The sequence below is a fragment of the Microbacterium sp. S1037 genome (genome assembly GCF_048381605.1).
GTDB lineage: Bacteria > Actinomycetota > Actinomycetes > Actinomycetales > Microbacteriaceae > Microbacterium > Microbacterium testaceum_B.
Map to the genome: position 1 here is coordinate 668854 of NZ_JBLWIG010000003.1, position 56044 is coordinate 724897.

The window sequence follows — 56044 nt, forward strand, 5'->3', positions numbered from 1 at the left end:
GGTGCGACGCGCGAGTTCGGTGACAGCGTGCGACACCAGCGTCGCGTCGTCGCGAAGAAGAGTCGGTGCTCCCACGAGAACTACCTACTTCCGGGGGTGACGGCTGCGTCGCCGCCTTTCGTAGCGTCGACCCTACCACCGGGAGCGCTACCACGATCCCGGGTCACCATCCCCCCATCGGTGCGAGGTTGCACCGGTCCCATGAGGCAAGGAGGCCACATGACGGACAGAAGGATCGACTCCGCTCGCGGGGGCGGCGTCGACTACATCACGGTTGAGGAGTCGCCCCGCTTCCGCGAGTTGAAGAAGCGCCAACGCAGCTTCATCTTCCCGCTCGCGGTCGCGTTCCTCGTCTGGTATTTCGTCTACGTGCTGCTGTCGTCGTTCGCTCCGGCGTTCATGGCGCAGCCCGTGTTCGGCGCGGTGACGGTCGGACTGCTGTTCGGACTCGGGCAGTTCGTCACGACCTTCGCGATCACGATGGGATATGTCGCCTACGCGAACCGGCGGCTCGATCCCATCGCCGAAGAATTGCGTGACGAGCTCGAGCGCACGGAGCGGGGATCGAAGTGAACGAGGTCTTCGGTACCGTCCACGCCGCCGTTCAGACGGTCGAGAACAACCCGGTCCTCAACATCTCGATCTTCGGGGCGTTCGTCGCGGTGACGCTGTTCATCGTCATCCGTGCCAGCCGCAACAGCAAGACGGCCGCGGACTACTACGCCGCGGGGCGCTCCTTCACGGGGCCGCAGAACGGCTTCGCGATCGCGGGGGACTACCTGTCGGCGGCCTCGTTCCTGGGGATCGTCGGTGCGATCGCGATCAACGGGTACGACGGATTCCTCTACTCCATCGGCTTCCTCGTCGCGTGGCTGGTGGCGCTGCTGCTGGTCGCGGAACTCATGCGCAACACCGGCAAGTTCACGATGGCCGACGTGCTCTCCTTCCGCTTGCGGGAGCGTCCGGTGCGGATGGCCGCGGCGATCACGACCCTCGCGGTGTGCTTCTTCTATCTGCTGGCGCAGATGGCCGGCGCCGGCGGACTCGTCTCGCTGCTCCTCGGCATCACCGAGCGTCTCGGACAGTCCATCGTGGTCGCGGTCGTGGGCCTCCTCATGATCGTCTACGTGCTCATCGGTGGGATGAAGGGCACCACGTGGGTGCAGATCGTCAAGGCGTTCCTGCTCATCGGCGGCGCCGTCGTCATGACGATCTGGGTGCTCGCGATCAACGGGTTCAACCTCAACACGCTCCTCGAGGCCGCCGTCGCGGCGTCGCCGAAGGGAGAGGCGGTGCTGGCTCCCGGTCTGCAGTACGGCAAGAACCCGTGGGACTTCATCTCCCTCGCCCTGGCGCTCGTTCTCGGCACCGCGGGTCTGCCGCACGTCCTGATGCGCTTCTACACGGTGCCCACGGCGAAAGAGGCACGCCGTTCGGTGGTCTGGGCCATCTGGCTCATCGGGCTGTTCTACATCCTCACCCTCGTGCTCGGCTACGGTGCGGGTGCCCTCGTCGGACCGGATGCCATCCTCGCGGCGCCGGGAGGCGTCAACGCGGCGGCTCCGCTGCTGGCTCTCGCCCTCGGCGGACCGATCCTGCTCGGGTTCATCTCGGCCGTGGCCTTCGCGACGATCCTCGCGGTGGTCGCCGGTCTGACCATCACGGCGGCTGCCTCTTTCGCCCACGACATCTACGCGAGCGTCGTGAAGAAGGGGAACGTTCCGCCCGACGGGGAGGTGAAGGTCGCGCGGCGTACGGTGATCGTCATCGGCGTCCTCGCGATCGTCGGGGGCATCGGGGTGCAGGGGCAGAACGTCGCCTTCCTGGTCGCCCTGGCCTTCGCCGTCGCGGCGTCAGCGAACCTCCCGACCATCCTCTACTCGCTCTTCTGGCGCCGTTTCACCACACGCGGCGCGGTGTGGAGCATGTACGGCGGCCTCGGGTCGGCGCTCGTGCTGATCGTCCTGTCTCCGGTGTTCTGGGGCACGCCCACCAGCGTGTTCGTCAACACCGGCGTGGCGATCTGGCCGCTGAACAACCCGGGCATCGTGTCGATCCCGCTGGGGTTCCTCCTCGGATGGCTCGGGTCGATCACCTCGCGTCGCGCCGAAGACGCGCGCAAGGCGGCCGAGATGGATGTCCGCTCGCTCACCGGCTTCGGCGCCGAGAAGGCGTCCAGCCACTGAGAATCCCGTTCGGAGCGGGAGCGCCCGGTCTCGTCGGCACCAGCCGTCGGGCCGGGCGCTTCCCGGTTCACCGGCGAACGCTCGCGCGTGTCGTGTCTCCCGAGCCGACGCCGCGCCGGTCCACCGCGCCGCACGCGGCTACGTCACCCGGCCCCGCGCAGTCCTTCGCGGAGCACGACGTCGTTCTCCAGTGACAGTAGGTACTCCTTGACCTCGGGGTGACCGCCGTACTCGCCGATCGATCCGTCGGCGCGCACCACGCGGTGGACGGGGACGACGATCGAGAACGGGCTCTTCGAGCACGCCGTCCCTACGGCCCGCGCGGCCCCGGGAGCGCCCGCCAGGATCGCGACCTCTCCGTACGACGCCATCTCGCCATAGGGGATGTCGACGGTGGCCTGAAGGGCGGTTCGTGTGAACCCCTGCACCAGTCGCCAGTCGAGCGCGACGTCGAAGTGTCGGCGCGCGCCGTCGAAGTACTCATCGAGCTGCGTGCGCAGGGCGGCGGCGCCCTCGGGATCGGTGTCGGGCATAACCCCCAATCGCTGCGCGATGTCGGCGCGCGCGAGGTCCATCCCGTCGTGCGCGACGTCGAGCCGCACCAGGGCCTCGTCGACGAAAGTGAGCAGGATCGGGCCGACGGGGCTGTCGTATTCCGTGCTGGTGACTGTGTTCATGTGCTCATCCTCGTGACCGGGCGGACCGTCCGTCGGGGCGGCATCGCGAAAAGGGGACAGCCCGGCGATTCGGCATCCTGGGGAGGAAGAGCCGATCCGACGGCGTGTCGCGGATTCCCGCAAAACCCGCCCCGGCTACGCCCCATCCGGGAATGCCCGGCTTAGTCTGGCAGGTGTGTGGCGAGCTGAGGAGGACACCGTGAGCGGTGCCGACGGAGACGTTCCCTCGTCGACCGTCGATCCGGGCGAGCTGCGACTGTCGGAGCCCGGCATCGTGGTCCGCCACGTCGCCGACCCCGAGCGCGATCGCATCCGCGCCGAGGCGGCCGCCCTGGGCGGCCGATCCACGCTGCTGCGGTTCGATGACACGCTCGACGCCGGCATCGACATCACGAAGGCTCATCCCGGGTCGCTGCCGCAGTTCATCACCGGCCGGGCGACGCTGCTCTCCAACCTCTTCCGCGACGAGGTGGCGCTGCGCACCGCGCGACTGGCGGCCGAGCGCATCACGGCGAAGAACGTCGAGCTGCGCACCGCGCGCGGCCTCGAGCCCGTTCATCTGGCCGTCGGTCTCGCCGCGTGGAAGATCGGGGGAGTGGAGTGGTCCTCGCCCGTCCTGCTCCGGCCCCTCGCGATCCGTCGCCACAACGGGGATTTCGAGCTGAAGCTGCACGGTGCTTTCGTGATGAACCCCGAGCTGGCCCGCGCGTTCCGCAGCCACCTCGGCATCCACATCGACAGTGCCGCTCTCGCCGGCCTCGCCTACGACCAGGGCGTGTTCAAGCCGCAGCCGGTGATCGACCACATCCGTCGCCTGACCACGCACGTCCCGACGTTCGTGGTGCACCCGCGCCTGGTCATCTCGTCGTTCGCCGACGTGGGGTCGGGCATGGCCCGCGACACCCAGCACCTCGACGACACGCTCCTGAACGCCCTCGCTGGGCACCCCGACGACCGGGCGCGGATCACCGTGCGCCGCGAGGACCCCGTCATCGTCAGCCCCGACGAGCGCCCGCCGGCGTCCGACACCCTCCTGCTCGACGCGGACGCCGAGCAGGAACGCGTCCTCGCCCGGATCGCCGCGGGCCACTCGCTCGCCGTCCACACGCTTCCGGGAACCGGTGGTACGCAGACCGTGATCAACGCCGTGGGACAACTGGTGCACGCCGGAAAGCGTGTTCTCGTCGTCAGCGCCCGCCGCTCCACGCTCGACGGCATCCGTCACCGCCTCGCCGGGGTCGGTCTCACGGGGCTCGCGGTCTCGCCGAACCACGTGCGCCGCGACCTCATCCGCGCGATCGGGCGCAACGAGAAGGCCGAACAGCCCAAGGTCGCCGAGATCGACGACGCGCTGCTCCGCCTCCGCACCGTCCTTCGCGACTACCGCTCGGCCGTGACCGAGCCGCACCTGGCGTTGGGAGTCTCGGCCCTCGACGTTCTGCGCGCGCTCACGGCTCTGGCATCCACCTCCCCGCCGCCGTCGACCGCCGCCCGCTTCGATCTGGCGACCATGGAACGACTCGCCGGGCGCCGCGACGCGGCCGCGCGGGCGCTGGCGATGGCCGCGCGTCTGGGCGAGTTCCGTTTCGGGCCCGACGACTCCCCGTGGTACGGCGTGAGCTTCACGCGCACCGAAGACGCGAGAGCGGCGCACGACCTCGCCGGCAAGCTCCACACGCACGACGTCCCGCGCCTCCTCGAGCGCGGATACGAGCTCATCGCGCAGACGCGCATGCGCCCGTTCCAGACGGTGTCCGAGCTCGGCGCGTACCTGAAGCTCCTTCAGGGCATTCGCGAGTCGCTCGACCGCTTCAGCCCGAGCGTGTTCGAACGTCCGCTCGGCGAGCTCATCGACGCCCACTCGCCGCGTCGTGACGCGTCGCCGATGAGCGGCCCGAACCGCCGTCGCCTCAAGCGCCTGTCGAAGGAGTACGTGCGCCCCGGCGTCCACGTCACCGACATGTACGAAGCGCTCGTACGGATCCAGCAGCAGCGCACCGAGTGGCAGCGCGTCGTCGAGGCAGGCGTCACGCCCGAAGTGCCCCTCGGACTCGCTGATGTGCACGTCGCCTGGCAGCGCGTCGACGCCCTGCTCGGCGAACTCGACCAGATCCTCGGCCGTCAGGGGTCGGAGCGCCTCGCGACCCTGCCGGTGCACGAGCTCGTCCGCACGCTCGCCGGTCTCGCCGCTGAGTCGACGTTCTTCGACAACCTCGTCGAGCGTGCGCAGCTGCGCTCCGAGCTCGCCCGTCTGGGGCTCGAGCCGCTGCTGGTCGAGCTGTCGGTCCGCCACGTTCCCGAAGAGCGGGTGGGCAACGAGCTCGAGTTCGCGTGGTGGCAGTCGGCGCTCGAGCACCTGCTGCGCACCGACCGCGCGCTGCTGGGCGCGAACACCGCCGTGGTCGATCGTCTGGAACGCGACTTCCGTCTCGTCGACGAGGCGCACGCTGCCGCCGCGGGTCCGCTGCTGGCCGCCGAGCTCGCGAAGCAGTGGCGCATCGGCATCGTCGATCACCCCGACGAGGCCGCGGCGCTGAAGCGCTCGCTGAAGGACGGGCTGCACACCGCGACGGAGATCTCGGATGCCGCGCCCACCCTGCTGCGCACCCTCGCGCCCGTGTGGCTTGCCTCGCCGTACGAGGTTCCGGACGTGCCGACCGACCTCGCCTTCGACGTCGTGATCATCGCGGACGCCGCGGCCCTTTGTCTCGCCGAGGCCGCGCCGGCCCTGCGCCGGGCCCGCCAGGTCGTGCTCTTCGGCGACCCGGTGGTGCAGAAGCCCACCCCCTTCCGCGTCAGCGCGTCGATCGCGCCGGCGCCCGACGAGGCCGACGACGTGCCCTTCGACGAGGTCTCGGTCTTCGAGCGCATCGCCGAGCTCCTCCCCGTCGAGACGCTGACCCGCAGCTACCGCGCGGGCGGCGAAGACCTCGCGCAGCTCGTCAACGACGCGTTCTACGGCGGCGAGATCGTCTCGCTCCCGTGGGCGGGCTCGTACCTCGGACGCGGCAGCCTCAGCGTCGACTACGTCGAGAACGGCGTGGGCGCGCCCCACCCCGTCAGCGGTGCGGTCGAGAGCCCGGATGCCGAGGTCGCCCGCGTCGTCAGCATCGTCATCGAGCACGCGGTCAACCGCGCGTCCGAGTCGCTCATGGTCGTCACCGCGAGCCGTACCCATGCGGAGCGCGTGCGCGCGTCCGTTGAGGCGGCGCTCGCGGGGCGCTCCGACGTCGCAGCCTTCGTGTCTCGGGATGCCGCCGAACCCTTCGCCGTGCTCACTCTCGAGGAGTCCGTGGCCGAGAGCCGCGACCGCGTGGTGTTCTCGCTCGGTTTCGGTCTCACCCGTCACGGTCGCGTCCTGAGCGACTTCGGTGACCTGTCGACCCCCGACGGCGAACGCCTCCTGACGGTCGGCATGACCCGCGCGCGGCGCTCGATGGTCATCGTGTCGTCGATCCGCCCCTCGGCCTTCGACGACGGGCGCCTCGAGCATGGGGCCGCGACGCTCATGGGCATCCTCGGGTCGGTCGCGTCGCGCGGCCGGGAGAGCCGCCTCGAAGACCTCGCCGACCCCCTCACGCGCGCTTTGGCGCGCGAGCTGCGCGCCCTCGGCGTCGAGGTCGACCTCGACTACCGGGGACTCCTCCCGCTCGTGGCCCGCCACGGCGGAAAGGCCGTCGTCGCCGAGAGCGACCCCGAGACCATCGGCGAATCGCTCCGCGAGACGCTCCGCCTGCGTCCGCAGATCCTGCGTCGCCTCGGCTGGCACTACGTGCGCGTGCACGCGTTCGATCTGTACAGCGACCCCGCGGGGGTGGCATCCCGGATCGCCGAGCTGCTCGGCGTCGCACCCGACGACCCCGCCGACTCCGGGACGACCACCGAGCCCCTCGACCTGCCCGGTTGAGTGCGATGAGCACGACCCCGGATGCCACGGGTGCCGCGGGCGGTCCCGACCCGGAGCTCGCGCGCAACGACGCCTTGTCGCACGAGGAACGACAGCCGGTGGTCCGGGTCCGCGGGGCGCGCCGTGCGCGGCTGCTGCCTGCGCCGGGCACGACGGCGGAACCCGCGCCCGCGGACGACCCGCACCGGGGCGGAGGGTCGGGGCCGGTGGCATCCGGTCCGAATGACGACCGCATGCTGCGCGACGTTCCCCCGCACTACTGACGAACGGGCCCGCGCTGATCTCAGCGCGAGCCCGTTCGTCGAGGCGGTCAGGCCTTGTTCTGACGCTCCAGCAGGTCGCGGATCTGCACGAGGAGCTCCTGCTCGGTGGGGAGCTTGGGCTCTTCGGATGCCGCGTCGGTCACGCCGGCGCGGGCTGCGGCGATCGCCTTCCAACGGTTCATCGGGTAGACGAAGACGAGGTAGACCACGATCGCCACAGCGAAGAAGCTGATGATGGCTGTCAGGAGGCCCCCGAGGGGGAAGGTGACCTGCTGGCCGTAGATGCCGGTGATCGTCGGTCCGAACTCGCCGTTGTCGTTGGGCTTGTAGAAGATCTCGACCAGTGGGTTGATGATCGCACTCACGATCGCGTTGACCACTGCGGTGAAGGCCGCACCGATGACGACGGCGACCGCGAGATCGATCACGTTGCCGCGGAGGATGAACTCTTTGAATCCTTTGATCACGTTGGTCTCCTGGGGGGTCGAGGGGCGAGGGGCGAGGGCTTGAGCGTCAGGACGACGACGACGAAGCCGTCGAAGTCGATGATGACGACGTCGACGACGATCCGCCACCGCTTGCGCCGGTCGAGCTCGACGATCCGCTCGACGACGCGCTGCCGGACGAGCTGCTCGAAGAGCTCCGGGAGTCGGTGCGGTAGAAGCCCGACCCGTTGAACGTCACGCCGATCGAGCCGTACTGCTTGCGGAGGTCTCCGCCGCACTCGGGGCATTCGGTGAGGGCCGCGTCAGAGAACGACTGGACGGCGTCGAAACGGTGTCCGCACTGCTTGCAGGCATACGAGTAGGTGGGCATGGTGCTTCTTTCGGGTGTCAGGCGGGGGAGGCGGCGATACGTACCGTGCGCGTCGGGGTCACGATGCCCGAGACGGGCTGGTCGTGCACGTCGCGCGGAACGTCGTCGACGAATTCGGAGTCGAAGATGACGGCGTAGACGGGAGGGCACTTCTCCATCGAGCCGAGGGTCTTGTCGAAGTAGCCGCGGCCCCAGCCGAGGCGCATGCCGCGCCGGTCGACCGCCGCCGCGGGGATGACGAGAAGATCAACGTCGTTCACGGCGATCGGTCCGAGCACGTCGCCGACGGGTTCGGGGAGGCCGAACAGCCCCTCGGTGATGTCGGCGTCGGGCGTGGCGACCGCCCAGTCGAGCAGCCCGTCTTCGCGCGTGATCGGCAGGAGGACCCGGATGCCGCGCGCCACCGCGGCGGCGACGAAGGCGTGCGTGCCGGGCTCGGTGGTCGTGGACAGGAAACACGAAATGCTGCGTGCGCCGAGGCTTTCGACCAGGGCGTCGAGCTGTTCTTTGACGCCGTCCTCGGCGATTTCGCGCGCGTGCGCAGAAATGGTCTGTCGTCGTTCGCGAAGATCGGCGCGTAATGCGCGCTTGGCCTGCTCGATGCTGTCGGGCATGCAGTAAGTGTAAGTGCGCGTCCCGTCACGCCGCCGTCACAGGAGACCAGTAGGGTATGCCCATGCCTCATAAGCCCTTTAAGGCCGTCATTCCGGCCGCAGGACTCGGTACGCGCTTCCTCCCGGCCACCAAGGCCATGCCGAAGGAGATGCTGCCGGTCGTCGACAAGCCGGCCATTCAGTACGTCGTCGAAGAGGCCACCGGCGCCGGTATCGACGATGTCTTGATCATCATCGGCCGCAACAAGAACAACATCGCCAATCACTTCGACTCGATGCCCGAGCTCGAAGCGAAGCTTCGTGAAAAGGGCGACAGCGACAAGCTCGCCAAGGTCGAGCACTCCTCCGACCTCGCCGACGTGCACATGGTGCGCCAGGGCGAGCCCAAGGGCCTCGGTCACGCCGTTCTCCGCGCGCGCAGCCACGTGGGCGACCACCCCTTCGCGGTCCTTCTCGGCGACGACCTCATCGACGAGCGCGACCCGCTGCTCACGACGATGATGGAGCAGTACGACAAGCGCAACGCGACCGTCATCGCTCTGATGGAGGTCGACCCCGAGCACATCCACCTCTACGGTGTCGCCGCGGTCGAGCCCACCGAAGAAGACGGTGTGGTCAAGGTCACCCAGCTCGTCGAGAAGCCGAAGGCCGAGGACGCTCCGTCCAACCTGGCCATCATCGGCCGCTACGTGCTCGGACCCGACGTGTTCGACATCCTGGAGCACACCGAACCCGGCAAGGGCGGCGAGATCCAGCTGACCGACGCGCTCGAAGAGCTCGCCAACGGCGGCGGCGACGGTGGGGGCGTGTACGGCGTGGTGTTCCGCGGCCGTCGTTACGATACCGGCGACCGCGTCGACTACATCAAGGCGATCGTCCAGCTCGCCGCGGACCGCGACGACCTGGGCCCGGCGCTGCGTCCGTGGTTCAAGGAGTTCGCGGCGGGTCTCTGACCCCATGGATCTCTCCGTCCCACGACGGCACGGCGAGGTGTCGATCCGTCTCATCCGCAACCGCGATGCGCGCGTCCTTCAGCAGCAGCTGATCGACAACCGCTCGTGGTTGCGGCCGTGGGAGGCCACGAGCCCCGATGGTCCGGTGTCGTTCGACATGCGCCTCGGCATCCGAAGGCTCATGCAGCAGTACCGCGACGGCGTCGGCGTTCCCTTCGTCATGGAGTGGAACGACGAGGTCGCCGGTCAGCTCAACGTGTGGGGTGTCTCGCGCGGCTCGCTCGCGTCCGCGACCATCGGGTACTGGGTGGCGGAGCCCTACGCGGGACGCAACATCACCACGATCAGCGTCGCGATGGCCACCGACATCTGCTTCACCTCGCTCAACCTGCACCGCGTCGAGATCTGCATCCGTCCCGAGAATCACGCGAGCCTCCGCGTCGTCGAGAAGCTCGGGTTCCGCTACGAGGGGCTGCGCCGCCGGTACATCCACATCGACGGCGACTGGCGCGACCACTACGCCTTCGCGCTCGTGCGCGAGGAGGTCCCGCACGGTGTGCTCGACCGCTACGAGCGCGGCCAGGTACCGCCGGACGCCGCTCGCGTCCCGCCCGCCGACCGGCTCTAGTCTTTCGGTCGCTCCCGACCACTCGCGCCCGCCCCCGCGTGGCGAGACTGCATCGCGCTGACATTCCCACTGCAGGCTGCAATGGAGATGTCAGCTGGATGCAGTCTGGGCTGGTCAGGGGAGATCGCGCGGTCAGCGACGACACGCGCGGGGATGCCGGGCTGTGACCGTCCGGTGACCTACCGTGTTCACATGGGTGGACAGGTTCTCGGTGGCGGGGTGATCGTCTTCGTGGCGGTCGCGCTGTGGCTCGTCTATCTTCTGCCGTCATGGCAGAGCCGACACCGGTTCACCTCGGCCGAGCGCAACGCCGTCCGCCTCAACCAGGCGCTCCGCGTACTCGCCGAGACGGCGGAGACGCCCCGTGAGGTCCACCTCGAGCTCACCGCGCGGACGGCGCACCAGCAGCAGAAGATCGCGCGTCAGGTGCAGGCCAAGAAGGCCGAGATCGAGCTCGCCGAGGCGAAGGCCCGACTCGAGGTCGCCCGCCTCGAGAACGCCCGCGACCGTGATCTCGTGAAAGAGCAGCGCGCTGCCGCCCTCGAACTCGCGCGGGCGGAACGCGCGGCCGCCGTGCACGTCGCTCGTGCCGAGCGCGCCGCAGCCCTCGAGAAGGCCCGTGCCGAACGCGAGGTGGCCATCGAGCGGGCCCGCGCCGAGCGCGCCGCGGCGGTCGCCCACCCCGAAGCGCGTCGTGCCAAGGCGCGCCGCCGCTTCCGCCTCGCCACGTCTGTATTCGCCCTCGCCGGCCTGATCGCGGCCGTTGCCGGAACCGTGATGGTCGTCGCCGGTGGGGGACCTGTTCTCCTCATCGCGGGTTCGACCGGGGTCGTGGCATCCGTTCTCCTTCTCCGTCGTCTCGCGGTCGTGGCCTCTCGGGGCGTCGCTCGTCCGGCGGTCGTCGCCGAGGAACGCGTGGCAGCGGTGGTGCAGGACTTCGCTCCGGCGGCTCCCGCGCCCCGCCAGACCTGGACGCCGCGCGAGCTCCCGCGGCCGCTCGTCGCCTCGGCCGGCTCGCGCGCTGCGGCTGTCGTCGACGAACAGCTCGCCCGCGAGGCCCTGCGTGCCGCCGCCCGCGAAGAGGCCGCCCGCGAGATCGCCGCTGCCCAGGCTCCGACCCCGATCGAGACCGCGCGTCCGGCGGCCGCTCCCTCGCCGTACGCGGCGATGGGGTACGTCGACGACACCGAGATCGAGGACCACGTCCGCCGGCTGCTCGAGCGTCGCGCGTCGGGTCAGTGATGGACCGCATGCCGTTCGCGGCATGACGCGCCCGGGAGGTCGCCCAGGGCGGGTGTCGGGCTCGCGGCGTGATAGTGTTGTGGAGTTGTCCGGGCCTGTGGCGCAGTTGGTAGCGCGCCTCGTTCGCATCGAGGAGGTCAGGGGTTCGAATCCCCTCAGGTCCACCAGATAGCCAAGAAGACCCCCGCTCCGGCGGGGGTCTTTCTCGTTGCGAGGAACGCGGCTGGCAGCCTTCGCGTCTCAGGCTTCGCCGTTCCCCTCCGCCCATCCGCCCGGCGCAGCGATGTTGAACATCCACGCCACGCCCCACGGATCGACGAGCTCGCCGTAGAGGTCGCCCCACACCTGCTTCTCGAGAGGCTGAGTGACCTGGGCGCCCCGCTCGACGAAGCGGTCGTAGAAGCCCCGCACGCGGTCGGTCTCGTCACTCATGAAGGCGGCGTGCACGCGGCTCTTGCCCCAGCCCTCGGCGGGCTCCTCGAAGCCGTCGGCGCCCATGATCGTGAAGCCGTCGGCCGAGAGCTCGGAGTGCATGACACCGTCGGCCGGGGCGTCGGGGATGCCGAAGTCCGAGAACGTGTGGATCGAAAGCTCGCCGCCGAACACCGACTGGTAGAAGGTCATCGCCTCGCGGGCGGCGCCGGCGAACGAGACGTAGACAACGAGGGAGGTCGACATCGAGGCATCCTTCTCTCTGGCGGATTTGCCCTCACGATAGACCGGCCACGTTCGCCGCGGGAAGACCCGGATATGCTCGGGAAAAGCCCGCTCACCCTCCGAGGGAGAAGCCATGATCCTCGCCCACGACGTGTCGGGTTCCGGCCCGCTGCTGGTCCTCCTGCACGGCATCACCGAAGACCGGCGCAGCTGGGATCCGGTCGATCTGACCGACAGCTTCACGGTGGTCCGGGTCGACCTGCGTGGTCACGGGGCCTCGGCGGCGGAGGAGCCGTACGACATCCCGACGCTCGCGGCCGACGTTCACGAGACTCTGGCGCAGCTCGCCGAGAACGACGTGATCCCCGCGGAGCTGCCGGTGGTCGTCGGCCACTCGATGGGCGGCATCGTGGCGACGGCCTACGGCGCGCTCTTCCCCGCCCGAGCGGTCGTCAACGTCGACCAGCCCCTGCAGCTCGCGGGGATGCAGGGACAGGTGCAGCAGGCCGAGGGAATGCTGCGCGGCGAGGACTTCCCGCTGTTCATCCACGGGATGTTCGCGCAGATGGCGGGCGGCCTGGATGCCGATGAGCTGGCGCGGGTGAATGGCATCCGGACTCCGCGGCAAGACGTGGTGCTCGGGATGTGGCGCCCGTTGCTCGAGGACTCGCCCGAAGAGTTGACCGAGCTGGTCGGCAGGCTGACGAAGATCCCGGCGGACGTCCCCTACCTCGTGATCACGGGGCTCGACGCGGGCCCCGAGTACGCGGCGTGGCTGCAGCAGGAGATCCCGCACACCGTGCACGAGGTGTGGCAGCCGCCGACGCACTACCCGCACCTCGTGGATCCCGCACGGTTCGTCCAACGCGTGGAGGCCTTCGTGCGGTAGGCGGCGATCGACCAAAGCGGGATTGCGCCCGCCCGCGAATCGATCGCCGCCCGATCCTCACGCCGTCGCGCGGAACCGCTCGTCCAACTGCCGAGCGCTGGTGATCAAGTCCACCCCGTCCGGTCCCCAGAGGAGCTTCATGATCCGCGCCTCGTTCTCGGGGCTCTGGATCGCGCGGATGTCTCCCTCGCGTGCGCGGATCGTGTGCTCCGATGCGCTGATCTGCTCCGGGCTGCGTCCCGCGGCGAGCTGCAGCCTTTCGGGGAGGATCGCCGGCATGACGTCGTGCCAATCGTTGTAGGTCTCAGCGAGGACGTCCGTGGCGAGTGCGTGGCTCGGGTGCCAGTTCTTCTCCGCCACCTGCCGGTACTGCACCATCATGTTGACGCCCGTCTCGAGATCGCGGAAGACGCTCTCGCGATGGCCGAAGTAGGGCGCGTACTTCTCGTAGAGCGCGTCGAGTTCGGCCATGCTGTACGGGATCTCGGATTCCTCGGCGCCCACGAGCCGAAGGTAGGGCGCCATCTCGGCAACGTACTGGTCGCGTTCTTCCGGTGTGAGAGGGCGCGGAGGTTCGTCACCGTGCCAGGCGAGGTTCTCGTACGCGAGCAGCATCGCATGCATCTCCGTGATCGCGGCCCACATCGCATCGCGGGGTTCGGCCGCGGCGTAGCCACCGAGCGACGAATCGTCCGGGTCGATGACCGGACCCTGCACGTGACCGTGGATGCGATGCAGATGCGTTGCCATCCGGGTCGCGGTCTCGGTGTCGCCCAGCCACATCGGCGCGTGCATTCCCGAGTTGCGCTGGAACCGCTCGAAGAAGTCGAACCACGTGAACTTCCCTGACCTCGCACGACGCGACATCGGATCGGCATCCCGGATGCCGGCCGTGATGGGCTTGTACAGGAACTGGAGCACCGCTTGAGCGGGGCTTTCGAACACGATGATCGCGGGATGCAGAACGACCTTCCACGTGACGGACCCCGGACCGAACAGTCCGTGATCCATGGAGCCGTCGGCCGCGACGGACTTTCCCGCCGGAACGACCTCGCCGAACCGTCGCCATCTCGAGACATCGCCCCACAGAAGTTCCTCGGTGAGGACGAACGGCGCGTTCGCCGCGCCGGAGGGAGGGAGGGTGGTGGTCATTGTCGACTCCTTCGTCACTTACGTACGCATATCGTACGTAAGTGACGGTAGACCGTTCTTCCGCACCCCGCAACGGCGGACGCGTCGTCGAGACCGCCCTCGGTATCGTGGACCGCGTGGCGGAGACTCGACAGCGAACCGGCCGCCCTCGTGATCCTGAGATCAACGCGAGGGTGTTGATCGCGGCGCAACGCGTCTATGCGGCGTCGGGCCGAGCGGGTCTCACCTTCGACGCCATCGCCCGGGAGTCGGGTGTGGGTAAGCCCGCGATCTACCGTCGGTGGGCGTCACCAGACGACATCTTGGACGAGGCTCTCCGCTCTCACGTGCTCGAGCCCGCTCAGACCGACGGGACGGACATCCGCGATCACCTTCGCGAGATCGCTCTGTCGGTCCTGCGACTGATGTTCTCCGACCAGGGCAGCTTCGTGCTCCGCGTCAGCGCCGAACGGGCATCCCAGCCCGCCGTCTTCGACCAGTATTTCGAGCGGTTGCGCACGGTCATCCACGTCGGCAACCGCGGTCTGGTGCTCGCGGCCATCGAGCGAGCAGAGCTGTCGGATCACTGCGACGCCGACGTGCTGCTGCAGGCGATCACGGGTTCAGCGCTGGTCGGAACCCTGATGGGTTTCGCGCCGTCGCCCTACGAGGACCCGCTCGCCGCGGAGAACTACTGCGAAATCGTCGTCGATCAGGCCCTCCGAGGAGCGGGCCCCTCGTCGGCCTGACGTCCGTACCGAGCTCGTTTGGGTCGAACGCCGGCGCCGGGCGAACGGCATCCTCCCCGCTTACGCCCCCTGGAACGACCGCAACTGCGCGAGGAGGCTCGGCGCGTTGACGTCGAAGCGTTTCCCGCCGAGCACCACTCCGGCCGCGAGCACGATGAGGCCGAGCACGGGGCCCACGACGAACGCGATCCAACCCGCGAGGCTCGATCCCGAGAAGGTCGCGATCACGGCAGGGATCACCGTCGGCAGGCCGATGACGGCCACGAGGGCCCAGCACGCGAAGAACGTCAGGAACATCGAGAACGACGAGCCCGGCACGCGCTTGAACGGCGAGTCGCCCGGGGCCGGTGTGGGCACCACGAGGAACGCCGAGCTCACCGCGCTGATGCCGAAGCCGATGAGGGTCAGTCCGAGCGAGGCGCCGAGCACCGGCGGGAGCAGGTCCCACCGGCCCGAGATCCCGATCGTGACGAGATCGGCGAGCACGACGAGCGGGAGCGTGATGCTCGCGACGCCGAGTGTGCGCCCGAGCCGATCGGCGCGGCCCCGGATGCCGGTCTGCATGACGGTCGCGAAAGCCGTGCCGTCGTACGAGATGTCGGAGTAGGGGAGCACCCCCGCGAAGAACCCGACCAGCAGGCCCGAGAGGGCGAAGAACGGTCCGCTGACGTCCCACTGGGAGTAGATGAGCACGAGGATCGGCGCGAACGGGATGAGCAGCAGCTGCCGGATGTAGCGCAGATCGCGGGTCCACGACGTGAGCGAGCGGGCCCAGGTCGCCCCGACGGGGTTCGACGGCATGACGCCGAACCAGCCGAGCGATCCCGTCTTGCGCTTCGCCGTCGACCGGGCAGGCGGGGCGATGACGGATGCCGAGAGGTTGCGGAACCACAGCACCCACAGCATGCCGAGGGTCGCCAGGGCGATCACGAACTTCAGGATCGCGGTCAGCCACGAGCCGGTCGCGAGGTCGCCGGGCACGGCCCAGGCGGCACCGATCGGCGTCCAGGAGATCGCGCCCACGAGTGACTGCAGCTGCAGGCCCTGGGCGGTGGCGGACTGCACCGCGTTCAGGATGCCGATGAGGATCGGGCTCGCGAAGATCACCAGCGCGAATGCGAGAAGCCCGATCAGTTCCTTCGTGCGGCGTCCGCCGCCCATCCCGGATGCCAGGGCGGCGACGGTCCGCGAGGCGACGACGCAGATCAGCACCGCGATCGGGACGCACACGATCGCGGCGATCGCCGCTACCGGCTCATGTACCCACACGAGGAAGGTGAGCAGGCTGCCGACGACGGTCGCGAGGCCGCCGACGCCGGTGAGCCCGCCGGCGGTGATCGCGATCATCATCTGCGTCGTGGTCATCGGGAACGGAGCGAGCTTCGCGGGATCCAGGGTCGTGTCGACCCCGGTCGCGAAGATCGGACCGAGCACCCATCCGAGGATCAGCACGGCTCCCGCCCCGGTGACGATCGATCGAGCGACGTCGAATTCGAGGGTGCCGGCGAAGAACAACCCGACCGCGGCGAACAGCAGCATCCACAGCGCGCCGAGCACGCCGAAGATGAACCCGACCAACTGCATCGGGCTGCGCGCGAGGGTGTTGCCGAGGACGCGGAAACGGATTCTCAGGACTGTCGCAACCACTGCGGCCCCTCCGCGTGGTGGCGTCCGCCGACGAGCTCGACGAAGCGGTCCTGCAGGGTCTTGCCCGCGCGCACCTCGTCGACGGTTCCGGATGCCAGCAGTCGGCCCTGAGCGATGACGGCGACGTGATCGCACATGCGCTGCACGAGGTCCATCGAGTGACTCGACACGATGACCGTGCCGCCCGAGGCGGTGTAGCCGCGGAGGATGTCCTCGATGTTAGCGGCCGACACGGGATCCACCGACTCGAAGGGCTCGTCGAGCACCAGCAGACGCGGCGCGTGGACGAGGGCGCAGGCGAGGGCGACCTTCTTGGTCATGCCCGCGGAGTAGTCCACGACGGGGGTACCGGCGGCCTCGGTCAGGTCCATGATGCGCAGGAGGTCGGCCGTGCGCGTGGCGACCTCGTCGCGCGTGAGGCCGAACATCATGCCCGTGTACGTCACGAGCTGTTCGCCGGTGAGCCGGTCGAAGAGCCGGACTCCGTCGGCGAGGTTGCCGATGAGCTTCTTGGCCTCCACCGGCTGCGCCCACACGTCGACGCCGTGGATGTGCACCGTTCCGGCGTCGGGACGCAGCAGGCCCGTCGCCATCGACAGCGTCGTCGTCTTCCCGGCACCGTTGGGGCCGACCAGGCCGTAGAACGACCCCGCGGGGACGCGGAGGTCGAGACCGGCGACGGCGACCTTCTCGCCGAACCGCTTCACGAGGCCCGTGATGTCCATCGCGGGGAGCGAATCGGTGGGGGTCGGGGGAGCGACCCCGTCGGGCAGGGCGGAGGGCGGCGGCACGGCGCTCGAGGAGTCGGTCACGTTCCGAACCTATCGGGCGCTCCGCCGCGCGGCGAGGCTCCCGCGCGGACGTCAGTAGCGGATCGCATCGATGACCTTGACCCGCACCGCGACGAGGGCCGGCAGCAGTCCCGCCAGGGCACCCACCGCGGTGGCCGCGACGAGGCCGACGATCGCGGCATCCACGGGGAAGGGCGGGAAGTCACTGACCATGCCCTGACCGACGAGGTCGCGCATCGCCGGTGACTGCACGATCAGGATCGCCGCCACCACGCCGAGGGCGCCCGCGACGACCGTGGCGACCACGCTCTCCATCATCACGGCGAAGAAGACCCGACCCGCCGTCGCTCCGAAGCTGCGTCGGATACCGATCTCGCGCACCCGCTGCTTGACCGTGACCAGGGCGATGTTGACCAGGCCCAGCGCGCCGAGCAGGAGGACGAGCACCGCGATCCCGATCACCACGAGCTTCGTCACCAGGAACGGGTCGTTGCCGTACTGCGCCCAGTCCTGCCGCGACACGTTCACCTTGGTGCCTTCGCCGAGGGCGGCCTGCAGGTCGCGCGTGACGGCCGCCGTGAGGGCGTCTGCGAGCTCGGGCGGCACCCACATCTCGTACTGGCTCTGCGGTGCTCCGCCGCCGCCGTACGGGTCCGCGGCCGCGGCCGCCGACCCGCGTTCACCGGTGGCGGCCTTCTGCATCGCCTCCGCGTGCCGCGCGAGCATGATCATCGTCGGCTCGGTCTCCCACGTGCTGGCGGGAGTCACTCCGACGACCACCGCGAGCGTGCCTCCGGCGGGGATTCCGGATGCCGCGCCCGGGACGCCGTCCCCACCGAGCGCCACAACCGGGTGGCTCTCGAGCGGCGGTCGGCCCATGCGGTCCCAGAAGACCTCGTTCACGATGATCCGCGGTGCGAGCTGTTGTTCGTCGGTCGGCGAGAACCACGAGCCCTCGGTCAGCTGGACGCGGTGCATCTCTCCGAAAGGCTGGTCGACGGCCTGCGTACCGACCTGGACCGCGCCCGTCGCGAACGGGACCATCTGGACGGTGTTCTGCACACGCGACGCGTAGGAGATGTCGTAGCGCTCGAGGACCTTGCTCCACGCGGCATCCATGTCCGCAGGGTCGATCGCCCCGTCCAGACGGAACGCCGAGACGTAGAGGGTGGCGGGCCTGCCGCCCTGACGTTCGCTGAGCTCCTGGTTCGCCTGCTGCACGATTGCGCCGAGGGCGACCACCGTGGTCAGCGAGCACACGGCCACGGCGACGCCGATGAGCGAGAGGAGCACCCGCGTGCGGTGCACGCGCACCTCTTGCCAGGCCTCGAGCAGGGCCCCGACGAAGCCGGTGAGCCCGCGCATCAGGACTCCCTCCGATCATCGGCGAACATGTCGAGCACGTCGGCTTCGTCTTCAGCCGCGTCACCGCTCGGCTCGACCGGTGCCATCTCGCGCATCTCGCGCCGTGTGAGCGGCTCGAACGCGGGATCGTCCACGGGCGTCAGGATGCCGCGGTCCAGGCGGAAGTGCCGGCGCGCGCGCCGCGCGATCATCGGGTCGTGCGTGATGACGACCTGCGCCGCGCCGGTGCGTTCGGCGACGTCGTCGATCAGTTCCATGACGCTCTGGCCGGTGTCGAGGTCGAGGGCGCCCGTGGGCTCGTCGGCGAGGATCAGGCGCGGCCCGCGCACGAGGGAACGGGCGATCGCGACGCGCTGCTGCTCTCCGCCGGACAGGCGGTCGGGCATGCTGTTCAGCCGGTGCCCGAGACCAACCAACTCGAGCATCTCGGCGGCGATCCGCTTGCGCTGCCAGAACGTCCGTCCCGACGAGTAGAGCAACGGCATCGTGACGTTCTCGAGTGCCGTGCGTCCCGCGAGCAGGTTGAACTGCTGGAAGACGAAGCCGATGGAGGCGCCGCGCAAGCGGTCGCGTCGAGCGCTCGAGTAGCTCTTCACCGGGCGGTCGTCGAAGCTGATCACGCCGCTGGTGGGAAGGTCGAGCAGACCGAGCAGGTTGAGCAGGGTGGACTTCCCCGAGCCGGAGCGGCCGACGATCGACACGTGGTCGCCCGGTTCGATGGTGAGGTTCACCCCGGAGAGGATCGTCAGGGCGGGCTGATCCGGAGGGATCACGGTGCGGGTGACGTCCTCGAGTCGGAGGAGGCTCACGACGCCGGTACCGACTCGCAGAACATCGTCCCATCGGGGTACGTGGTGCAGTTGTCTCCCGCGCCCGATCCCGCCATCGCGCCGGGGGCGAACTCGAGCACCTCTTCGCCCTCGGTCAATCCCTGCGTGATCTCGACCTGGGTCCCGTCCGTCAGGCCGAGGGCGACGGGGCGCTCCTCGGTCGCGCCGTCGGCCGTCGACACCCAGACCGTCCCGCTCTGGGCGGCCCCGCGGACGGCGGTGGTCGGGACGACGAGCACATTCTCGGCCTTACCGCCGGCGATGGTCATCTCGGCCGCGAGCCCGGCGAACACGGTGACCTCGCCGGGGACGGCGCACGTCACCGTCGTCCCGGAGCCGCCGCCCGAGGAGGAGGTGCCGCCGGCTGTCGACTCCCCGTCGCCGGCGCTTCCCGCGAGAGGCGTGACCAGGCGCAGGTTCGTGCATGTGAAGGGTGCGGGTCCGCCGGTGATGGCGACCGAGGCTTCGGTGGGTCGGTTGAGGAGGCGGTACTGCTGCGCGGCCTCGAGCGTCCCCGTCACCGAGAAGGTCGGGGGAGCGACGTTCCCCGCCGCCATGCCGACCGTGACGTCCTGGCCCTCGAGCACCGCGAGGGAACTGAGTGTTCCGCCCGCGGGCGCCGTCACGTCCTCGTAGCGGAAGATCGCGGGCTTCGGCTTGCCCTCCTCGTCCACGCTGTCGGCAGGATCACGCTCGATCGGAACCTTGACGTTGAAGATGACGTCGCCCTGGTTGACCGCCGACCCCTGCGTGATGAAGATCCTGTTGACGACCCCACCGGCGGTGGACTTCACCGGAACCGCCGGGTCGGCCGCCACGGCCGCCGTGACGACGACGTCGTTCGTGATCGTCCCGAGCGCTGCCGGAACGCGCGGCTCGACGATCGCGCCCGTGGGCTCGGCGGGAGACGCGTCGGCCGGCCGATCCGGGAAGAACGCCAGCTTGATCAGAGCGGCCGCGACCAGCGCGACCAGAAGCAGACGAAGAATCGGGAAAACCCAGGTGCGTGCGATCCCCATGAAACCCCCCGGAGCGGTGATCGTCGTCGATGGACGCTTCTCACCCTAGGGGGAGGGACATATCGCGCACGTATCGCGTGTGGTCTCGCCGTCTGCTTCATCGAGGCAGCAGGGCCCCGGCGGAACGGTGTCCGCCGGGGCCCTGGCATCCGGGACCGATCAGTTCTTCGGTGGAGTGATGACGTGCGGCGTGACGTCTTGCAGTCCCACGCGCGCGTGCCGGCGCGAGTACGCGAAGTAGATCGCGAAGCCGATCGCCAGCCAGATGAGGAAGCGCAACCACGTCTCGACCGAGAGATTGAGCATCAGGTAGGTGCAGATCGCCGCCGACAGGATCGGAAGCACCGGGCTCAGCGGGACGCGGAATCCGCGCTTGAGGTCGGGCCGCGTCCGGCGCAGCACCACCACGCCGATCGAGACGAGCACGAAGGCCGAGAGGGTGCCGATGTTGACCATCTCCTCGAGGATGCCGACCGGCGTGAGGCCGGCCACGACCGCCACCACCGCGGTGACGATGATCGAGATGACCCACGGGGTGCGGAAGCGGGGGTGCACCTTCGCCAGAGCGCCCGGCAGGAGTCGGTCGCGCGACATGGCGAAGATGATGCGCGTGGCTCCGATGAGCAGCGTGAGCACGACGGTGGTGAGGCCCGCGACGGCGCCCGCGGCGATGACGGTGGCCATCCAGGTCTGGCCGTGGAAGGCGAAGGCCTCGGCCAGCGCGGCCTTCGGGTTGAGCTGGTCGTACGGGACCATTCCCGTCACGACGATCGCGACCGCGCAGTAGAGGATCGTGCAGATGACGAGCGAGGCGATGATGCCGATCGGGAGGTCGCGCTGCGGCTTCTTCGTCTCTTCGGCGGTCGTCGCGACGACATCGAAGCCGATGTAGGCGAAGAAGACGAGGGCCGCACCCGCGAGGATGCCGCCGACGCCGAACGTCGCCGGCTGCAATCCGGAGAGGAATTGCAGCAGAGGCTGGGTCAGGCCCGAGGTCGACTCGGTCGGGACGGATGCCGGGATGAACGGGTCGTAGTTCGCCGGGGCGATGAACATGATGCCCGCGATGATGACGAACAGCACGATGAACAACTTCACCGCGACGAGGACGAGATTCACCCGCAGCGATTCCTTGATGCCGATCGTCATCAGGCCGCCCAAGACGAGCACCAGGAGGATGGCCGGGACGTCGACGACGCCCCCCGAACTGATGCCCGCAGGCAGGACGACGCCGAGCTGCTGCAGGAAAGCCGAGAGATAGGCGCTCCAGCCCTGCGCGACGACGCTCGCGCCGAGGAACATCTCGAGGATCAGGTCCCACCCGATGATCCAGGCGAAGAGCTCGCCCAGCGAGGCGTAGGAGAACGTGTAAGCCGAGCCCGAGACGGGCACCGTGGACGCGAACTCGGCGTAGCACATCGCCGCGAGGCCGCAGGCGATCGCCGCGATGACGAAGCTGATCACGACGGCGGGACCGGCGACGTCGTGCGCCGCGCGCCCGGTGAGGGTGAAGATACCGGCGCCGATCACCACGCCTACCCCGAAGACGGTGAGGTCGACGGCGCTGAGGGACTTCTTCAGCCGGAACTCCGGCTCGTCGGTGTCGGCGATCGACTGCTCGACCGACTTCGTGCGGAATAGGCTCACGCGCAACTCTCCTAACGGGCGCTCTCGGTGCGAACGCCACGGGGGAGGATAGCGCTTCTCGTCGCTCGTGCCTATCGCCCCCCTGAAGATGAGCGACAGGGTGTACCACATTCTTGAATGTCGCTGTCAATTGCGTAAAAGGTGTAGCGTTTTATGCATCATGGCAATCAAGCACATCACTCACCTCGTTGACGATCTCGACGGCTCCGTTCTCGAAGAGGGCGAAGGAAAGCAGATCACCTTCTCCGTCGAAGGTCGTGCCTACGAAATCGATTTGTCGAACCGCAACGCGGATAAGTTCTACAACGCCATCGCTCCTTTCGTCGACGCCGCGCGCTCGGTCTCGCGGACGACGACCACCTCGCGTCGCCCTCGTGCCGCACGCCGCGACAACGACCTGGACCTCGGCGCGGTGCGCGAGTGGGCGCGGGCGAACGGGCACACGGTGAGCGATCGCGGTCGCGTTCCCGCCGCGGTGCTCGAAGCGTATTCAGCCGCCCAGTCCTGATCGTGCCGGGGGACATTCGCCCCGCAGCAGTGATCAACCCGGGTGTCGTCACGCAATTCGCCGCTCTCGACGCCCTTCTGGGTGGGTTGTATTCCACCGGTATCACCGTGGGCGACGCGCGCGCCCTCGGCGATACCGGCATCGGATGCTGCGAGCGATTCGGTGGCGAGGTCATCGTGCTCGACGGCGAATTCTTCGCGTGCACCACGGACGGGCCTCCGCGTCGTATGAGCGACGACGAGACCATGCCGTTCCTCGACATGTGCTCTTTCGGGGAACCGCTCTCCCGCGCCGTCCGCGACCTCGACGGACCGGCGCTCGCGGCGGAGATCGACGGCGTCCTCGTCAGCCGGAACCTGTTCCACGCGATCCGCCTGGACGGCGTCGTGGCGCGGGTTCGCACGCGCCTCACGCCGCGCGAACAACCGCCGTTCCGACGTCTCGCCGAGGTCACCGCGGAGCAGATCGAGACCGTGTCGCACGACGTGCGCGGAACGGTCGTGGGGTTCTGGATGCCGGGCCTCTATCAGGGCATCACCGTTGCGGGTCTGCACCTGCATTTCCTCAGCGAGGACCGCGCTCTCGGCGGACATGTTCTGGAGATCTCCATCCGTGAGGCGGTTCTGCGGGTATCCGCGTATGCGCGATTCGCGCTTCACCTGCCTACCGACGACGAATTCCTCTCGAACGAACTCACGCACGATGAGGACCGCCGGATCGGTGCGATTGAGGGCGGTGCTTCTCGCTCAGAGGGGTGAGGAGATGTGTTCCGATCGGCGGGTTAGTCGAGGGGTGAATTACCATTCTTTCGCCCCGTGGCTCCATAACGCCGGTCTTATGATCGCGGCATGGCCAAGAAGCACATCACACAGCTGATCGACGATCTCGACGGTTCCGTCCTCGAAAGCGGATCGACGATCACATTCTCTCTCGAGGGTCGCGCCTACGAGATCGATCTCTCCGAGAAGAATGCCGCGAAGCTGCGCGAGGCAATTGAACCGTTCACGACGGCGGCGCGCTCGATCGGCTCATCGAACCATGCCGCACATCGCGCTTCGCGCGGCCGTGCTCCTTCCTCTCGAGACCTCGCGGATGTGCGTGCCTGGGCGGAAAAGAATGGGCACTCCATCAATCCGCGCGGTCGCATTTCCTCCGCTGTTCTCTCGGCGTACGACGCCGCACACTGACCGAAAAGAATCCGGATGCCGCGAGAGCGCGGCATCCGGATTCTTCGTGTTCAGACCAGTGCGCCCGAGCTGGCGCCTTCGCGCAGGCGCTCCGCGGCGACTCCCTCGGCGGCGGCGAGCGGTGTGACTCCGCGCGATTCGGCTTCGTCGAAGATCCGGCGGAGGGTGTCGCCGATACCCGCCACGCGCGTCATGATCTCGTCGCGGGTTCCGCGCTGCTTGGCCTCGAGGTCGAGGTAGATGACCCCGCCGGCGTTCACCACGAAGTCGGGTGCGTACAGGATGCCGCGCTGCGCCAGCCGGTCGGCCCCGGATCGATCCGCGAGCGGGTTGTTGGCGGGGCCGCAGACCGCGCGGGCGTCCAACGCATCGATGACCTCGTCGGTCAGCACGCCGCCGATCCCGGCGGGGACGAAGACGTCTGCGGCGACCAGGTGTGCTTCGTGCGGCTCGACCCACGCGGCCCCGAGCTCGGCGGCGAGCGCGCGCTTGGCGGGATTCACGTCGGTGACCGTGAGTACGGCGCCCTCGGACGCGAGGCGGGCGGCGAGTCGGCCGCCGACCTGGCCGAGTCCGGCCACGGTGATGCGGCGTTCGGCGACGTCGCGGACGCCCACACTCCGCTCGAGGGTGGCGATGAGTGAGGCGTAGACGCCGAGGCTCGTCGGCCCGGCGGGTTCGCCGGAACCGCCGCCCGCCTCGGGCAGACCCACGACGTGGGAGGTTCGCTCGCTCACCACGAGCATGTCGTCGGTGGTCGAACCGACGTCTTCGGCGGTGCGGTAGAGACCGCCGAGGCTTTCGACGGCGTCACCCAGATCGAGGAACGCGGCGCGGCGTCGGTCGGGGTCGAGCACCCTGCCCGGCGGCAGGCCGATGACCGACTTCCCGCCCCCGGCATCGAGGCCCGCCGAGGCGTTCTTGAGCGTCATCGCCGCCGAGAGGCGGAGAGCGTCGCCGAGTGCGTCGCTCCAGGTGGGGTAGGTCCACAGGCGGGCACCGCCGAGAGCGGAGCCCAGCACCGATGAGTGGAGGGCGACGGCGATGAAGAGGCCGCTGCGGCTTCCCGTCACCACCTCCACGCGTTCGTGGGCGAAATCGGGCAGGGGCAGGGCGTGGGTCATCGCGATCCTTGTCGTCGGCCACCTTGTGGGTGGCGCTCTCCGGGTGCCGCGGCTTTGCGGCATCCGTCCTCCATTCTGACTCGCGCGCGCTCCGGGCGCGAGGGCGGCGCGCCCGTCGGTGTGCCGTCACGCGGAGATGGCGGGCGACACGCCGTTTGGGAGCTGCCGCGGCGGGCGTGTCGGGGGAGAACTCCGCCGGACGGGCCGCGGCGCGCGTGGCTCTAGGCTGTCGGGCATGACCGACGCCCTCCCCACTCGCAGCCGTCTCGTCGCCGCATCGCTGGAGTCCGCCGGCATCGCGGGCACGATCATCGTCCTTCCGGATGCCGCCTCCACCGCCGCCCTGGCGGCTGCGGCCCTCGACATCGAAGTGGGGGCGATCGCGAACAGCCTCGTGTTCTGGAGCGACGACGAGCCCCTCCTCGTGATGACCAGCGGAGCGCACCGGGTGGATACGAGAGGGCTGGCCGAACGCCTGGGACGCGGCACCATCCGCCGAGCGACGCCCGAGCAGGTCCTCGCGGCGACGGGTCAGCCGATCGGCGGTGTCGCCCCGACGGGGCACCCCGCGCCGCTCACCACGATCGTGGACGAGGACCTGGCCGCGTTCCCCGAGATCTGGGCGGCGGGCGGCACCCCGCACACCGTGTTCCCCCTGACGTTCGACGAGCTGGTGCGCCTGACCGGCGGAACGGTCGCGAAGGTCGACTGAGCCGGGCCCCCGGGTTTGGGGCGCGTTCTTCCGTTTGGGGCGCGGAATGTCGCGCCCCGAACGGAATCGCGTGCCCCAAACCGAGCGGCGCGCTCCGGACCAGAGGGGGAGGGGTGGGCGGAGGCGGCGCGCGGGGTCAGGCGTGAGGCGTGAGCGCGGTCAGGCAGACCACCGCGGCGGCGGCCGACCAGGCCTGGGGGCGGCAGGCCGCGGGGTAGGGGGTCGGCACCGACGAGTGGCTGCGCGGGTCGCCCGCGTGCAGCTCGGGAACCCGGTAGGCGAAGCCCTCCGCGGCGTTGAGCAGCCCCTCGACCACCGCTCGGGCGTCGTCGCGGAGCCCCGCCCGGAGCATCCCATGGGCGGCGATCGCGGTGTCGTGCACCCACACACTGCCGCCGTGGTACGACAGCGGCCAGTAGCCGTCGGCATCCGTCGACATGGTCCGGATGCCGTACCCCGTCGACATGCTCTCGCCCAGCAGCAGCGCAGCGACGTGCTCCTCCTCCTCGGGCTCGAGGACGCCGGTGCCGATCAGGTGGCCGATGTTGCTGGTGAGCGTGTCCACCGGGCGCTTCGCGCGGTCGAGGGCGACAGCCGGGTAGCGCCCCTCGGAGGTCTCGACCCAGTAGGCCTCGGCGAAGCGCGCCTTGAGATCGGCGGCCCAGGATCGCCAGAACGCCGCGTCGGCGGCATCCGTTCCTTCCCCGAACTCCTCGAGGAGAGCGGCGCCGGCGAGAGCCGCCTCGTACGCGTAGGCCTGCACCTCGCACAGGGCGATGGGGCCCTCGGCGAGGCGACCGTCGCGCCACTGGATCGAATCCCCGGAGTCTTTCCACCCCTGGTTCGACAGCCCGGTGCCGAGGCGATCGATGTAGTCGAGGAAGCCGTCGCCGTCGCTGTCGCCGTGGTCGCGGATCCAGCCGAGCGCGGCGCGCAGCGCCGGCAGCAGTTCGCGCACCTCGGCTACGGGCATGCCCGCACGCCACGCGTCGCCGAGCAGGCAGATCCACAGCGGTGTCGAGTCGACGCTCCCGTAGTACTTCGGGGGCAGCACGATGCCCTCACCGGGCATCTCGAGCGCGGACGCCCGCAGCTCGTGCAGGATCTTGCCGGGCTCCTGCGCCGTCTGCGCGTCGTCGTCGGTGCCCTGCAGGCGCGCGAGAACGCGGAGAGTGGATGCCGCGATCTCGCTGTCGAGGGGAAGAGCGAGGCGCGCGGCCCAGATCGAATCGCGTCCGAACAGCGTGAAGAACCACGGGGCACCCGCGGCGAAGAACTCGTCGTCGGGATGCTCGGGCAGCACGAGGCGGAGGGCGTCGAGATCGTCCAGGGCGGTGCGCACCCAGCGACCGAGGCGAGGGTCGGGCGAGCTCGCCGCCACCGCGGCCGCATCCCACCGGGCCGGCGCGGTCGCCGCCCCCACGACGAGGGTGTCGTCGCGGAGGGTGAGGGTCCAGGCCACCTCGGCGGTGCCGAAAGCGGGGACCTCCACCTCCCAGCGCGCCTCGATCCCCTCGGGACCGGATGCCACGCGGCCCCCCGGAGCCGCGAGTTCGAGGCCCTGCGCGCCGGCGTCGACCGTGACACGGTCGCCGTCGATGTCGACGACCGTGTCACGGGCGTGCGCGTGCCCGGACTTGACCTCGTGCAGCTGGGCGAACTCGGGCGAGAGCGTGAGGCGCAGTGTCGTCGAGATCGGCCGGTCGACGCGGGAGCGCAGGGTCCAGGTCTCGCTGACGAGCCCGTCGGCGACGCGGCGGTCGCGGAGCAGGCGCACCTTCGGGTCGGGGGTCGTGTCGTCGAGCCCGCGGAGCAGTCCGCCGAGGACGAGGCGCGAGGTGCCGTCGGGGGCGGCCGAGATCCATTCGACCGGGGAGCCGTCGCAGGTCAGCGAGAGCGAGCGTACGTGCCGCACGTCGCCGTGGTAGACCCCGTGCACGGGGGCGGCACCCATGTCGCCCGTGGTGTCGGACCACACCTGGGTGGGGGCGCGCAGCACGATCACCGCGTCGTCGAGGAGCGGCTGCAGGGGAGTGGTCTCGGTGGTCGTCCCGGCCGGTGAGGTGGTGGGGGCGGTGGTCATTCTTTGACGGCTCCTTCGCTGGAGTTCATGATGCGGCGCTGGAAGATGAAGAACACCACGGCGACGGGGATCGTCATGATGGCGGCGGCCGCGAGTTTGAGGGGGAACTGGCTGCCCTGGCTGAGCTGGCCGCTCGCGAGCGAGGCGACGCCCTTGGTCAGGGTGGTGAGTTCGGGGGACTGGGTGGAGATGACGAAGTGGCTCAGTTCGTTCCACGAGCCCTGGAACGACAGGATGACGATGGTGATGAGCGCGGGTCGCGCCATCGGCAGCACGACCGACCAGAAGATGCGGAACGTGCCGGCCCCGTCGATGCGCGCCTGCTCCTCGACGGACGGCGGGATCGACTCGAAGAAGTTCTTCATGATGAAGACACCGGCGGCATCCACGAGGAGCGGAAGGATCATGCCGGCGTACGAGTCGTAGATGCCGAGCTGGTTGATCACGAGGAACTTCGGGATCAGCAGCACGACGGTGGGGACTGCCATCACGGCGACGAGACCCGCGAATACGATCCCGCGTCCGCGGAACTGCAGGCGCGCGAGCGCATAGCCGGCGAGCGAGTTGAAGAACACCCGGCCCGCGGTGACGAAAACGGTCACCACGACGGAGTTGCCGAACCACACGGGGAAGTCGGAGTTCAGGAACAGCCGCTCGTAGGCCGCCCACGTGAAGGGCTGCGGCGTCAGCGAGATCGGATCGGCCGCGGCCGCGGCATCCGTCTTGAACGATGTCGCCACCTGGACGAGGAAGGGATAGATGTAGATCAGGGCGAGGACGATGAGCAGCGCGTAGAGGCCGATCTGCCACCCGAGAGCCTTGCGCGAGAGACGGTGCTTCGCGGGGCGTGCGGGACCGGCGAGCCGCTGCTCGGCGAGCACGGTCGTCTGCGGGGATGCCGTGGCGGTCATCGCGTGCCTCCCTTCGCGGTTGCGGTGGCTTTCTGGACGGTGGTCGGCACCTCGTACTGCCGGATGCGTCGACGTGAGACCGGGCGGTCGCGCAGGACGAAGCGCTGCAGGATCGTCAGAGCGACGATGATGACGAACAGCACGAAGGCGATCGCGGCCCCCTGCCCCCACTGCTGCGAGAGGAACGCGGCGGAGTAGCTGAGGTAGGCGGGGGTCAGGGTCGTCTTTCCGGGGCCGCCCTGCGTGCCGGTGTAGATCTGGTCGAACACCTGCCAGGTGCCGATGAGGCCCAGGGTCAGCACGGTGAACAGCACGGGCTTGAGCTGGGGGAGCGTCACCCGCCAGAAGCGCTGCCACCCGTTCGCACCGTCCATCATGGCGGCCTCCTGCACGTCGCCGCCGATGTTCTGCAGGCCCGCGATGAACAACAGCATGAAGGTGCCCGAGGTCGTGAACACGGCCATGAGGATGAACGCCGACATCGCGACCGAGGGACCGGCGAGCCAGTCCCACCACGAGACGCCGAGCAGCGTGTTGTCGGTGAGGAAAGTCGGGCCGCTCGTGACGCCCACGGCGCCGAGGAGGTTGTGTACGACTCCCGAGGGGTCGCTGAACCAGTTCGGTCCATTGATGCCGAGCCACGACAGGACCTCATTGATGGCTCCGGACGACGAGAAGAGGAACAGCCAGAGCACCGTGATCGCGACCGAGCTCGTCACCGATGGGAAGTAGAAGGCGGTGCGGAAGAAGCCGCGACCGCGCAGGATCGCGCGGTTGACCAGCACAGCGAGGAAGAGGGAGAGCGCCGTCTGCAGCGGCACGACCAGCAGGACGTACCAGGCGTTGTTGCGCAGGGCCGTGCCGAAGTCGCGTTCGGCGAGGCCGCCGCCGGTGGTGACCGCGGCGTAGTTGTCGAGGCCGACGAAGCCGACGTTCGACGAGAAGGGGCTGCCACGCCCGGTCCAGTCCGAGAAGCTCACCCAGAGCGCCATCAGCACGGGGACGAGCAGGAACACGCCCAGGATGATCAACACGGGAGCGGTGAAGAGCCAGCCGGCGGCGGCCTCGCCGCGCCGGATCCCCGAGGAGGACGACCCGGCGCGGCGAGGCGCGGTGGAGAGAGCGCTCATGTCGATTACTTGACGATGGCCTCGAGGTTGGACTGCGCCGTCTTCAGCAGCGCCTGCGGGTCACCCGTCTTCAGCGACTCCAGCTGCGCGTTGAAGTCGGTGATGACGTCGGCGGCTCCGGCCATGTTCGGCGGGAACTGCGCGTACGCAGCTCCCGCGAGGAAGGCGGTCTGGTCGGGGTTGGCCGACGACCACGCGTCAGCCGCGGACTGGATCGACGGCATCGGTCCGAAGGCCTTCGAGAACGCGAGCTGCTGGTCGGTGCTCGTCAGGTATTGGACGAGGTCGCGCGCCTGCTCCTGGTTGCCGCTGTCGGCGGCGAGCCCCCAGCAGTTGGTGAACTGCAGCGTGCCCTTGCCGCCGGGGCCGGCGGGAAGCTCGGCGACGGTGTACTTCACGTCGGGGTAGTCGGCCTTCATGGCGCCGGTGATCCAGTTGCCCTCGATCACCATCGCGGCCTTCTGGGTGCCGAGGGCTTCGCCACCCCAGCCGGCTCCCACGTCGGAGGCGAACGCGAAGCTGCCGTCGTTCAGGTGGGTCTTCACGTAGGTCAGCGTCTCGACGTTCGCGGAGCTGTCGGCCGTGGCCTTGCCGTCGGTGACGAGGCCGCCACCCGCCTGCGCCATGAACGCGCCCACGCGCTGGTACTCGGCGCCGAAGGCCAGACCGACGCGCCCGTCCGCGGTGAGCTTCTGGGCGACGGATGCCAACTGGTCCCACGTCGTGGGGATGTCGGCATCCGTGAGCCCGGCGGCCGACCACAGGTCGGTGTTGATGATGAGCGCGAGGGTCGAGAAGTCCTTGGGAGCGCAGTAGAACTTCCCGTCGACGGTGAAGTTGTCGACGAGTGAGGGGTAGAAGTCGCTCTTGTTCTCGAGATCGTCTCCGTACGCCGCGATCGACCCGTTCGCCGCGTAGCCGGCGAGGGCTTCGGGCGCGAGGTAGAAGAGATCCGGCGGGGAACCCGCGGCGAAGCCCTGCGAGAGCTGCTGGGGGAGGTCGTTGGCGGTCTGGACCTCGGCCTGGACGCCGGACTTCTCGCTCCACGCCGCGACCGCGTCGGTGACGGCCTTGGTCTCGGCGTCGCCGGAGGAACCGATGAGGATGCTGAGCTTTCCGCTTCCGGAGGCCTGCCCCTCGCCGGGGCTGTCGTTGAAGCCCGAGCCGCAGGCGGTGAGCGTGAGTGCTCCGGTGGCGAGCAGGGCGCCCGCGGTGAGCCAGAGGCGGGCTGGATGCCGTGTCATGTGTCTCTCTCCTTCGATGAGGCATGCGACCCCTCCGCATGTGATCGGAGGGTCAAAGTTTGAACGTTCAAACTTTGATGCGACCACCGTACGAAAGGCCGGTCGCGCCTGTCAAGTGGTTGTCGTGCGCCTTAGGCTGACGGTCGGGCGGCGCGCGCCGCCGGGGTCGAGCAGCGAGGGGGGACTGCGTGGCGAAAGCGCCTACCGTCGACGATGTCGCCCGTGTCGCGGGCGTCTCGCGGCAGACGGTATCGAACGTCGTGAACACCCCCGACATCGTGAAGGAAGCGACGCGCCTGCGCGTGGAAGCGGCCATCGCCGAGCTGGGCTACCGGCCCCACGCCGCCGCGCGACGCCTGCGGACCCGCCGCAGCTCGACCATCGGCATCCATCTCGATCCCTACGCGGGCGGGATCTCGGGTGTCGTCCTCGACCGTTTCGTCCACGCCCTCACGGAGCGTGCCGGCGACCGTGACATGCGAGTGCTCCTGTACGCGGCGCGCACGCCCGAGGAGGAGATCGCGCGGCTCGGCGATCTGCTCGAAGGGGGAGAGGTGGATGCCGTCGTCGTCACCGGCACCTTCCACGGCGACCCGCGCACCGGGTGGCTGACCGCGCGAAACCTGCCGTTCGTCTCGTTCGGTCGCCCGTGGGGCGAGGACGACGTCGAGGCCCCGGCGCACCTCTGGGTCGACGTCGACGGCGCCGCGGGAACCAGGGCGGCGACGGCGCACGCCCTCGCGCGCGGCGGCGGCCGCGTGGCTTTCCTCGGCTGGCCCGCGGGTTCGGGAACGGGTGACGACCGCGAACGCGGCTGGCGCGAGACGGTGGCCGACGGTCCGCGGTGGGTCGTCGAAGAGAACGTCGGGGCCGCGCGCGATGTCGTTGCCGCGGGCCTGGCCGCAGACTCCGGCGTCACGGGCATCGTCTGCGCGAGCGACTCCCTCGCGATCGGCGCCCACCTCGCGGCCACGCTCGCCGGGCGCGACGACGTCACCATCGTCGGCTTCGACAACACGCCCGCGGCCGAGGCGCTCGGACTCTCGAGTGTCGAGCAGCTGCCCGAGCGCGTGGCATCCGGTGCTCTCGATCTGCTCATGGGTGAGAACGGGACGGTGGTCGCCCCGCGCGCCGCCGTCGCCGGCGGTGCCCACGTGCTGGTGGAGCCGCGGCTGGTCGTGCGCTGAGGCGTTCCCCGCGGGTCGGCCGGGTGGTTGGGGCGGAATCTTCCGTTCGGGGCGCGGAAGATCACGCCCCGAACGGCAGAACGCGCCCCAAGACTCGCGTCATGCCGCGAACCTGCGCTGCGCCGGGTTTCAGGCGTGCCGGCCGATGCGGCGGGCGAGCTCGGCGGCGGTTCCGGATGCCGCTGACGCCAGCGCATCGGCATCGCGGGCGGGGCCGTCGGCGGGCCACGTGATCGCCACCGCCGCGGCGGGCCACCCGGCGTGGTCGAGCACCGCGGCGGCGACGGACCGGAATCCGGGCGTGATCTCGCCGTTCTCGCTCGCGTAGCCGTCGGCTCTCACGAGCCGGAGCACCTCGCGCAGTTCACGCGGGGTCGCGGGGCCTGTGCCGTGACGCTGGGTGAGGGCCGTGGCATCCGGGAACAGCGCCCGCACCTGCTCGCGGGGGAGCGCCGCGAGCATCGCGCGACCCGTTGCGGTGAGGTGCGCGGGCAGTCGCACGCCCACGTCGGTGACGAGCGTCGGGCGGTGCGGAGCGCGTTCCTCGACGATGTAGAGCACGTCGCGTCCGGCCAGCACGGCGAGGTGCGCACTCTCGCCCACGCGATCGGAGAGCGCGGCGAGCAGCGGGCGGCCCAATCGGGCGAGCGGCTGCTGTCGGGCGTAGCCGCCGCCGAGTTCGAACGCCGCGGTGCCCAGACCCCAGCGGCGGTCGCCGGGCAGGTGAACCACGTATCCGTGCTGCTCAAGCGTCGCCAGCAGGTGATAGGTGCTCGAGCGAGGGATCCCGAGTGACGCCGCGATCGTCTGCGCGGCGATCGGCCCGGGCTGGCGCGCGAGCAGCGAGAGGATCCGCAGCGTCTGATCGGCGGCGGGTACCTGCGGTCGCGTGTTGTCTGGCATGACAGACACAGGATGCCAGATCCCCGCCGTTCCGCGCTCTCGCACGCGATGGAATCGGCGTATGCACTCCATCGTCACCGTCGGTTCCGTCCCCCTCGTCCCCGCCGATGTCGTCGCCGTCGCCCGGCACGACGCCCGGGTCACCGTCGATGCGGAGGCGATGCGGCGCGTCGCGCAGACCCGCGCGCTGATCGAGGGGCTCGCCGACGACCCGCAGCCGCACTACGGCATCTCCACGGGATTCGGTGCCCTGGCCACGACCTTCATCGCCGAGGACCGGCGCGCCCAGCTGCAGGCGAGCCTCATCCGCTCTCACGCCGCCGGCACCGGCTCCGAGGTCGAGCGCGAGGTCGTGCGCGCTCTTATGCTGCTGCGGCTGCAGACGCTCGCGACCGGCCGGACGGGTGTGCGCCCCGTCGTCGTCGAGACCTACGCCGCCCTGCTGAACGCGGGCATCACCCCGATCGTGCGCGAGTACGGATCGCTCGGGTGCTCCGGCGACCTCGCCCCGCTCTCGCACGTGGCGCTCGCCGTGATGGGCGAAGGGGACGTGCGCGACGCGGACGGGCGGTCGATGACCGCCGGCGAAGCGCTCGCCGCCGCGGGGATCGAGCCGGTGCTCCTGCGCGAGAAAGAGGGCCTGGCCCTCATCAACGGAACCGACGGAATGCTCGGGATGCTGCTCCTCGCGGCGCACGATCTGGAAGTCCTTCTCACCACCGCCGACGTCGCGGCCGCGATCTCCGTCGAGTCGCAGCTGGGGACGGATGCCGTTTTCGCGGCGGATCTCATGGCGCTGCGACCGCAGCTCGGTCAGGCCGCCTCGGCGGCCAACCTTCGGGCGTTCCTGGCCGGCTCTCCCATCGTCGCCAGCCACCGCGGCCCGGAGTGCACGCGCGTCCAGGACGCATACTCGCTGCGCTGCGCGCCGCAGGTGCACGGCGCGGCGCGCGACACGCTCGCGCACGCGACGGCGGTGGCCGGGCGCGAGCTCGCCTCGGCGGTCGACAACCCCGTGGTGACCGTGGACGGGCGCGTCGAGTCGAACGGCAACTTCCACGGCGCGCCGGTCGCTTACGTGCTGGACTTCCTCGCGATCGCGGTGGCGGATGTGGCATCCATGTCGGAGCGACGCACCGACCGAGCGCTCGACGTCGCGCGCAGCAACGGGCTCCCGGCGTTCCTCGCCGACGAGGTCGGCGTCGACAGCGGCCTGATGATCGCGCAGTACGCGGCCGCCGGGATCGTGTCGGAGCTCAAGCGCCTCGCCGCGCCCGCGTCGGTGGACTCGATCCCCTCGAGTGCGATGCAGGAAGACCACGTCTCGATGGGATGGGCCGCGGCGCGCAAGCTCCGCCGGGCGCTCGACGGCCTCGCTCGCGTGCTCGCGATCGAGGTGATGACCGGATGCCGTGCCCTCGACCTGCGCTCTCCGCTGCAGCCCGCGGCGGCCACCGGTGCCGTCCGCGACCTTGTGCGGACCCGGGTCGAGGGTCCGGGCCCGGATCGTTTCGTCTCGCCCGAGATCGAGGCCGTGACGGAGCTGGTCGCCTCGGGTGATGTCGCGCGGGTGGCGGTCTCGGCGGTGTGACCGGGGCGGGGCGGCGCGGCTGGGTGTCCGCCACCGAGCTACGGCGTCAGCACCTCGAACTCGTCGGGGGCCGTGGCATCCACGTCGTCCCACGTTCCGTCGTGCCAGGTGAAGATCGCCACGGCGCACGTGACCATCCGCACGTCGCGATCGGCGAGCCGCGAGACGAGCGCGCTCATCCCGGGGTCGTGTGCGACGACCATCACCTCGTTCGAGCCCGCTTCGCGCGCGGCCGCGAGGAGCTGCGCCGGATCGGCGAGGTAGAGGTCGTCGCGAAGCGTGACCTCGACTTCGAATTCGGCGGCGAAGGCCTCGGCCGTGGTCGCCGCGCGCAGAGCGGTGCTCGACAGCAACACCTCGGGGCGCACACCCCGGCGGCTTACCGCGCGAGCGACCTGCGGGGCATCGCGTCGCCCTCGATCGTTGAGCGGTCGGTCGTGGTCGGCGAGGCCCTCGTCGGCCCAGTCGGACTTCGCGTGCCGCGCCAGCACCAGTTGGATCATCGTTCCTCCGCGTCACGCCGGTGTCGCGGGTTCGAGGCACGGCCCGCGTTCCACCGATCACAACGATATCGTCGGCCACAGACATCGGCCGGGGGCTGGTGCTCCGGAGTGCGGCGTGCTGCGGACCCCTGTCAGCGGCGCGAGGGCCCGAGCGCTTCGATCCGACGGCTGGGCGCCAGCTCTCAGATGCCGACGTAGACCCAGGCTTCCCGCCCACTGGCGAGGGCCGCTGACGTGCGTCGGTACAGCGCGACCTCGTACTCGTCGGCCGCGTCCAGTTCATCCGCGGTCAGTTCGAGCACCCGTCCGAACACGCGATCTCGCGGATCACCCGTGTGGCGCAGGATCGGGTGCGAGTCCAGCCCCGACAGCTGAGCGACGCGTTCGTCATCGATGTCGACCCATTCGAGGCGGTAGCCGGGCAGGGCGTCTTCGTCGCTCGGCACGCGGCGACCGAACGTGTCGAGCTGCACGTCGGGCAGCAGCAGCGTGCCGTACGAGAAGAGGAATTCCCGACCCGGATCGTCGCTCACGCGCTCAGGTTATCGACCCGCACGCGAGGTCGGTACGGTCACCCCCAGAAGAGGTGCGCGATCGTGAAGATGGCGAGACCCGCCAGGGCGCCGACGATCGTGCCGTTCAGGCGGATGTACTGCAGATCGCGGCCGACCATGAGTTCGATCTTCTCGGTGGTCTCTTCGGCATCCCATCTCTCGACGGTGTCGGTGATGATCGAGGCGATGTCGTGGCGATACCGCCCCACCACGAAGACCGCCGCGTCGGTGACCCAGCCGTCGACGCGCCGCTGCAGGGTCTCGTCGTTCTGGAGGCGGACACCGACCTCGGCGAGGGCCGCGCTCGCGCGTCGACGCAGCGCACTGTCGGGATCGGCGAGCGCGGTGAGCAGACCGGTCTTGGCGGTGTTCCAGGCGTCGGCCGCGAGCTGGCGGACGCGCGGACTGTCGAAGACGGACGCCTTCGCCTCTTCGAGGCGCATCATCGTCGCCGGGTCGTGCTGCAGGTTGTCGGCGAGTCGGGCCAGGTATCCGTCGATCGCGCCGCGCGCCTGGTGGCGGGGATCGGCGCGGACGGCGTCGACGAAGCTCACGGCCTCGCGGTAGATGGTGTCGTCCACCAGTCGCAGCGCAAGGCTCGGCACCCACGCGGGTAGACGCTGGGACACCAGACCCTGGAACACCTCGCGGTTGTTGCCCAGCCAGACGGCGATGTTGTCGAACGCGAGGTCCACGGCACCGTGATGTGCCCCCGAACTCACGACGCGCTCGAGCCATCCGCCGACCGAGGGGCCCCAGTCGGGGGAGAGCAGATGCTCGCGCGCGAGGTCTTCGATGAGGCCCTGCACATCCTCGTCGCTGAGAGCGCGCAGGATGCTCGTCGCGAGCGTCGCCCCCTCGGCGGCGAGTCGCTCGGCGTGGGCGGGCTCGGCGAGCCACGCCCCGGCCCGCGCGGCGAGAGGCGTCGACTCGAGCTTGGTGCGCACCACGTCGCCCTCGAGGAAGTTCGTCTCGACGAACTCCCCGAGCTGGCGTCCGATCTCGTCTTTGCGACGGGGGATGATCGCCGTATGGGGGATCGGGAGGCCGAGCGGATGCCGGAACAGAGCCGTCACCGCGAACCAGTCCGCGAGGGCACCGACCATGCCGCCCTCCGCTGCCGCGCGGACGTACTGCAGCCACGTGACGTCGCGCTGGAACGCGAACGCCACGGCGAAGATGACCGCCATCCCGATCAACGCGCCCAGTGCGACCCCCTTCATCCGGCGGAGGGCGCGCCGTCGCTCCTGGTCTGCGGGACTCAGCAGGGCGGTGGGGGTCCGCGCCATCACGACGACACCGGTCCGAGCCACGCCGTCGCGGCAGCGGAGTGCGCGGATTCGGGGTCGGAGGGGTGGAACATCCCGGCGAGCACGTCGCGGTAGAGCCGGCTCAGCTCGCTGTGCGCCGAGTATGACGACCCGCCGCCCACGAGGATCGCGTCGTCGACGACCGACTTGGCCATCGTGACGGCACGATGCTTCACCCCGGCGAGAAGCGAGAACCACCGGGCCCCGTGGTCGACGCGGGTGTCGACGTCGGTACTCAGGCCGGCGAGTTGCGGGGGTAGAGCGTCATAGGCGATCGCCATGTCGGCGATCCGCCAGCGGATGTCGGGGTCGTTCGCGTACGTCGTGCCGCTCTTCTTCGACCGCCGCGTGTGCGCGGTCTCGACGGCGAGGTCGAGGGCACGGCGGGCGACGCCGGTGTAGACCGAGGCGAGGAGGATCTCGAACACCGCGAAGATCCCGAACACGAGCGGGTCGGGCTGAGGCCCGGGCGCGAGTCGGCGCACGACGCGCTCCGCGGGGGCGGTCGCGCCGTGGAGTTCGGTGGTGCGGCTCTGGGTGCCCCGCATGCCCAGGGTGTCCCAGTCGTCGCGCGTCACGACCGCGTCGGTCCGGTCGAGGAAGGCGAACACCATTCGCGGCGCATCGGGCGAGGTGGTGTCGAGCCCGTGCACACCGAGGTGGTCCCAGACCGGGGCCAGCGACGTGAAGATCTTCGTGCCGGTGAACGAATAGCCGCCGTCTGCCGCGGGGCGCGCCTCGGTGTCGCTGCCGAAGAGCACGAGGTCGTTGCCCGCCTCGCTGATACCGAAGGCGAACACCTCGCCCGCCGCCGCGCCGCGCTGGACGAACGCGAGGTCGTCGATCCCGCGGTCCTGGAGAACCTTCGCGACGCCCGTCCAGACCAGGTGCATGTTGATCGCGAGGGCCGTCGCCGGCGCGGCGCCCGCGAGGCGCTGCTGCAGGATCGATGCCTCGGCCAGGGTGAGGCCCGCGCCCCCGCGATCGGTGGGGACCAGGATGCCGAGGTAACCCGCCGCCCGCAGCTCATCGAGGTCGTCCTGCGGGAACGTGTTGTCGCGGTCGTGCGTCACGGCCCGCTCGCGGATGCGCGCGAGCAGGTCGTCGGGCAGGAACCGAGCGGGATCGAACGGGGTGGTCATGGCATCCATTCTGTCGTCGTCGGTGAGCGGCGGGGCGTCCCGGCCCGAGAGTCCTCGCCGCCCCGCAGAATGGATGCCATGATCTCGACCGAGATGGCCCTCGCCCTGCGCGAAGCGGGGCTGGTGTGGCATCCGCGATCCGGCGACCGTTTCCAGCTCGACGAGCCCGAGTTCGAGGCGGACGTCTTCACCGTGAGCGAGATGACGGTCGAGCCTCGGGACTATCCGACGGGGCGCATCCTCGCGTTCAACGGCACGACCGAGTGGGCGCTGGACTCGGTGGCCACCGAGGACGCGCTCTGGCTGCCGTCGGAGTCGCAGCTGCGCGAGATGCTGCGCAGCGCCTTCCGCTCGCTGCGTCGCCTGTCTGACACGTACGAGGTCGAGATCTCGGTCGGCGGGGCGAGCGTGGTGTTCGACCACCCCGAACCCGCGGACGCGTACGCGCTCGCCGTGCTGGAGTTGTTGCGCCGGATCCAGTGAGGTTCGGTGCCGGGCGTGTGCCGGGCTCGTGCCGGGTGCCGGGTGCCGGGTGCCGGGTGCCGGGTGCCGGGTGCCGGGTGCCGGGTGCCGGGTGCCGGGCTCCGGGTGCCGGGCTGCGGGTTCCGGGCTGCGGGCTCAGGTGATCGTCTCGACCGGTTCGGTGTCGGGGATCGGCGTCGAGTCGCGGTGACGCAGGTCGGGGAAGCCCTTGACGAAGACAGCGGCCACGGCGAAGCCGGCGAGGGCGAAAGCCGCCGCGGCGATGTACGCGCCCTGCGGGCCGATGCCGTCGACGAGGAAACCTGCGACGGCGGAGCCCGCGGCGGCACCGATGAGCTGGCCGGTGCTGATCCACCCATAGGCCTCGGCGGTCTCGCTGAATCGGACGCTCGCCGAGGTCATCGCGAACATCACGGCGAGAGCGGGGGCGATGCCCGCGCCCGCGACGAGGAGGGTGGCGCCGAGCCACCACGCGTTCAACGACACGATGGTGAGCGAGAGTCCCAGGGCGACGATCGCCAGGCGGCGCGCCATGGCCCACGGTCCGATCGGGATGTGACCGAACGACAGGCCGCCGGCAAGGCTGCCCACGGCGAACACGGCGAGGACGAGACCCGCCTCGAGGCCGCCGTGGTCGAAGGTCGCCACGACTCCGGCCTCCACCGCGGCGCACGCTCCGATGAGCAGGAAACCGGTGGCCGTGGCGAGGAGGACGGGAGGCTTGCCGAGCACGCGGCCGAGGGCGCGGCGGCTGCGCGGGATGCGCACCCGCCCGACCTCGGGGCTCAGGATGAACCAGGCGCCACCGCCGAGAAGGATGACGACCACGAGCAGCAGGCCCGGCACCGTGCCGGCCTGGGTGGCGACGAGGGTGATCAGCACCGGGGCGAGGACCCAGATGATCTCTTGCAGCGACGCGTCGAGCGAGAACAGCGGGGTGAGCTGCTTCGAGTTGACCATCTTGGGGTAGATGGTGCGCACCGCGGATTGGATCGGCGGGGTCGAGAGGCCCGCGATCAGCCCCAGGGTCATGTAGAGGGGGAGGGGCATCTCGATGAGCGCGAGCGTCGCGATCGCGGCGGCGCACACCAGGAGCGTGACGGTCAGCACGCGACGCATTCCCCAGATGCCCATCCAGCGGCTCGTGATCGGGCCCGAGATGGCCTGACCGACGCTCGTCGCCGCGAGCACGAGACCCGCCGCTCCGTAGGAGCCGGTGACGTGCTCGATGTGCAGCAGCACGGCGAGGCTGGTCATGCCGTTGGGGAAGCGCGCGGTCAGCTGGGCGGCGATGATACGCCCAACGCCCGGGGTTCGGAGGAGTTCGCGGTAGCCGGCCACGGGACAACGCTATCTCCCCCCTCCGACATCGAGGGGTGGTCGGCGAGGAGGCCGTGGCGCGACACGCCGCGACACGCCGGAGGTCGAAATCCACCTCCTGTGCAATGTCGGAACCCCCCTCTAGCGTGCGAGCTGTGGATGGATGCCGGAAGGTCCGGCGAGATCCGCGGAACGGCGGGCATCGCGTGGCGTCGAAGAGGGGCGCGACCTGTGGATGAAATCGTGGACAACCTGTGTTGTATATGGGGAGAGCGGTGGAAAATCACACTCGTGTAACTACTACCCCTTGTGGTTCCACCTGATGTCCGTCCCCATATGTAGTATTGAGGTCCCGGCGGGCCCCGCTCGCTCGGAAGATGAGTTTCAAGGGGAGAAAGAGAACAGAATGGCGATCACGGTCTACACCAAGCCGTCGTGCGTTCAGTGCACGGCCACCTACCGCGCGCTCGACTCGAAGGGCATCGAGTACGACGTGCTCGACCTGTCGGAGGACCCCGCAGCCCTCGAGCAGGTCAAGTCGCTCGGCTACCTGCAGGCCCCCGTCGTCATCACGGACGAGGACCACTGGTCGGGCTTCCGTCCCGACAAGATCGACGAGCTCGCGTCGCGCCTGGCGTGACACCGCGACAGGCTCACCGACCCCCGTCATGAGCGCTGTCCTGTCGGCGACCACGGCTCCGCTGCTCGTCTACTTCTCGAGCGTGTCGGGAAACACCGCGCGTTTCATCGAGAAGCTGGGCATGCGGGCCCTGCGCATCCCCCTTCGGCCGACCGATTCGCCCCTCGTCATCGACGAACCCTTCGTGCTGGTCACCCCCACTTACGGTGGGGGTGCCGGACGAGGCGTCGAGAAGGGCGCGGTCCCCAAGCAGGTCATCCGCTTCCTCAATGAGGAGCAGAACCGACGACACATCCGCGGAGTCATCTCCGCGGGTAACACGAACTTCGGCGAGGCGTTCTGCCTCGCCGGCGACATCATCAGCCGCAAGTGCCACGTGCCGCACCTGTATCGGCTGGAAGTATTCGGCACGCCCGACGACGTCGAGCGCGTCACCGAAGGATTGGAACGATGGTGGAAGTTGAGCTGACCGACGTGGACTTCAAGACCGAGGCACGCTTCGAGGGCCTGGATTACCACGCCCTGAACGCGATGCTGAACCTGTACGACGCCGACGGCAAGATCCAGTTCGACGCCGACAAGCGCGCTGCGCGGGAGTACTTCCTGCAGCACGTCAACCAGAACACGGTGTTCTTCCACTCGCTCAAGGAGCGCCTCGACTACCTCGTCGAGAAGGAGTACTACGAGCCCACCGTGCTCGCGAAGTACTCGATGGAGTTCATCCAGGAGCTGAACGACCGCGCCTACGGGGCGAAGTTCCGTTTCGAGACCTTCCTCGGCGCGTTCAAGTACTACACCAGCTACACGCTCAAGACCTTCGACGGAAAGCGTTACCTCGAGCGCTTCGAGGACCGCGTCGTCATGACGGCCCTCGCCCTGGCAGACGGCGACCAGCGCCTCGCGGTGCAGCTCGTCGACGAGATCATCTCGGGCCGCTTCCAGCCGGCCACCCCGACGTTCCTCAACGCCGGCAAGGCGCAGCGCGGCGAGCTCGTGTCGTGCTTCCTCCTGCGCATCGAAGACAACATGGAGTCGATCGCGCGCGGCATCAACTCGGCGCTGCAGCTGTCGAAGCGCGGCGGCGGCGTCGCCCTGCTCCTGTCGAACATCCGCGAGTCGGGTGCCCCGATCAAGCAGATCGAGAACCAGTCCTCGGGCATCATCCCCGTGATGAAGCTCCTCGAAGACAGCTTCAGCTACGCCAACCAGCTCGGAGCCCGTCAGGGTGCCGGCGCGGTTTACCTCAACGCGCACCACCCCGATATCCTGCGCTTCCTCGACACCAAGCGCGAGAACGCCGACGAGAAGATCCGCATTAAGACGCTGTCGCTGGGCGTTGTCATCCCCGACATCACGTTCGAGCTCGCCAAGAACGGCGAGGACATGTACCTCTTCTCGCCCTACGACGTCGAGCGCGTCTACGGCAAGCCGTTTGGCGACATCTCGGTCACCGAGAAGTACCGCGAGATGGTCGACGATCCGCGCATCAAGAAGACGAAGATCAACGCGCGTGAGTTCTTCCAGACCCTCGCCGAGATCCAGTTCGAGTCGGGCTACCCGTACATCATGTTCGAGGACACGGTGAACAAGGCCAACCCGATCGCCGGTCGTATCAACATGTCGAACCTGTGCTCGGAGATCCTCCAGGTCAACACGCCGACCACGTACAACGAGGACCTCTCGTACGACACCATCGGCAAGGACATCTCCTGCAACCTCGGTTCGATGAACATCGCTCTCGCGATGGACGGCGGCGACCTGGGCCTCACGGTCGAGACCGCGATCCGCGCCCTCACCGCCGTCAGCGTGCAGAGCCACATCGCGTCGGTGCGTTCGATCGAAGACGGCAACGACCGCTCGCACGCCATCGGTCTCGGCCAGATGAACCTGCACGGCTACCTCGCTCGGGAGCACGTCTACTACGGCTCCGAAGAGGGCATCGACTTCACGAACATCTACTTCTACACGGTGCTGTTCCACGCGCTGCGGGCGTCGAACCGCCTGGCGATCGAGCGCGGCACGGCTTTCGACGGCTTCGAGAACTCCACCTACGCGTCGGGCGAGTTCTTCGACAAGTACACCGAGCAGGTGTGGGCTCCGCAGACCGAGAAGACGAAGGAGCTGTTCGCCGGCATCCAGATCCCCACGCAGGACGACTGGCGCGAGCTGAAGGCCTCGGTGCAGGCCCACGGCATCTACAACCAGAACCTGCAGGCGGTGCCCCCGACCGGTTCGATCTCGTACATCAACAACTCGACGAGCTCGATCCACCCGATCGCGTCGAAGATCGAGATCCGCAAGGAAGGCAAGCTCGGCCGCGTCTACTACCCGGCGCCGTTCATGACGAACGACAACCTGGACTACTACCAGGACGCCTACGAGATCGGCTACGAGAAGGTCATCGACACGTACGCCGCCGCCACGCAGCACGTCGACCAGGGCCTCTCGCTCACGCTGTTCTTCAAGGACACCGTCACCACGCGCGACATCAACAAGGCGCAGATCTACGCGTGGAAGAAGGGCATCAAGACCATCTACTACATCCGTCTGCGTCAGCTGGCGCTCGAGGGCACCGACATGACCGAGTGCGTCTCGTGCATGCTCTGAGCCACTGACCATTCACCGATAGAGGAAAAGCGACGTCATGGCTGAAAAGCTGCAGCTGCTGAACCACGTGCAGGCCATCAACTGGAACCGCATCCAGGACGACAAGGACCTCGAGGTCTGGAACCGTCTGGTGAACAACTTCTGGCTCCCCGAGAAGGTGCCGCTGTCGAACGACATCCAGTCGTGGAACACGCTCACCCCCGAGGAGCAGACGCTCACGATGCGTGTCTTCACGGGGCTCACGCTCCTCGACACGATCCAGGGCACGGTCGGCGCCGTCTCGCTCATCCCCGATGCGATCACCCCGCACGAGGAGGCCGTGTACACGAACATCGCGTTCATGGAGTCGGTGCACGCGAAGAGCTACTCGTCGATCTTCTCGACGCTGTGCTCGACGAAGGAGATCGACGAGGCGTTCCGCTGGTCGACCGAGAACGAGTTCCTTCAGAAGAAGGCGCGCATCGTCATGGACTACTACCGTGGCGACGACCCCCTCAAGCGCAAGGTCGCCTCGACCCTGCTCGAGTCGTTCCTCTTCTACTCGGGCTTCTACCTGCCGATGCACTGGTCGAGCCGAGCGAAGCTCACCAACACGGCCGACCTCATCCGCCTCATCATCCGTGACGAGGCCGTTCACGGGTACTACATCGGGTACAAGTTCCAGCGTGGTCTTGAGACCGTCGACGAGGCGCGTCGCCAGGACATCAAGGACTACACGTTCTCGCTGCTCTACGAGCTCTACGACAACGAGGTGGGGTACACCCAGAGCCTCTACGACGCGGTGGGCCTGAGCGAGGACGTGAAGAAGTTCCTCCACTACAACGCCAACAAGGCGCTGATGAACCTCGGCTACGAGGCGATGTTCCCGTCGTCCGTGACCAACGTGAACCCGGCGATCCTGTCGGCCCTCTCGCCGAACGCCGACGAGAACCACGACTTCTTCAGCGGCTCGGGTTCGTCGTACGTCATCGGCAAGGCCGAGGCGACGGAGGATGACGACTGGGACTTCTGAGTCCCACGGTGTGACGGAGGGCCCGGCGCGAGGAATCGCGCCGGGCCCTCCGTGCGTCATCGAGGGGCCAGCGCAGGTGTTCCGGCGTCATGCACGCGGGGTTCTCGGCATCCGGTCTCACGCGGTCAGCGGGCGTCGTCGAGCAGACCCGCGTCGTAGGCGAGGATCGCGAGCTGCACGCGGTTGTACGGCGCGCCCCGGCACCTCGGCCGGGGTCGGGTGGCGAGACGTCGTGCGGAGGTCGTGCGCGACACGCCGTGCGAGCGTCGCCGGGAGCGGCGTGTCGGCGCTCGACTCCGCGCGACGGCGCGCGTCTCGCAGCTCGCGCCGTCGCCGTCCTCGCGCATGGCTCACGGTGAGGCGTCGAGCACCTCGGCCAGCACCCGCTTCGCGAACTCCGCCTCGCCGGGAGTGATGTTGGTGAGCATGATCAGCCCCTTCCACAGCGTCCACCCGGCGCCGCGGGCCCACGTGGCGTCATCGAGGTCGAGGGTGTCGCGAAACGCGCGGCGAGCCGTGCCACGGAACTGCGTCCAGAAGACGACCGTGTCGCAGGCGGGGTCGCCGATCGCCGAGCACCCGAAGTCGATCACCGCGGCCAGTTGATGATCGTCGTCGACGAGGAGGTTGCCGATGGCGAGGTCGCCGTGAACCCACACGGGAGGTCCGGTGAACGCGGCGTCAAGGGCATCGCGCCAGACGCCGCGAGCACGGTCGCGCGCCGGCCTCTCGAGGAGGTCGAAGCGACGGACGACCTGGTCGTCCCACTGCTCGACGCCGCCGCCGCGGAAGGCGCTGTGTTCTCCCGGCGGTGGGCCGTCGACGGCATCCGTCCGTCGAAGGGCGGCCAGGAAGGCGGCGAGGTTCTCGGCGAGCGCGATGTCGCCCGGGAGGACTGCCGGATCGGGACGATGCCCGGCGATCCATTCGTAGACCGACCACGGTGCCGGGAACGGGTCGGATGCGCGACCTCGACCCGCGACGGTCGGAATCGGCAGCGGAAGATGCGGGGCGAGCCGGGGGAGCCAGCGCTGTTCCTTCTCCACCTGCGGGACATAGGCGACGTCCGCGGGGAGACGGGCGAGGAGGTCGTCACCGAGGCGGAACGTGCGGTGGTCGTTGCCCGACTCGACCATGGGGGTCACGGCGCGGTGCGCCCACCCCGGGAACTGCTCGCGGACGAGCCTCTGGACGAGCGCGGCGTCGATGGCATCCCGGGTGGGGAACATCGGGCCATGCTAGTCGGGCTTGTTCGCGGCCGAGCCGTCGCGCGGAGTTCGTGCGCGACACGCCGCGCGAGCGTCGCCGGGAGCGGCGTGTCGGCGCTCGACTCCGCTTCACGGCACGATCGGCGCCCGTCGCGCCGCCGGGGAGCGCGCCGGAACCGGCGGGCACCCCGGACGGCCGTGGCATCCGCGGTCAGAACTGCAGCATCCGACGGATCGCGACGACCGCGCCGCCGCGGGCCCACTCGGTGAACTCCACGGGTTCGACCACGAGGCGAACCGGCTCGTCCTCGGGGAGGCGCACGCCCGCGATCGCGTCCATCACGCGGTCCGGTGAGATCTCCATCACCGCGAGGCCGTCACCGGTGAGCACGATCTTCTCGGGGTCGAGGGCGTTCGCCACGGTGCCGATGATCACCCCCAGGGCTCGCGCGGCGGCGTCGAAGGCGGCCCGTGCTTGCGCGTCGCCGGCGCGGGCGGCCGACACGGCGGCGGCGTAGTCCTCGGCTCCCGCCGCCTGGGCGATGCGCTCGCTCGGGAGGTACACGCTCGCGCAGCCGGTGTGCCCGCGGCCGCACGGCGGTCCCGTCGGGTCGATGGGGAGATGTCCGAGCTGACCCGCGCGGCCGCCATGACCGGCGACGACCTTGCCGTCGATCACGAGCCCGAAGCCGATGCCCGCGCCGACCGTGACCACGGCGAGCGAGTCGCACCCGGCCCCCGCGCCGTACCAGTGCTCCGCGGCGGTGAGGCCGCGGACGTCGTTGTCGGCGAAGACCGGGATGCCGAGGCGCCGGCCCAGCATGTCGGTGAGAGGCACGTCCTTCCAGCCGAGGAAGTACGACTCGATCACGACCTGTCGGCCGTCCACGGTGGCGAGATCACCCGCGAGACAGACGCCGACGGCGTGGATGTCGGCGTAGTCGCGCGCGAAGCGGGCGTGGATGTCGGCGATCTGGCCGACGGTGTCGTGGACCGCCCGCGAGCGGAGTTCCTCCTCGACCGAGGCGACGATGCGGGCTCGCAGGTCGGTCACGACGGCGAACACCGCGTCGCCGGTGAGCTTCACACCGAGGAAGTGGTGCTGATCCTCACGGACCGCGAGCATCTCACTCGGTCGTCCCATCGCCGCTCGCAGGGCGATCTCGCGCTCGGCGATGAACGCGTGCTCCATGAGCAGTCGTGTCGCGCGCGTCAGACTCGCCCGCGACACGCTGAGGCGACGCGCGATCTCGGCGCGGGGGAGCGGGCCGTGGATCAGCAGCTCGCGAAGCGTGCTGCGCTCGACTCCCGCGAGGTACGGCCACGCCCGACTCGACGACTCCTCGACGGCGGTACCGGTCATGGGCGTGCAGCCCGTGGCATCCGGAATGCGGACATGGTCAACATCGGCAACAAAGTATCACTCGTCTTCCTGGTGCGGCTCCCTCGCGCGCTCGATGAGAGTAGCAAGCGGCGGAGCGGGGTCGAGCGGATCGCTTGACGTACTTAGTTTACTCAAGTAACAATGGGCTCGGGGATGCGGTTCTCGCTCTCCGCTCACAGCCGGCACCGTCGCCACCGCGGCACGCGTGCCCCGGAAAGGATCGAAGATGCTCCTCAGCACGAAGCGCCGTCGGGCGCGTGCCTGGATCGCCGCGGCATCCCTCACCGCCGCCGCGTCACTCACTCTCGCGGGCTGCACCTCGTCGGGCGCGCCCGGGGGATCGGATGCCACGACCCTGGTCGCCTACACCGGCCAGGCCGGCGACTACCAGATCAACTTCAACCCGTACTCGCCGTCGCAGATCGGCGGCATCGGCACGATCTACGAATCGCTGTTCTTCGTCACCAACGTGAACACGAACGAGTACAAGCCGCTCCTCGGCACCGAGTACTCCTGGAATGACGCGGGTACGGAGCTGACGGTCGGGTTGCGCGACGACGTGACCTGGTCGGACGGCGAGCCCTTCACCGCCGACGACGTCGTCTTCACGTTCCAGATGCTGCTCGACACCCCCTCCATCAACAACTCCGGCTTCGACGGCACGGTTGAGGCGACCGGTGACCACGAGGTGGTCTTCCGCTTCGACTACCCCGCGTTCGTGAACGACCCCGCGATCCTCGGTCGTACCCCCATCGTCCCCGCGCACCTGTGGAAGGACATCGACCCGACGACCAACGTGATCGCCGAGCCCGTGGGGACCGGCCCGTACACGCTGGGCGACTTCAAGGCGCAGGCCTTCACCCTGTCGGCGAACCCCGACTACTGGGGCGGCGAGCCCGCGGTGAAGACCGTGCGCTACCTCTCGCTCTCGGGGAACACCGCCGGAGCGGACGCTCTGGCCGCCGGCACGATCGACTGGCAGACGGGCCCCGTGCCCAACATCCAGAAGGTCTCGGAGACCTACCCCGGCTACAGCGGGGTCACGATCGCCGCGAACCAGATCACGCTCATCACGTGCTCGAACGCCGACCTGGGCTGCGTCGGGCCGCAGACCGACCCCGCCGTCCGCCGGGCGATCTACGCGGCCCTGAACCGCGACCAGCTCAACTCCTTGGCGTTCCAGGGGACGGCGAGCGAGATCTCGCCGACGCTGGCCCTGCCGACGACGCAGACCGACTGGATCTCGTCGTCGATCGCCGAGCCGATCGCGCCGAACAGCCCGGACGTCGCCGCGGCCACGGCCGAGCTCGAGGCGGCCGGCTGGACGCGCGGCGCCGACGGGGTCTACGCGAAGAACGGCGAGCCCCTCGCCGTCACCGTCGAGGTCGTCACCGGCTGGACCGACTACATCACCGCCGTCGACACCATGTCGCAGCAGCTGAAAGAGGCGGGGATCGAGCTGCGCGTCGCGCAGTCGTCGTGGAACGAGTGGACCGACAAGCAGACCAAGGGCAACTTCCAGCTCTCGATCAACTCGCTCGGTCAGGGGGCCGTGTCCGACCCCTACTACCTCTACGACAAGTACCTCAACTCCGCGTTCACCGGGCCGGTCGGCGACGTCGCCTCTCAGAACGTCGCCCGCTTCAGCAACCCCGAGGTGGATGCCGCCCTCGCGGTGTTGAAGGTCACCGATCGGAAGGATGCCGCCGCGCGTCAGCCGCAGTTCGACACCATCCAGGCGATCATCACCGAGGACATGCCGTACATCCCCGTGCTCACGGGCGGCACGTCCAGCCAGATCCACACGGACAAGTTCGAGGGATGGCCGACGCAGGACGACCTGTACGCCTTCCCCGCGGTGTGGGCCTCGCCGGACAACGCCGAGGTCTTCAAAGCGCTGAAGCCGCGGGGGGAGTGAGCGTGGTCGCCACCGAGAGAGGATTCATCGCCGTCACGGAAGGGAGACGGGCGTGAACTACTTCGTCCGCAAGATCGGGTTCTACATCGTCGCCCTCTGGGCGGCGCTGACCCTCAACTTCCTCATCCCACGGCTGCTGCCGGGCAACCCCGTCGACATCCTGCTCGCCAAGCTCCAGCAGCGCGGCGGGATCGTCACCCCGGAGACCCGCAGCGCCTACGAACTCCTCCTCGGTGGCGACTCCTCCGAGCCGCTGATCGCGCAGTACGTCAGCTACCTCGTCAACGTGTTCCGGGGCGACCTCGGCATCTCGGTGACCTACTTCCCGACGCCGGTGAACGAAGTCATCGGGACCTCGCTCCCGTGGACGATCGTCCTCGTCGGGATCGCGACGGTGCTCGCCACCGTCATCGGCGTCGCGCTCGGTGCGATCGTCGGGTGGAAGCCGGGGACCTGGCTCGACTCCCTCGTCCCGGCGACGACGCTGCTCGCTGCGGTGCCGTACTTCTGGCTCGCGCTGATCCTGGTCTACGTCTTCGCGACGACGCTGCACCTCTTCCCCTCGCAGGGCGGGTACAACGTCGCCCTGGATCCGGGCTTCTCCGGCGAGTTCATCGGTTCGGCGATCCAGTACGGATTCCTCCCCGCCCTCACGATCGTTCTCGCCTCGGTCGGCGGGTGGCTGTTGGGGATGCGCAACATGATGGTGTCGACGCTGTCCGAGGACTACATCCTCACCGCGCAGGCCAAGGGACTCACCCCGGGACGCATCCTTCGCAACTACGCCGCGCGCAACGCCGTCCTGCCCTCGATCGCCGGGTTCGCCATCTCGCTCGGCTTCGTCGTCTCGGGCTCGATCGTCACCGAGCAGGTGTTCTCGTACCCCGGCATCGGCTCCAAGCTCCTCTCGGCCGTGACCAACAACGACTACGCGCTGATGCAGGGCCTCTTCCTCTTCATCACCCTCGCCGTCCTCGGCGCCAACCTCATCGTCGATCTGTTCTACGGACTCATCGACCCCCGGACCCGTGCGCACGCCTGACGCCCGCCGACAAGGACCACTGCGATGACGAATCTCTCCCCGCGGACGGAACAGACCGTCCCGGATGCCACGATGGCGCTGGCGACAGCAGCCGCCGAACGACACCAACGCCCGCGCTCCGCGTGGCGCATGATGCTCCCGACGATGACGCCGTGGCTCGCGCTGGGACTCATCCTGATCGGTGTGATCGCCCTCTTCGGCGCGATCGCCCCGTTCTTCGTCTCGGACCCGAGCGTCATCCGTGACATCGGCCTCCAGCCGCCGAGCGCCGAGCACATCCTCGGCACCACCCAGACCGGACAGGACGTGTTCTCGCAGCTGGCCTACGCCACGCGCGGGTCTCTGCAGATCGGGCTCATCGTCGGGGTGCTCGCCACCGTGCTGTCGGCCTTCTTCGGCATCCTCGGTGCCTACATCGGCGGCTTCGCCGACGAGGCGTTCTCGCTGTTCTCCAACGTGTTCCTCGTCATCCCGGGGCTGCCGCTCGTCATCGTGATCTCGGGCTTCGTGCCGCAGGAGCAGCGCGGACTCTGGACGATCGCCGTGGTCCTCGCGATCACCGGGTGGGCGGCATCCAGTCGTGTCCTCCGCGCACAGACGCTCTCGATCCGCAATCGCGACTACGTCGCGGCCTCCCGGGTGTCGGGGGAGCGGGCGCCGCGCGTGATCGCGGTGGAGATCCTGCCGAACCTGCTGCCCGTCCTCGCGTCGCAGTTCGTGTTCGCCGTCATCTCCGCGATCCTCGCCGAGGCGGGTCTGTCGTTCCTCGGCCTGGGGGCGTCGAACTCATCGACTCTCGGGACGATGCTGTTCTACGCGCAGAACGGATTCGCGCTGCCACTCGGCGCCTGGTGGTGGTTCGTTCCGCCGGGCTTGATCATCGCGCTATTCGGCATGGGCCTGTCCCTCGTGAACTTCTCGATCGACGAGATCATCAACCCCAAGCTCAAGAACGTCCGCCTCCACCGTCGGCGTGCCCGTGTCGCCGCGCGCCTCGAGAAGGCCGCGACCGCGCGCGCAACCCGCCGTGCCCAGGCCGAAGGGAGCCGCTCATGAGCGCGTCTCGCCCCGCCGTCATCACCGTCGACGACCTCTCGGTGGTCTACGAGGTCGACCCGCCCGTCGCGGCGGTCAAGAACGCGACGTTCTCGCTCGCCCCCGGCGAGATCCTCGGGCTCGCGGGCGAATCGGGCTGCGGAAAGACCACCCTCGCGTACGCGATCAACCGGCTGCACAAGCCGCCGGCGCGCATCGCCTCGGGAAGCATCACGTTCCACGGTCGCGAGGGGGACGACCTCGACCTGCTGGCCCTCGACGAGCACGCCCTGCGGGCGTTCCGCTGGAGCGAGCTGTCGATGGTGTTCCAGGGCGCGATGAACGCCCTGAACCCCGTGACGACGATCCGCGCGCAGCTGTGCGACGTGCTCTCGACGCACGTCCCGCACCTCTCGCGGAAGGAGCGCATCGCGCGGGCCGGAGACGTGCTCGAGCGCGTCGGCGTCTCGAGGGACCGCCTGCGGTCGTACCCCCACGAGCTCTCCGGCGGGATGCGGCAACGCGTGATGATCGCCATGGCGATGCTGCTCGAGCCGCAGGTGATGATCATGGACGAGCCGACGACCGCCCTCGACGTGGTCGTCCAGCGCGACATCCTGCGCGAGATCGTTCGCCTGCGCGACGAGCTCGACTTCGCCGTCATCTTCATCACGCACGACCTGCCGCTGCTGCTGGAGATCAGCGACCGCATCGCGATCATGCTGCGCGGCGAGATCATCGAGATCGGTTCAGCCGATCGCATCTACCGCGAACCCGAGCACGAGTACACGCGCCAGTTGCTGTCGTCGTTCCCGAGCCTCAGCGGCTCGCGCGGAGCGTTCATCCGCACCGGCACGGACGAAGAGAACGCGGACGAAGAGAAGGAGCAGACGCGATGACGAGGATGCGCGTGTCCGGCCTGACCAAGGACTTCACCATCCGCAAGGGCATCGGGCGCACCGCCTTCCGTGCGGTGGACGACGTGTCGTTCGACCTGCTTCCGGGGCGTACCGTCGCCCTGGTGGGGGAGTCGGGATCGGGCAAGTCGACGATCGCCCGCATGCTGGCCCGGCTCGAGAAGCCGACCGCGGGCGAGATCTCGGTCGAGACCGACGAGGGCGGGCAGATCCCGCGGGGATGCTACCGCCGCCACGTGCAGATGGTGTTCCAGGACCCGTTCGCCTCGCTCAACCCGTTCCACACCATCGAGCACCACCTGGCGCGACCGCTGCGGTTGCACCGTCGCGCGTCCGGCTCGGCGGAGGTCCACGCGCAAGCGCTCGCGATGCTCGAGCGCGTGAACCTCACACCGGCCGAGACGGTCGCCGCGCGCCGCCCGCACGAGCTCTCGGGCGGACAGCGCCAGCGCGTCGCGATCGCGCGAGCTCTCGCACCCGGGGCCGACATCGTCATCGCGGACGAGCCCGTGTCGATGCTCGACGTGTCGATCCGGCTCGGCGTGCTCAACCTGCTCGGACGGCTCCAGCGCGAGGACGACCTCGCGCTGCTGTACATCACGCACGACCTCGCCACCGCCCGACACTTCTCCGACGAGATCCTCGTGCTGTACCGCGGCCGTGTCGTCGAGCGGGGCCCCGCCGACGACGTCATCCTCGACCCGCACCACGACTACACCCGTCTGCTGGCACTCGCGGCTCCCGACCCCGGCAAGGTGGGCAAGGTCGTCTCGAGCGAAGCGGCACCGGATCGCGCGTCCCTCGACAACAGGATCTGCTACAACCACTACACCCAGGCATGGGAGTCGTCCGAGACGCAACCCGCCGCCGCGAAGGAGCGCACCCGATGACCCGCGACGAGACCACGGTGCCGTGGCCCACCGAGGGGCTGTCGTACGGCGGCGACTACAGCCCCGAACAATGGTCGTGGGACGTCGTGCACGAAGACATGGAGCTCATGCGCCGAGCCGGGGTGAACCTCGTGACCCTCGGCGTGTTCTCGTGGGTCGTCCACGAGCCCCGGGACGGCGAGTTCGACTTCACGTGGCTCGACCGGATGCTGGATCTCCTGCACGAGAACGGCATCCGGGTCGACCTGGCGACCCCGACGGCGGCCGTGCCCATGTGGCTGCACGAGGCCCACCCCGAGATCCTCCCGCAGGACATCCACGGACACCCGCTCGCCCCCGGCGGACGGCTCGGATGGTGTGCCTCGTCGTCGGTGTTCCGCTCCTACGCCCTGCGCATCGTCGAGCGGCTCGCCGAGCACGTCGCCGGCCACCCCGCCGTCCGCCTCTGGCACGTGAGCAACGAACTCGGCGGGGGCAACGCGCGCTGCCACTGCCCCGTGTCGAACGCGCGCTTCCGCGAGTGGGTCGCCGAGAAGTACGGCGATGTCGCGGCGCTCAACGATGCCTGGGGCATGGCGTTCTGGGGCAACTCGTACTCGTCGTTCGCCGAGGTGACCACGCCGTGGGGCATCACGGCCCACAACCCCGGGCAACTGCTCGATTACGAGCGCTTCTCGTCCGACGAGCTCCTCGCGCACTACCGCGCCGAGAAGGAGGTGCTGCGCCGGGTGACACCCGAGGTGCCGGTCACCACGAACTTCATGGTGGGCATCGGCACCGACGTGGTCGACTACACACGCTGGGCCGACGAGATGGACATCGTCGCGAACGACCACTACACGGTCGGCCCCGATCCGCTGAAGCACCAGGACATCGCCTTCAGCGGAGACCGCATGCGCGGCATGAGCAAGGGCGCTCCGTGGATGCTGATGGAACACGCCACGGGCGCGGGGAGCTGGCATCCGGTCAACCAACCCAAGACGCCCGACGAGATCGTGCGGCACGCGCTCGCGCATGTCGCGCGCGGGTCCGACAGCGTCATGTTCTTCCAGTGGCGTGCCTCGATCTCGGGGACCGAGCAGTTCCACTCCGCGATGGTGCCGCACGCCGGGGCCGACAGCGTCGTGTACCGCACGATCGTGGACCTCGGCGCGAAGCTGAACGCGCTCGCCGAGGTGCGCGGCAGTCGTGTCGAGCCCGCCCGCGTGGCGCTCCTGCACGACAACGAGGCCGGCTGGGCGCTGCGGAGCGGCCTGAAGCCGCAGAACCCGCAGCGCTACGCCGACACGGCACGGGCGCTGCACAACGCGCTGTTCCAGCGCGCGATCACCGTCGACGTGGTCGCGCCGTGGGCGGATCTCGATGACTACACGCTCGTCGTCGTGCCGGGCCTGTTCCTGCTGTCGGACGAGAACGCTCGGTCGATCGAGGCCTTCGTCGAAGGGGGAGGCACCGTGATCGTCACGTGGTTCTCGGGCATCGTCGACGAGAACAATACGGTCCGCCCCGGTGGCTACCCCGGCATCCTCCGGTCGGTCGTCGGCACCTCCAGTGAGGAGTTCTTCCCCCTGGATGCCGAGCAGTCGGTCGCCCTCACGAACGGGTGGACGGGGCGTCGATGGATGGAGCGGGTACGCCCCGCCGACCCCGCCCTCGGAACGGAGAGCATCGCCGACTACGCCGACGGCGGATACCGCGGGGGACCGGCGATCATGCGCCGGCGCCTCGGGGACGGCGTCGCGTGGTACCTGTCGACCGACCTGGACGCGCCGAGCCTCGACGAGCTCGTCGGCCGCGTCGTCGCGGAGAGCTGCGTCTCGCCCGCGGCCGATGTGGCGCCGGGCGTCGAAGCCGTGCGGCGGACGTCCGCCGAGGCCACCTACCTCTTTTTGATCAACCACGCCGACGAGCGCGGCTGGGCCGACGTGCGCGGTGTCGACCTGTTGACCGGACAGGAGCACGACCAGCGCGTCGTGCTCGAACCGGGAGCCGTCGCGGTGATCCGCGAACGCCCCGAGAAACGACCGTGACGGGCGACTGCCCGCATCCGAACCACCGACCCCAGAGGAAACACATGCACCGCCTGTCACTGGACGGACCCTGGACACTGACCGCCGTCGCCGGCCCCCTCCCCGCAGAACTCGAGGGGGTCGAGGTGCCCGCGATCGTTCCGGGCTGCGTCCACACCGACCTTCGCCGCGCAGAGCTCATCCCCGACCCCTTCGACGGCGACAATGAGAGCCTGCTCGCGTGGATCGGCCGCTCCGACTGGGCGTACGAGCGCGTGTTCGACGCGGGCGACCTCGGCGGCGACGACCGGTGGGACCTCGTCGCCGAGGGCCTCGACACCTTTGCGACGATCTGGCTCAACGGCCACCTCGTCGGGCACACGCAGAATCAGTTCCGCTCCTACCGCTTCGACGTCGTCCCCTACCTCCGTCCGACAGACAACCACCTGCGCATCGTCTTCTCGTCACCCGTGGTGCGCGCCGAGTCGCTCGCCCGCGTGCACGGCGAACTGCCGCACGTCAACCACCACCCCTACAACACGGTCCGCAAGTCCGCTTCCAATTTCGGCTGGGACTGGGGCATCGACGTCGCCACGAGCGGCATCTGGAAGAGCATCGGCCTCGAGTCGTGGTCGGGGGTGCGCGTGACCGATGTCCGCCCGCTCGTCGGAATCGACGGGTCGACCGGCCTCCTCGACGTGCACATCGGCGTGGAGTGGGACGGCGTTCCGGCCACCGCCGAGCTCGACGTCGAACTGCGTGGCCCCGAGGGAGACCTCTGTGCGCGCGCGACCGTCGTCGCGGAGGGGGAGGGCGTGGCATCCGCTCGTCTTCTCGTCGACGACGTGCAGCGCTGGTGGCCGCGCGGCTATGGCGAGCAACCGCTCTATGGCGTGTCCGTGGGGCTGAGCGGCGCCGCGGAACGGTGGAGCGGGCGAGTCGGCTTTCGGACGGTCGAGCTGCAGACACCGGCCGACCGGGCGGGCACGGCGTTCCGCATCGTCGTCAACGGCGAGCGCATCTTCGTGAAGGGGGCGAACTGGATCCCCGACCACGCCTTCATCACCGAGATGGATGCCGAGCGCTACCGGCGCAGGATCACCGACGCCACCGACGCCCACATGAACCTCCTGCGGGTCTGGGGCGGCGGCTTCTACGAATCGGACGACTTCTACGACCTCTGCGACGAGCGGGGCGTGCTCGTGTGGCAGGACTTCCTCTTCGCGTGTGCGGCGTACTCGGAGGACGACGTCATGAAGGTCGAGGTCGAGGCCGAAGCGCGTGAGGCGGTGACCCGGTTGAGCCCGCACCCTTCGCTCGTGGTCTGGAACGGCAACAACGAGAACATCGTCGCGTTCGCCGAGTGGCCGTCGTGGCGTCCGCTGCTGCGCGGTCGCCCCTGGGGTGACCACTACTACCGCGAGATGTTCCCGCGGATCGTCGCCGAGCTCGACGGCACGCGTCCGTACTCGCCCGGGA

General features: G+C 69.2%; 54 protein-coding genes and 1 tRNA gene (2 of these 55 running past the window's edge). 28 read left to right on the forward strand and 27 right to left on the reverse strand.

Annotated elements, in window-relative coordinates; all coding sequences use genetic code 11:
• Positions 1–75, reverse strand: partial view of a response regulator transcription factor gene (locus tag ACMW4R_RS18230; protein ID WP_418300605.1) — the start only. Its footprint begins 777 nt before the window's first position; 75 of the gene's 852 nt are visible here — the first part of the coding sequence; the start codon lies at positions 73–75; its stop codon lies beyond the left edge, outside the window.
• A gap of 144 nt (positions 76–219) precedes the next feature.
• Between ACMW4R_RS18230 and ACMW4R_RS18235 the strand changes: the two genes are divergently transcribed.
• Both ACMW4R_RS18235 and ACMW4R_RS18240 read left to right on the forward strand, forming a co-directional pair.
• Positions 220–573 carry a DUF485 domain-containing protein gene (locus ACMW4R_RS18235; RefSeq protein WP_058595031.1) on the forward strand — a complete coding sequence of 118 codons (354 nt, stop codon included), beginning with the start codon at positions 220–222 and terminating at the stop codon, positions 571–573.
• A complete protein-coding gene (locus ACMW4R_RS18240; protein WP_058595032.1) occupies positions 570–2186 on the forward strand; it encodes a cation acetate symporter in 1617 nt (538 codons plus the stop codon). The genes ACMW4R_RS18235 and ACMW4R_RS18240 overlap by 4 nt, the downstream gene beginning before the upstream one ends.
• Positions 2187–2329: 143 nt before the next feature.
• Here ACMW4R_RS18240 and ACMW4R_RS18245 read toward each other — a convergent pair whose 3' ends face one another.
• Positions 2330–2863 (reverse strand): methylated-DNA--[protein]-cysteine S-methyltransferase, encoded by a 534-nt coding sequence (locus ACMW4R_RS18245; RefSeq protein WP_058629905.1) that lies wholly within the window; start codon positions 2861–2863, stop codon positions 2330–2332.
• Between the two features lie 199 nt (positions 2864–3062).
• On the opposite strand from ACMW4R_RS18245, the gene ACMW4R_RS18250 reads away from it, so the two are divergent.
• Both ACMW4R_RS18250 and ACMW4R_RS18255 read left to right on the forward strand, forming a co-directional pair.
• On the forward strand, positions 3063–6770 hold the full coding sequence (locus ACMW4R_RS18250) for an AAA family ATPase (protein WP_153004721.1): 3708 nt from the start codon (positions 3063–3065) through the stop codon (positions 6768–6770).
• A 5-nt stretch (positions 6771–6775) separates the two neighbouring features.
• Positions 6776–7033, forward strand: coding sequence for a hypothetical protein (locus tag ACMW4R_RS18255; RefSeq protein ID WP_418300606.1), 258 nt, complete (start codon positions 6776–6778; stop codon positions 7031–7033).
• A 47-nt stretch (positions 7034–7080) separates the two neighbouring features.
• Here ACMW4R_RS18255 and mscL read toward each other — a convergent pair whose 3' ends face one another.
• The 3 genes from mscL to ACMW4R_RS18270 are packed head-to-tail and all read right to left on the reverse strand — an operon-like array spanning position 7081 to position 8463.
• A complete protein-coding gene (mscL, locus tag ACMW4R_RS18260) occupies positions 7081–7500 on the reverse strand; it encodes a large conductance mechanosensitive channel protein MscL (RefSeq protein ID WP_363334614.1) in 420 nt (139 codons plus the stop codon).
• Between the two features lie 46 nt (positions 7501–7546).
• The gene (locus ACMW4R_RS18265) at positions 7547–7849 is read right to left on the reverse strand and encodes an FmdB family zinc ribbon protein (RefSeq protein WP_418300607.1); all 303 of its coding nucleotides are present in this window, start codon (positions 7847–7849) and stop codon (positions 7547–7549) included.
• 17 nt (positions 7850–7866) lie between these two features.
• Positions 7867–8463, reverse strand: coding sequence for a 5-formyltetrahydrofolate cyclo-ligase (locus ACMW4R_RS18270; protein ID WP_058595038.1), 597 nt, complete (start codon positions 8461–8463; stop codon positions 7867–7869).
• Between the two features lie 62 nt (positions 8464–8525).
• Here ACMW4R_RS18270 and galU point away from each other — a divergent pair, with 62 nt between their 5' ends.
• The 4 genes from galU (at position 8526) to ACMW4R_RS18290 (ending at position 11453) form a co-directional block, all read left to right on the forward strand.
• Positions 8526–9416: a UTP--glucose-1-phosphate uridylyltransferase GalU gene (gene galU / locus ACMW4R_RS18275; protein ID WP_058595103.1), complete on the forward strand. Its 891-nt coding sequence runs from the start codon at positions 8526–8528 to the stop codon at positions 9414–9416.
• 4 nt (positions 9417–9420) lie between these two features.
• Positions 9421–10044, forward strand: coding sequence for a GNAT family N-acetyltransferase (locus ACMW4R_RS18280; RefSeq protein WP_058595039.1), 624 nt, complete (start codon positions 9421–9423; stop codon positions 10042–10044).
• Positions 10045–10236: 192 nt separating this feature from the next.
• Positions 10237–11286: a hypothetical protein gene (locus tag ACMW4R_RS18285; protein ID WP_058627547.1), complete on the forward strand. Its 1050-nt coding sequence runs from the start codon at positions 10237–10239 to the stop codon at positions 11284–11286.
• Positions 11287–11377: 91 nt separating this feature from the next.
• Positions 11378–11453, forward strand: a tRNA-Ala gene (locus ACMW4R_RS18290).
• Positions 11454–11526: 73 nt separating this feature from the next.
• On the opposite strand, the gene ACMW4R_RS18295 is transcribed toward ACMW4R_RS18290, so the two are convergent.
• The gene (locus tag ACMW4R_RS18295) at positions 11527–11964 is read right to left on the reverse strand and encodes a VOC family protein (protein ID WP_058627518.1); all 438 of its coding nucleotides are present in this window, start codon (positions 11962–11964) and stop codon (positions 11527–11529) included.
• A gap of 112 nt (positions 11965–12076) precedes the next feature.
• Between ACMW4R_RS18295 and ACMW4R_RS18300 the strand changes: the two genes are divergently transcribed.
• Positions 12077–12832 (forward strand): alpha/beta fold hydrolase, encoded by a 756-nt coding sequence (locus ACMW4R_RS18300; protein ID WP_418300608.1) that lies wholly within the window; start codon positions 12077–12079, stop codon positions 12830–12832.
• A gap of 57 nt (positions 12833–12889) precedes the next feature.
• Here ACMW4R_RS18300 and ACMW4R_RS18305 read toward each other — a convergent pair whose 3' ends face one another.
• A complete protein-coding gene (locus tag ACMW4R_RS18305) occupies positions 12890–13984 on the reverse strand; it encodes an oxygenase MpaB family protein (RefSeq protein ID WP_418300609.1) in 1095 nt (364 codons plus the stop codon).
• Positions 13985–14025: 41 nt separating this feature from the next.
• On the opposite strand from ACMW4R_RS18305, the gene ACMW4R_RS18310 reads away from it, so the two are divergent.
• Positions 14026–14712: a TetR/AcrR family transcriptional regulator gene (locus ACMW4R_RS18310; protein ID WP_058614112.1), complete on the forward strand. Its 687-nt coding sequence runs from the start codon at positions 14026–14028 to the stop codon at positions 14710–14712.
• A gap of 60 nt (positions 14713–14772) precedes the next feature.
• On the opposite strand, the gene ACMW4R_RS18315 is transcribed toward ACMW4R_RS18310, so the two are convergent.
• The 6 genes from ACMW4R_RS18315 to ACMW4R_RS18340 all read right to left on the reverse strand — a co-directional run bounded on the left by ACMW4R_RS18315 (position 14773) and on the right by ACMW4R_RS18340 (position 22011).
• Positions 14773–16359: a hypothetical protein gene (locus ACMW4R_RS18315; RefSeq protein WP_418300610.1), complete on the reverse strand. Its 1587-nt coding sequence runs from the start codon at positions 16357–16359 to the stop codon at positions 14773–14775.
• Positions 16341–17084, reverse strand: a complete 744-nt coding sequence (locus tag ACMW4R_RS18320) for an ABC transporter ATP-binding protein (protein ID WP_058614160.1) — start codon at positions 17082–17084, stop codon at positions 16341–16343. Before ACMW4R_RS18320 ends, ACMW4R_RS18315 begins: the two co-directional genes overlap by 19 nt.
• 138 nt (positions 17085–17222) lie before the next feature.
• Positions 17223–18515, reverse strand: a complete 1293-nt coding sequence (locus tag ACMW4R_RS18325) for an ABC transporter permease (protein ID WP_418300611.1) — start codon at positions 18513–18515, stop codon at positions 17223–17225.
• Positions 18515–19324 (reverse strand): ABC transporter ATP-binding protein, encoded by an 810-nt coding sequence (locus ACMW4R_RS18330; RefSeq protein ID WP_058595057.1) that lies wholly within the window; start codon positions 19322–19324, stop codon positions 18515–18517. The genes ACMW4R_RS18325 and ACMW4R_RS18330 overlap by 1 nt, the downstream gene beginning before the upstream one ends.
• Entirely contained in the window at positions 19321–20364 is a 1044-nt protein-coding gene (locus ACMW4R_RS18335; protein WP_058595058.1) for an efflux RND transporter periplasmic adaptor subunit, read from the reverse strand. Before ACMW4R_RS18335 ends, ACMW4R_RS18330 begins: the two co-directional genes overlap by 4 nt.
• 159 nt (positions 20365–20523) lie before the next feature.
• Complete coding sequence (locus tag ACMW4R_RS18340) at positions 20524–22011, reverse strand: amino acid permease (protein WP_058595059.1); 1488 nt, start codon at positions 22009–22011, stop codon at positions 20524–20526.
• A 160-nt stretch (positions 22012–22171) separates the two neighbouring features.
• Here ACMW4R_RS18340 and ACMW4R_RS18345 point away from each other — a divergent pair, with 160 nt between their 5' ends.
• The 3 genes from ACMW4R_RS18345 (at position 22172) to ACMW4R_RS18355 (ending at position 23706) form a co-directional block, all read left to right on the forward strand.
• Complete coding sequence (locus tag ACMW4R_RS18345; RefSeq protein WP_058627514.1) at positions 22172–22519, forward strand: histone-like nucleoid-structuring protein Lsr2; 348 nt, start codon at positions 22172–22174, stop codon at positions 22517–22519.
• Positions 22520–22521: 2 nt separating this feature from the next.
• On the forward strand, positions 22522–23277 hold the full coding sequence (budA, locus tag ACMW4R_RS18350) for an acetolactate decarboxylase (RefSeq protein WP_058627513.1): 756 nt from the start codon (positions 22522–22524) through the stop codon (positions 23275–23277).
• A 90-nt stretch (positions 23278–23367) separates the two neighbouring features.
• Positions 23368–23706, forward strand: coding sequence for a histone-like nucleoid-structuring protein Lsr2 (locus tag ACMW4R_RS18355; protein ID WP_418300612.1), 339 nt, complete (start codon positions 23368–23370; stop codon positions 23704–23706).
• A gap of 50 nt (positions 23707–23756) precedes the next feature.
• On the opposite strand, the gene ACMW4R_RS18360 is transcribed toward ACMW4R_RS18355, so the two are convergent.
• Positions 23757–24830 carry a Glu/Leu/Phe/Val dehydrogenase dimerization domain-containing protein gene (locus ACMW4R_RS18360; RefSeq protein ID WP_418300613.1) on the reverse strand — a complete coding sequence of 358 codons (1074 nt, stop codon included), beginning with the start codon at positions 24828–24830 and terminating at the stop codon, positions 23757–23759.
• 235 nt (positions 24831–25065) lie between these two features.
• Here ACMW4R_RS18360 and ACMW4R_RS18365 point away from each other — a divergent pair, with 235 nt between their 5' ends.
• Positions 25066–25542: a YbaK/EbsC family protein gene (locus ACMW4R_RS18365; RefSeq protein WP_058595064.1), complete on the forward strand. Its 477-nt coding sequence runs from the start codon at positions 25066–25068 to the stop codon at positions 25540–25542.
• A 136-nt stretch (positions 25543–25678) separates the two neighbouring features.
• Here the strand turns inward: ACMW4R_RS18365 and ACMW4R_RS18370 are convergent, their stop codons facing one another.
• From ACMW4R_RS18370 to ACMW4R_RS18385, 4 genes are read right to left on the reverse strand one after another with little or no spacing between them, the layout of a single operon-like run.
• On the reverse strand, positions 25679–27625 hold the full coding sequence (locus ACMW4R_RS18370) for a glycogen debranching N-terminal domain-containing protein (protein ID WP_418300614.1): 1947 nt from the start codon (positions 27623–27625) through the stop codon (positions 25679–25681).
• A complete protein-coding gene (locus tag ACMW4R_RS18375) occupies positions 27622–28536 on the reverse strand; it encodes a carbohydrate ABC transporter permease (RefSeq protein ID WP_058613445.1) in 915 nt (304 codons plus the stop codon). Before ACMW4R_RS18375 ends, ACMW4R_RS18370 begins: the two co-directional genes overlap by 4 nt.
• Positions 28533–29666: a carbohydrate ABC transporter permease gene (locus ACMW4R_RS18380; protein WP_418300615.1), complete on the reverse strand. Its 1134-nt coding sequence runs from the start codon at positions 29664–29666 to the stop codon at positions 28533–28535. Before ACMW4R_RS18380 ends, ACMW4R_RS18375 begins: the two co-directional genes overlap by 4 nt.
• A 5-nt stretch (positions 29667–29671) precedes the next feature.
• On the reverse strand, positions 29672–30910 hold the full coding sequence (locus ACMW4R_RS18385) for a sugar ABC transporter substrate-binding protein (RefSeq protein WP_418300616.1): 1239 nt from the start codon (positions 30908–30910) through the stop codon (positions 29672–29674).
• Between the two features lie 188 nt (positions 30911–31098).
• Between ACMW4R_RS18385 and ACMW4R_RS18390 the strand changes: the two genes are divergently transcribed.
• Positions 31099–32097: a LacI family DNA-binding transcriptional regulator gene (locus tag ACMW4R_RS18390; RefSeq protein WP_058595069.1), complete on the forward strand. Its 999-nt coding sequence runs from the start codon at positions 31099–31101 to the stop codon at positions 32095–32097.
• A gap of 129 nt (positions 32098–32226) precedes the next feature.
• Here ACMW4R_RS18390 and ACMW4R_RS18395 read toward each other — a convergent pair whose 3' ends face one another.
• Positions 32227–33000 (reverse strand): IclR family transcriptional regulator, encoded by a 774-nt coding sequence (locus tag ACMW4R_RS18395; protein ID WP_418300617.1) that lies wholly within the window; start codon positions 32998–33000, stop codon positions 32227–32229.
• Between the two features lie 61 nt (positions 33001–33061).
• Between ACMW4R_RS18395 and hutH the strand changes: the two genes are divergently transcribed.
• Complete coding sequence (gene hutH, locus ACMW4R_RS18400) at positions 33062–34591, forward strand: histidine ammonia-lyase (protein WP_418300618.1); 1530 nt, start codon at positions 33062–33064, stop codon at positions 34589–34591.
• A gap of 38 nt (positions 34592–34629) precedes the next feature.
• Here hutH and ACMW4R_RS18405 read toward each other — a convergent pair whose 3' ends face one another.
• The 4 genes from ACMW4R_RS18405 to ACMW4R_RS18420 all read right to left on the reverse strand — a co-directional run bounded on the left by ACMW4R_RS18405 (position 34630) and on the right by ACMW4R_RS18420 (position 38100).
• Entirely contained in the window at positions 34630–35094 is a 465-nt protein-coding gene (locus ACMW4R_RS18405; RefSeq protein WP_058613450.1) for a SixA phosphatase family protein, read from the reverse strand.
• Between the two features lie 182 nt (positions 35095–35276).
• Positions 35277–35627, reverse strand: a complete 351-nt coding sequence (locus ACMW4R_RS18410; protein WP_058595073.1) for a gamma-glutamylcyclotransferase family protein — start codon at positions 35625–35627, stop codon at positions 35277–35279.
• A gap of 38 nt (positions 35628–35665) precedes the next feature.
• Positions 35666–36937 carry a DUF445 domain-containing protein gene (locus ACMW4R_RS18415; RefSeq protein ID WP_058595107.1) on the reverse strand — a complete coding sequence of 424 codons (1272 nt, stop codon included), beginning with the start codon at positions 36935–36937 and terminating at the stop codon, positions 35666–35668.
• Positions 36937–38100, reverse strand: coding sequence for an acyl-CoA dehydrogenase family protein (locus ACMW4R_RS18420; RefSeq protein ID WP_418300619.1), 1164 nt, complete (start codon positions 38098–38100; stop codon positions 36937–36939). The genes ACMW4R_RS18415 and ACMW4R_RS18420 overlap by 1 nt, the downstream gene beginning before the upstream one ends.
• A gap of 78 nt (positions 38101–38178) precedes the next feature.
• Here ACMW4R_RS18420 and ACMW4R_RS18425 point away from each other — a divergent pair, with 78 nt between their 5' ends.
• Positions 38179–38583, forward strand: a complete 405-nt coding sequence (locus ACMW4R_RS18425; protein WP_058595075.1) for a hypothetical protein — start codon at positions 38179–38181, stop codon at positions 38581–38583.
• A 135-nt stretch (positions 38584–38718) separates the two neighbouring features.
• On the opposite strand, the gene ACMW4R_RS18430 is transcribed toward ACMW4R_RS18425, so the two are convergent.
• Complete coding sequence (locus tag ACMW4R_RS18430; protein WP_058613453.1) at positions 38719–39924, reverse strand: MFS transporter; 1206 nt, start codon at positions 39922–39924, stop codon at positions 38719–38721.
• Positions 39925–40309: 385 nt separating this feature from the next.
• Between ACMW4R_RS18430 and nrdH the strand changes: the two genes are divergently transcribed.
• From nrdH to nrdF, 4 genes are read left to right on the forward strand one after another with little or no spacing between them, the layout of a single operon-like run.
• The gene (nrdH, locus tag ACMW4R_RS18435; RefSeq protein ID WP_058595077.1) at positions 40310–40543 is read left to right on the forward strand and encodes a glutaredoxin-like protein NrdH; all 234 of its coding nucleotides are present in this window, start codon (positions 40310–40312) and stop codon (positions 40541–40543) included.
• A 28-nt stretch (positions 40544–40571) separates the two neighbouring features.
• The gene (gene nrdI, locus ACMW4R_RS18440; RefSeq protein ID WP_058595108.1) at positions 40572–41012 is read left to right on the forward strand and encodes a class Ib ribonucleoside-diphosphate reductase assembly flavoprotein NrdI; all 441 of its coding nucleotides are present in this window, start codon (positions 40572–40574) and stop codon (positions 41010–41012) included.
• Positions 40994–43150, forward strand: a complete 2157-nt coding sequence (gene nrdE / locus ACMW4R_RS18445) for a class 1b ribonucleoside-diphosphate reductase subunit alpha (protein WP_058595078.1) — start codon at positions 40994–40996, stop codon at positions 43148–43150. Before nrdI ends, nrdE begins: the two co-directional genes overlap by 19 nt.
• A 37-nt stretch (positions 43151–43187) precedes the next feature.
• Entirely contained in the window at positions 43188–44162 is a 975-nt protein-coding gene (gene nrdF, locus ACMW4R_RS18450; protein ID WP_058595079.1) for a class 1b ribonucleoside-diphosphate reductase subunit beta, read from the forward strand.
• Positions 44163–44287: 125 nt separating this feature from the next.
• Here the strand turns inward: nrdF and ACMW4R_RS18455 are convergent, their stop codons facing one another.
• The 3 genes from ACMW4R_RS18455 to ACMW4R_RS18465 form a co-directional block, all read right to left on the reverse strand.
• Positions 44288–44416: a hypothetical protein gene (locus tag ACMW4R_RS18455; RefSeq protein WP_418300620.1), complete on the reverse strand. Its 129-nt coding sequence runs from the start codon at positions 44414–44416 to the stop codon at positions 44288–44290.
• A gap of 96 nt (positions 44417–44512) precedes the next feature.
• Complete coding sequence (locus ACMW4R_RS18460; protein ID WP_418300621.1) at positions 44513–45391, reverse strand: aminoglycoside phosphotransferase family protein; 879 nt, start codon at positions 45389–45391, stop codon at positions 44513–44515.
• Positions 45392–45581: 190 nt separating this feature from the next.
• On the reverse strand, positions 45582–46733 hold the full coding sequence (locus ACMW4R_RS18465) for an ROK family protein (RefSeq protein WP_418300622.1): 1152 nt from the start codon (positions 46731–46733) through the stop codon (positions 45582–45584).
• A 247-nt stretch (positions 46734–46980) separates the two neighbouring features.
• Between ACMW4R_RS18465 and ACMW4R_RS18470 the strand changes: the two genes are divergently transcribed.
• The 7 genes in view from ACMW4R_RS18470 to ACMW4R_RS18500 are tightly spaced (at most 52 nt apart) and all read left to right on the forward strand, a layout consistent with a single transcriptional unit that may run on beyond the window.
• The gene (locus tag ACMW4R_RS18470; protein ID WP_058627501.1) at positions 46981–48672 is read left to right on the forward strand and encodes an ABC transporter substrate-binding protein; all 1692 of its coding nucleotides are present in this window, start codon (positions 46981–46983) and stop codon (positions 48670–48672) included.
• A 52-nt stretch (positions 48673–48724) separates the two neighbouring features.
• Positions 48725–49714 (forward strand): ABC transporter permease, encoded by a 990-nt coding sequence (locus ACMW4R_RS18475; RefSeq protein ID WP_058629777.1) that lies wholly within the window; start codon positions 48725–48727, stop codon positions 49712–49714.
• Between the two features lie 24 nt (positions 49715–49738).
• Positions 49739–50770, forward strand: a complete 1032-nt coding sequence (locus ACMW4R_RS18480; protein WP_058595089.1) for an ABC transporter permease — start codon at positions 49739–49741, stop codon at positions 50768–50770.
• Positions 50767–51648 (forward strand): ABC transporter ATP-binding protein, encoded by an 882-nt coding sequence (locus ACMW4R_RS18485; RefSeq protein ID WP_058595090.1) that lies wholly within the window; start codon positions 50767–50769, stop codon positions 51646–51648. Before ACMW4R_RS18480 ends, ACMW4R_RS18485 begins: the two co-directional genes overlap by 4 nt.
• On the forward strand, positions 51645–52556 hold the full coding sequence (locus tag ACMW4R_RS18490) for an ABC transporter ATP-binding protein (RefSeq protein ID WP_418300623.1): 912 nt from the start codon (positions 51645–51647) through the stop codon (positions 52554–52556). Before ACMW4R_RS18485 ends, ACMW4R_RS18490 begins: the two co-directional genes overlap by 4 nt.
• A complete protein-coding gene (locus ACMW4R_RS18495; RefSeq protein ID WP_418300624.1) occupies positions 52553–54586 on the forward strand; it encodes a beta-galactosidase in 2034 nt (677 codons plus the stop codon). Before ACMW4R_RS18490 ends, ACMW4R_RS18495 begins: the two co-directional genes overlap by 4 nt.
• Positions 54587–54630: 44 nt before the next feature.
• Positions 54631–56044: the 5' portion of a glycoside hydrolase family 2 protein gene (locus ACMW4R_RS18500; protein WP_418300625.1), read on the forward strand. It continues 1061 nt past the right edge of the window; 1414 of the gene's 2475 nt are visible here — the first part of the coding sequence; it begins with the start codon at positions 54631–54633; its stop codon lies beyond the right edge, outside the window.

Coding starts and splice junctions, on each gene's coding strand:
- ACMW4R_RS18380 (WP_418300615.1), bottom strand. CDS start 29,666: ATGAGCGCTCTCTCCACCGCGCCTCGCCGCGCCGGGTCGTCCTCCTCG.
- ACMW4R_RS18375 (WP_058613445.1), bottom strand. CDS start 28,536: ATGACCGCCACGGCATCCCCGCAGACGACCGTGCTCGCCGAGCAGCGG.
- ACMW4R_RS18285 (WP_058627547.1), top strand. CDS start 10,237: ATGGGTGGACAGGTTCTCGGTGGCGGGGTGATCGTCTTCGTGGCGGTC.
- ACMW4R_RS18335 (WP_058595058.1), bottom strand. CDS start 20,364: ATGGGGATCGCACGCACCTGGGTTTTCCCGATTCTTCGTCTGCTTCTG.
- ACMW4R_RS18490 (WP_418300623.1), top strand. CDS start 51,645: ATGACGAGGATGCGCGTGTCCGGCCTGACCAAGGACTTCACCATCCGC.
- ACMW4R_RS18405 (WP_058613450.1), bottom strand. CDS start 35,094: ATGATCCAACTGGTGCTGGCGCGGCACGCGAAGTCCGACTGGGCCGAC.
- ACMW4R_RS18265 (WP_418300607.1), bottom strand. CDS start 7,849: ATGCCCACCTACTCGTATGCCTGCAAGCAGTGCGGACACCGTTTCGAC.
- ACMW4R_RS18245 (WP_058629905.1), bottom strand. CDS start 2,863: ATGAACACAGTCACCAGCACGGAATACGACAGCCCCGTCGGCCCGATC.
- ACMW4R_RS18235 (WP_058595031.1), top strand. CDS start 220: ATGACGGACAGAAGGATCGACTCCGCTCGCGGGGGCGGCGTCGACTAC.
- ACMW4R_RS18470 (WP_058627501.1), top strand. CDS start 46,981: ATGCTCCTCAGCACGAAGCGCCGTCGGGCGCGTGCCTGGATCGCCGCG.
- ACMW4R_RS18420 (WP_418300619.1), bottom strand. CDS start 38,100: ATGACCACCCCGTTCGATCCCGCTCGGTTCCTGCCCGACGACCTGCTC.
- ACMW4R_RS18495 (WP_418300624.1), top strand. CDS start 52,553: ATGACCCGCGACGAGACCACGGTGCCGTGGCCCACCGAGGGGCTGTCG.
- nrdI (WP_058595108.1), top strand. CDS start 40,572: ATGAGCGCTGTCCTGTCGGCGACCACGGCTCCGCTGCTCGTCTACTTC.
- ACMW4R_RS18460 (WP_418300621.1), bottom strand. CDS start 45,391: ATGTTCCCCACCCGGGATGCCATCGACGCCGCGCTCGTCCAGAGGCTC.
- ACMW4R_RS18295 (WP_058627518.1), bottom strand. CDS start 11,964: ATGTCGACCTCCCTCGTTGTCTACGTCTCGTTCGCCGGCGCCGCCCGC.
- ACMW4R_RS18480 (WP_058595089.1), top strand. CDS start 49,739: ATGACGAATCTCTCCCCGCGGACGGAACAGACCGTCCCGGATGCCACG.
- ACMW4R_RS18370 (WP_418300614.1), bottom strand. CDS start 27,625: ATGACCACCGCCCCCACCACCTCACCGGCCGGGACGACCACCGAGACC.
- ACMW4R_RS18255 (WP_418300606.1), top strand. CDS start 6,776: ATGAGCACGACCCCGGATGCCACGGGTGCCGCGGGCGGTCCCGACCCG.
- ACMW4R_RS18280 (WP_058595039.1), top strand. CDS start 9,421: ATGGATCTCTCCGTCCCACGACGGCACGGCGAGGTGTCGATCCGTCTC.
- ACMW4R_RS18320 (WP_058614160.1), bottom strand. CDS start 17,084: ATGGACATCACGGGCCTCGTGAAGCGGTTCGGCGAGAAGGTCGCCGTC.
- ACMW4R_RS18360 (WP_418300613.1), bottom strand. CDS start 24,830: ATGACCCACGCCCTGCCCCTGCCCGATTTCGCCCACGAACGCGTGGAG.
- nrdF (WP_058595079.1), top strand. CDS start 43,188: ATGGCTGAAAAGCTGCAGCTGCTGAACCACGTGCAGGCCATCAACTGG.
- ACMW4R_RS18485 (WP_058595090.1), top strand. CDS start 50,767: ATGAGCGCGTCTCGCCCCGCCGTCATCACCGTCGACGACCTCTCGGTG.
- ACMW4R_RS18305 (WP_418300609.1), bottom strand. CDS start 13,984: ATGACCACCACCCTCCCTCCCTCCGGCGCGGCGAACGCGCCGTTCGTC.
- ACMW4R_RS18395 (WP_418300617.1), bottom strand. CDS start 33,000: ATGCCAGACAACACGCGACCGCAGGTACCCGCCGCCGATCAGACGCTG.
- ACMW4R_RS18385 (WP_418300616.1), bottom strand. CDS start 30,910: ATGACACGGCATCCAGCCCGCCTCTGGCTCACCGCGGGCGCCCTGCTC.
- ACMW4R_RS18465 (WP_418300622.1), bottom strand. CDS start 46,733: ATGACCGGTACCGCCGTCGAGGAGTCGTCGAGTCGGGCGTGGCCGTAC.
- nrdH (WP_058595077.1), top strand. CDS start 40,310: ATGGCGATCACGGTCTACACCAAGCCGTCGTGCGTTCAGTGCACGGCC.
- ACMW4R_RS18325 (WP_418300611.1), bottom strand. CDS start 18,515: ATGCGCGGGCTCACCGGCTTCGTCGGGGCCCTGCTCGAGGCCTGGCAA.
- ACMW4R_RS18425 (WP_058595075.1), top strand. CDS start 38,179: ATGATCTCGACCGAGATGGCCCTCGCCCTGCGCGAAGCGGGGCTGGTG.
- ACMW4R_RS18415 (WP_058595107.1), bottom strand. CDS start 36,937: ATGGCGCGGACCCCCACCGCCCTGCTGAGTCCCGCAGACCAGGAGCGA.
- hutH (WP_418300618.1), top strand. CDS start 33,062: ATGCACTCCATCGTCACCGTCGGTTCCGTCCCCCTCGTCCCCGCCGAT.
- galU (WP_058595103.1), top strand. CDS start 8,526: ATGCCTCATAAGCCCTTTAAGGCCGTCATTCCGGCCGCAGGACTCGGT.
- ACMW4R_RS18270 (WP_058595038.1), bottom strand. CDS start 8,463: ATGCCCGACAGCATCGAGCAGGCCAAGCGCGCATTACGCGCCGATCTT.
- ACMW4R_RS18355 (WP_418300612.1), top strand. CDS start 23,368: ATGGCCAAGAAGCACATCACACAGCTGATCGACGATCTCGACGGTTCC.
- nrdE (WP_058595078.1), top strand. CDS start 40,994: ATGGTGGAAGTTGAGCTGACCGACGTGGACTTCAAGACCGAGGCACGC.
- ACMW4R_RS18300 (WP_418300608.1), top strand. CDS start 12,077: ATGATCCTCGCCCACGACGTGTCGGGTTCCGGCCCGCTGCTGGTCCTC.
- ACMW4R_RS18345 (WP_058627514.1), top strand. CDS start 22,172: ATGGCAATCAAGCACATCACTCACCTCGTTGACGATCTCGACGGCTCC.
- ACMW4R_RS18365 (WP_058595064.1), top strand. CDS start 25,066: ATGACCGACGCCCTCCCCACTCGCAGCCGTCTCGTCGCCGCATCGCTG.